The 56,283-nt window shown below is 58.3% G+C and carries 53 protein-coding genes (1 of these 53 only partly in view); 26 read left to right on the top strand and 27 right to left on the bottom strand.

Features of this window, described 5'->3' with window-relative positions:
- Window positions 1-53 precede the first annotated feature (53 nt).
- Window positions 54-1,106, top strand: a complete 1,053-nt coding sequence (phoE, locus tag OQV00_RS21255; RefSeq protein ID WP_004858338.1) for a phosphoporin PhoE — start codon at window positions 54-56, stop codon at window positions 1,104-1,106.
- Window positions 1,107-1,693: 587 nt separating this feature from the next.
- On the opposite strand, the gene OQV00_RS21250 is transcribed toward phoE, so the two are convergent.
- Complete coding sequence (locus OQV00_RS21250) at window positions 1,694-2,260, bottom strand: C40 family peptidase (protein WP_004858341.1); 567 nt, start codon at window positions 2,258-2,260, stop codon at window positions 1,694-1,696.
- Window positions 2,261-2,601: 341 nt separating this feature from the next.
- Between OQV00_RS21250 and OQV00_RS21245 the strand changes: the two genes are divergently transcribed.
- Window positions 2,602-3,546, top strand: a complete 945-nt coding sequence (locus tag OQV00_RS21245) for a LysR family transcriptional regulator (protein ID WP_032716725.1) — start codon at window positions 2,602-2,604, stop codon at window positions 3,544-3,546.
- On the opposite strand, the gene OQV00_RS21240 is transcribed toward OQV00_RS21245, so the two are convergent.
- The gene (locus tag OQV00_RS21240) at window positions 3,543-4,610 is read right to left on the bottom strand and encodes an ABC transporter substrate-binding protein (RefSeq protein ID WP_015585073.1); all 1,068 of its coding nucleotides are present in this window, start codon (window positions 4,608-4,610) and stop codon (window positions 3,543-3,545) included. The genes OQV00_RS21245 and OQV00_RS21240 overlap by 4 nt on opposite strands.
- Window positions 4,611-4,830: 220 nt before the next feature.
- Here OQV00_RS21240 and OQV00_RS21235 point away from each other — a divergent pair, with 220 nt between their 5' ends.
- Genes OQV00_RS21235 through OQV00_RS21225 form a run of 3 tightly spaced genes read left to right on the top strand, consistent with a single transcriptional unit; the run spans window position 4,831 to window position 8,951 of the window.
- Entirely contained in the window at window positions 4,831-6,399 is a 1,569-nt protein-coding gene (locus tag OQV00_RS21235) for an ABC transporter permease (protein WP_165552240.1), read from the top strand.
- Complete coding sequence (locus OQV00_RS21230; protein ID WP_015585071.1) at window positions 6,396-7,139, top strand: ABC transporter ATP-binding protein; 744 nt, start codon at window positions 6,396-6,398, stop codon at window positions 7,137-7,139. Before OQV00_RS21235 ends, OQV00_RS21230 begins: the two co-directional genes overlap by 4 nt.
- A gap of 24 nt (window positions 7,140-7,163) precedes the next feature.
- On the top strand, window positions 7,164-8,951 hold the full coding sequence (locus OQV00_RS21225; protein WP_004858358.1) for an aryl-sulfate sulfotransferase: 1,788 nt from the start codon (window positions 7,164-7,166) through the stop codon (window positions 8,949-8,951).
- Window positions 8,952-8,975: 24 nt separating this feature from the next.
- Here OQV00_RS21225 and OQV00_RS21220 read toward each other — a convergent pair whose 3' ends face one another.
- Window positions 8,976-9,758: an AraC family transcriptional regulator gene (locus OQV00_RS21220; RefSeq protein WP_004858362.1), complete on the bottom strand. Its 783-nt coding sequence runs from the start codon at window positions 9,756-9,758 to the stop codon at window positions 8,976-8,978.
- A gap of 102 nt (window positions 9,759-9,860) precedes the next feature.
- On the opposite strand from OQV00_RS21220, the gene OQV00_RS21215 reads away from it, so the two are divergent.
- Window positions 9,861-10,670, top strand: a complete 810-nt coding sequence (locus tag OQV00_RS21215) for a sulfite exporter TauE/SafE family protein (protein WP_064359947.1) — start codon at window positions 9,861-9,863, stop codon at window positions 10,668-10,670.
- Between the two features lie 178 nt (window positions 10,671-10,848).
- Window positions 10,849-11,511 (top strand): HAD family hydrolase, encoded by a 663-nt coding sequence (locus OQV00_RS21210; RefSeq protein WP_266279383.1) that lies wholly within the window; start codon window positions 10,849-10,851, stop codon window positions 11,509-11,511.
- Between the two features lie 69 nt (window positions 11,512-11,580).
- Here OQV00_RS21210 and phnE (OQV00_RS21205) read toward each other — a convergent pair whose 3' ends face one another.
- The 8 genes from phnE (OQV00_RS21205) to OQV00_RS21170 form a co-directional block, all read right to left on the bottom strand.
- Window positions 11,581-12,462: a phosphonate ABC transporter, permease protein PhnE gene (phnE, locus tag OQV00_RS21205; RefSeq protein ID WP_004858372.1), complete on the bottom strand. Its 882-nt coding sequence runs from the start codon at window positions 12,460-12,462 to the stop codon at window positions 11,581-11,583.
- The gene (gene phnE, locus OQV00_RS21200) at window positions 12,459-13,331 is read right to left on the bottom strand and encodes a phosphonate ABC transporter, permease protein PhnE (protein WP_044347141.1); all 873 of its coding nucleotides are present in this window, start codon (window positions 13,329-13,331) and stop codon (window positions 12,459-12,461) included. Before phnE (OQV00_RS21200) ends, phnE (OQV00_RS21205) begins: the two co-directional genes overlap by 4 nt.
- 67 nt (window positions 13,332-13,398) lie before the next feature.
- Complete coding sequence (gene phnD, locus OQV00_RS21195; RefSeq protein ID WP_266279381.1) at window positions 13,399-14,340, bottom strand: phosphonate ABC transporter substrate-binding protein; 942 nt, start codon at window positions 14,338-14,340, stop codon at window positions 13,399-13,401.
- A 23-nt stretch (window positions 14,341-14,363) separates the two neighbouring features.
- The gene (gene phnC, locus OQV00_RS21190) at window positions 14,364-15,206 is read right to left on the bottom strand and encodes a phosphonate ABC transporter ATP-binding protein (RefSeq protein WP_004858380.1); all 843 of its coding nucleotides are present in this window, start codon (window positions 15,204-15,206) and stop codon (window positions 14,364-14,366) included.
- A gap of 172 nt (window positions 15,207-15,378) precedes the next feature.
- Window positions 15,379-16,083: an amino acid ABC transporter permease gene (locus tag OQV00_RS21185; protein ID WP_004858383.1), complete on the bottom strand. Its 705-nt coding sequence runs from the start codon at window positions 16,081-16,083 to the stop codon at window positions 15,379-15,381.
- Window positions 16,073-16,825: an amino acid ABC transporter permease gene (locus OQV00_RS21180; protein ID WP_004858385.1), complete on the bottom strand. Its 753-nt coding sequence runs from the start codon at window positions 16,823-16,825 to the stop codon at window positions 16,073-16,075. Before OQV00_RS21180 ends, OQV00_RS21185 begins: the two co-directional genes overlap by 11 nt.
- Window positions 16,822-17,640, bottom strand: a complete 819-nt coding sequence (locus tag OQV00_RS21175; RefSeq protein WP_064357462.1) for an amino acid ABC transporter ATP-binding protein — start codon at window positions 17,638-17,640, stop codon at window positions 16,822-16,824. Before OQV00_RS21175 ends, OQV00_RS21180 begins: the two co-directional genes overlap by 4 nt.
- A 1-nt stretch (window position 17,641) precedes the next feature.
- Window positions 17,642-18,451: an ABC transporter substrate-binding protein gene (locus OQV00_RS21170; RefSeq protein WP_004858392.1), complete on the bottom strand. Its 810-nt coding sequence runs from the start codon at window positions 18,449-18,451 to the stop codon at window positions 17,642-17,644.
- Window positions 18,452-18,701: 250 nt separating this feature from the next.
- Here OQV00_RS21170 and OQV00_RS21165 point away from each other — a divergent pair, with 250 nt between their 5' ends.
- Complete coding sequence (locus OQV00_RS21165; protein WP_015585065.1) at window positions 18,702-18,878, top strand: hypothetical protein; 177 nt, start codon at window positions 18,702-18,704, stop codon at window positions 18,876-18,878.
- Window positions 18,879-18,984: 106 nt separating this feature from the next.
- Here OQV00_RS21165 and eutC read toward each other — a convergent pair whose 3' ends face one another.
- Genes eutC through eat form a run of 3 tightly spaced genes read right to left on the bottom strand, consistent with a single transcriptional unit; the run spans window position 18,985 to window position 22,538 of the window.
- Window positions 18,985-19,764, bottom strand: a complete 780-nt coding sequence (eutC, locus tag OQV00_RS21160) for an ethanolamine ammonia-lyase subunit EutC (RefSeq protein ID WP_266279379.1) — start codon at window positions 19,762-19,764, stop codon at window positions 18,985-18,987.
- Complete coding sequence (locus tag OQV00_RS21155) at window positions 19,761-21,149, bottom strand: ethanolamine ammonia-lyase subunit EutB (protein ID WP_015585064.1); 1,389 nt, start codon at window positions 21,147-21,149, stop codon at window positions 19,761-19,763. The genes eutC and OQV00_RS21155 overlap by 4 nt, the downstream gene beginning before the upstream one ends.
- Window positions 21,150-21,158: 9 nt before the next feature.
- On the bottom strand, window positions 21,159-22,538 hold the full coding sequence (gene eat, locus OQV00_RS21150) for an ethanolamine permease (RefSeq protein WP_004858404.1): 1,380 nt from the start codon (window positions 22,536-22,538) through the stop codon (window positions 21,159-21,161).
- Window positions 22,539-22,761: 223 nt separating this feature from the next.
- On the opposite strand from eat, the gene mmuP reads away from it, so the two are divergent.
- Complete coding sequence (gene mmuP / locus OQV00_RS21145) at window positions 22,762-24,168, top strand: S-methylmethionine permease (RefSeq protein ID WP_004858407.1); 1,407 nt, start codon at window positions 22,762-22,764, stop codon at window positions 24,166-24,168.
- Window positions 24,155-25,087: a homocysteine S-methyltransferase gene (mmuM, locus tag OQV00_RS21140; RefSeq protein ID WP_004858411.1), complete on the top strand. Its 933-nt coding sequence runs from the start codon at window positions 24,155-24,157 to the stop codon at window positions 25,085-25,087. The genes mmuP and mmuM overlap by 14 nt, the downstream gene beginning before the upstream one ends.
- A gap of 959 nt (window positions 25,088-26,046) precedes the next feature.
- On the opposite strand, the gene fbpC is transcribed toward mmuM, so the two are convergent.
- From fbpC to OQV00_RS21110, 6 genes are all read right to left on the bottom strand, one after another.
- Entirely contained in the window at window positions 26,047-27,093 is a 1,047-nt protein-coding gene (fbpC, locus tag OQV00_RS21135) for a ferric ABC transporter ATP-binding protein (RefSeq protein WP_266279377.1), read from the bottom strand.
- An 11-nt stretch (window positions 27,094-27,104) separates the two neighbouring features.
- Window positions 27,105-29,183, bottom strand: a complete 2,079-nt coding sequence (locus OQV00_RS21130; protein WP_004858419.1) for an ABC transporter permease — start codon at window positions 29,181-29,183, stop codon at window positions 27,105-27,107.
- A 75-nt stretch (window positions 29,184-29,258) separates the two neighbouring features.
- A complete protein-coding gene (locus tag OQV00_RS21125; protein ID WP_266279375.1) occupies window positions 29,259-30,290 on the bottom strand; it encodes an ABC transporter substrate-binding protein in 1,032 nt (343 codons plus the stop codon).
- Window positions 30,290-31,591, bottom strand: coding sequence for an MFS transporter family glucose-6-phosphate receptor UhpC (gene uhpC, locus OQV00_RS21120; protein WP_071359168.1), 1,302 nt, complete (start codon window positions 31,589-31,591; stop codon window positions 30,290-30,292). The genes OQV00_RS21125 and uhpC overlap by 1 nt, the downstream gene beginning before the upstream one ends.
- A gap of 84 nt (window positions 31,592-31,675) precedes the next feature.
- Window positions 31,676-33,217 carry an MASE1 domain-containing sensor histidine kinase gene (locus OQV00_RS21115; RefSeq protein WP_015585061.1) on the bottom strand — a complete coding sequence of 514 codons (1,542 nt, stop codon included), beginning with the start codon at window positions 33,215-33,217 and terminating at the stop codon, window positions 31,676-31,678.
- The gene (locus tag OQV00_RS21110) at window positions 33,217-33,846 is read right to left on the bottom strand and encodes a response regulator transcription factor (protein ID WP_015585060.1); all 630 of its coding nucleotides are present in this window, start codon (window positions 33,844-33,846) and stop codon (window positions 33,217-33,219) included. Before OQV00_RS21110 ends, OQV00_RS21115 begins: the two co-directional genes overlap by 1 nt.
- Before the next feature lie 475 nt (window positions 33,847-34,321).
- Between OQV00_RS21110 and tauA the strand changes: the two genes are divergently transcribed.
- Genes tauA through tauD form a run of 4 tightly spaced genes read left to right on the top strand, consistent with a single transcriptional unit; the run spans window position 34,322 to window position 37,735 of the window.
- Window positions 34,322-35,284: a taurine ABC transporter substrate-binding protein gene (gene tauA / locus OQV00_RS21105; protein WP_004858433.1), complete on the top strand. Its 963-nt coding sequence runs from the start codon at window positions 34,322-34,324 to the stop codon at window positions 35,282-35,284.
- 11 nt (window positions 35,285-35,295) lie between these two features.
- Entirely contained in the window at window positions 35,296-36,063 is a 768-nt protein-coding gene (gene tauB, locus OQV00_RS21100) for a taurine ABC transporter ATP-binding subunit (RefSeq protein WP_004858436.1), read from the top strand.
- Window positions 36,060-36,887, top strand: a complete 828-nt coding sequence (tauC, locus tag OQV00_RS21095) for a taurine ABC transporter permease TauC (protein ID WP_004858438.1) — start codon at window positions 36,060-36,062, stop codon at window positions 36,885-36,887. Before tauB ends, tauC begins: the two co-directional genes overlap by 4 nt.
- The gene (gene tauD / locus OQV00_RS21090) at window positions 36,884-37,735 is read left to right on the top strand and encodes a taurine dioxygenase (RefSeq protein ID WP_004858441.1); all 852 of its coding nucleotides are present in this window, start codon (window positions 36,884-36,886) and stop codon (window positions 37,733-37,735) included. Before tauC ends, tauD begins: the two co-directional genes overlap by 4 nt.
- 103 nt (window positions 37,736-37,838) lie before the next feature.
- On the opposite strand, the gene olsF is transcribed toward tauD, so the two are convergent.
- From olsF to ampH, 3 genes are all read right to left on the bottom strand, one after another.
- Entirely contained in the window at window positions 37,839-39,557 is a 1,719-nt protein-coding gene (gene olsF / locus OQV00_RS21085) for a bifunctional ornithine lipid synthase OlsF (RefSeq protein WP_015585058.1), read from the bottom strand.
- A 183-nt stretch (window positions 39,558-39,740) separates the two neighbouring features.
- The gene (hemB, locus tag OQV00_RS21080; protein ID WP_004858446.1) at window positions 39,741-40,715 is read right to left on the bottom strand and encodes a porphobilinogen synthase; all 975 of its coding nucleotides are present in this window, start codon (window positions 40,713-40,715) and stop codon (window positions 39,741-39,743) included.
- Between the two features lie 115 nt (window positions 40,716-40,830).
- Entirely contained in the window at window positions 40,831-41,988 is a 1,158-nt protein-coding gene (gene ampH / locus OQV00_RS21075; RefSeq protein ID WP_004858455.1) for a D-alanyl-D-alanine-carboxypeptidase/endopeptidase AmpH, read from the bottom strand.
- A gap of 200 nt (window positions 41,989-42,188) precedes the next feature.
- On the opposite strand from ampH, the gene OQV00_RS21070 reads away from it, so the two are divergent.
- From OQV00_RS21070 to OQV00_RS21060, 3 genes are all read left to right on the top strand, one after another.
- On the top strand, window positions 42,189-42,722 hold the full coding sequence (locus tag OQV00_RS21070) for an isochorismatase family protein (RefSeq protein WP_004858460.1): 534 nt from the start codon (window positions 42,189-42,191) through the stop codon (window positions 42,720-42,722).
- A 119-nt stretch (window positions 42,723-42,841) separates the two neighbouring features.
- Complete coding sequence (gene sbmA, locus OQV00_RS21065) at window positions 42,842-44,062, top strand: peptide antibiotic transporter SbmA (RefSeq protein ID WP_004858462.1); 1,221 nt, start codon at window positions 42,842-42,844, stop codon at window positions 44,060-44,062.
- A gap of 40 nt (window positions 44,063-44,102) precedes the next feature.
- Window positions 44,103-45,230 carry a DUF1615 domain-containing protein gene (locus OQV00_RS21060; RefSeq protein ID WP_032724334.1) on the top strand — a complete coding sequence of 376 codons (1,128 nt, stop codon included), beginning with the start codon at window positions 44,103-44,105 and terminating at the stop codon, window positions 45,228-45,230.
- Here OQV00_RS21060 and OQV00_RS21055 read toward each other — a convergent pair.
- Window positions 45,227-45,529 (bottom strand): DUF2755 family protein, encoded by a 303-nt coding sequence (locus tag OQV00_RS21055; protein ID WP_004858469.1) that lies wholly within the window; start codon window positions 45,527-45,529, stop codon window positions 45,227-45,229. The two genes, OQV00_RS21060 and OQV00_RS21055, sit on opposite strands and share 4 nt — an antisense overlap.
- Window positions 45,530-45,783: 254 nt before the next feature.
- Here OQV00_RS21055 and OQV00_RS21050 point away from each other — a divergent pair, with 254 nt between their 5' ends.
- On the top strand, window positions 45,784-45,993 hold the full coding sequence (locus OQV00_RS21050) for a DUF2754 family protein (protein WP_004858472.1): 210 nt from the start codon (window positions 45,784-45,786) through the stop codon (window positions 45,991-45,993).
- A gap of 101 nt (window positions 45,994-46,094) precedes the next feature.
- Here OQV00_RS21050 and ddlA read toward each other — a convergent pair whose 3' ends face one another.
- On the bottom strand, window positions 46,095-47,192 hold the full coding sequence (gene ddlA / locus OQV00_RS21045; protein ID WP_004858474.1) for a D-alanine--D-alanine ligase: 1,098 nt from the start codon (window positions 47,190-47,192) through the stop codon (window positions 46,095-46,097).
- Window positions 47,193-47,495: 303 nt separating this feature from the next.
- Between ddlA and OQV00_RS21040 the strand changes: the two genes are divergently transcribed.
- The 7 genes from OQV00_RS21040 (at window position 47,496) to psiF (ending at window position 54,512) form a co-directional block, all read left to right on the top strand.
- Complete coding sequence (locus OQV00_RS21040; protein WP_004858477.1) at window positions 47,496-48,695, top strand: multidrug efflux MFS transporter; 1,200 nt, start codon at window positions 47,496-47,498, stop codon at window positions 48,693-48,695.
- A gap of 179 nt (window positions 48,696-48,874) precedes the next feature.
- Complete coding sequence (gene idnO / locus OQV00_RS21035) at window positions 48,875-49,639, top strand: gluconate 5-dehydrogenase (protein WP_266279371.1); 765 nt, start codon at window positions 48,875-48,877, stop codon at window positions 49,637-49,639.
- A 105-nt stretch (window positions 49,640-49,744) separates the two neighbouring features.
- Window positions 49,745-51,034 carry an MFS transporter gene (locus OQV00_RS21030; protein ID WP_015585052.1) on the top strand — a complete coding sequence of 430 codons (1,290 nt, stop codon included), beginning with the start codon at window positions 49,745-49,747 and terminating at the stop codon, window positions 51,032-51,034.
- A 65-nt stretch (window positions 51,035-51,099) separates the two neighbouring features.
- Entirely contained in the window at window positions 51,100-52,092 is a 993-nt protein-coding gene (idnR, locus tag OQV00_RS21025; RefSeq protein ID WP_004858486.1) for a DNA-binding transcriptional regulator IdnR, read from the top strand.
- Window positions 52,093-52,321: 229 nt separating this feature from the next.
- Entirely contained in the window at window positions 52,322-52,582 is a 261-nt protein-coding gene (gene iraP / locus OQV00_RS21020; protein ID WP_004858488.1) for an anti-adapter protein IraP, read from the top strand.
- Between the two features lie 87 nt (window positions 52,583-52,669).
- Window positions 52,670-54,100 carry an alkaline phosphatase gene (phoA, locus tag OQV00_RS21015; protein WP_162893478.1) on the top strand — a complete coding sequence of 477 codons (1,431 nt, stop codon included), beginning with the start codon at window positions 52,670-52,672 and terminating at the stop codon, window positions 54,098-54,100.
- A 91-nt stretch (window positions 54,101-54,191) separates the two neighbouring features.
- A complete protein-coding gene (gene psiF, locus OQV00_RS21010; RefSeq protein ID WP_004858496.1) occupies window positions 54,192-54,512 on the top strand; it encodes a phosphate starvation-inducible protein PsiF in 321 nt (106 codons plus the stop codon).
- 75 nt (window positions 54,513-54,587) lie between these two features.
- Here the strand turns inward: psiF and proC are convergent, their stop codons facing one another.
- Window positions 54,588-55,397 (bottom strand): pyrroline-5-carboxylate reductase, encoded by an 810-nt coding sequence (proC, locus tag OQV00_RS21005; protein WP_004858499.1) that lies wholly within the window; start codon window positions 55,395-55,397, stop codon window positions 54,588-54,590.
- A 116-nt stretch (window positions 55,398-55,513) separates the two neighbouring features.
- On the opposite strand from proC, the gene OQV00_RS21000 reads away from it, so the two are divergent.
- A complete protein-coding gene (locus tag OQV00_RS21000) occupies window positions 55,514-55,972 on the top strand; it encodes a YaiI/YqxD family protein (RefSeq protein WP_004858502.1) in 459 nt (152 codons plus the stop codon).
- Here the strand turns inward: OQV00_RS21000 and OQV00_RS20995 are convergent.
- Window positions 55,969-56,283, bottom strand: the 3' end of a protein-coding gene (locus tag OQV00_RS20995; protein ID WP_004858508.1) for a DUF2076 domain-containing protein. It continues 387 nt past the right edge of the window; only the last 315 of its 702 coding nucleotides appear in the window; the start codon falls outside the window, past its right edge — the gene reads right to left on this strand; the stop codon is at window positions 55,969-55,971. The two genes, OQV00_RS21000 and OQV00_RS20995, sit on opposite strands and share 4 nt — an antisense overlap.

Raw genomic sequence — 56,283 nt, 5'->3', positions numbered from 1 at the left:
GGCCTTCGCCCGGAATTGATTAGCGCGTATAAATAAATCACCAGGACTGAATAATGAAAAAGAGCTCACTGGCATTAATGATGATGGGTCTTGTCGCTTCTTCAGCTACACAGGCAGCAGAAGTTTATAATAAAGACGGCAACAAACTGGACGTCTACGGCAAAGTCAAAGCGATGCACTACATCAGCGACTATGACAGTAAAGATGGCGACCAGACCTATGTCCGTTTCGGTATCAAAGGCGAGACGCAGATTAATGACCAGCTGACCGGCTACGGTCGTTGGGAATCTGAATTCTCCGGCAACAAAACGGAAAGCGACTCCACCCAGAAAACCCGTCTGGCGTTTGCCGGCCTGAAATTGAAAAACTACGGTTCTTTCGATTACGGTCGTAACCTCGGCGCCCTGTATGACGTTGAAGCCTGGACCGATATGTTCCCGGAATTCGGCGGTGACTCTTCCGCCCAGACCGACAACTTCATGACCAAACGTGCCAGCGGTCTGGCAACCTACCGCAATACCGATTTCTTCGGCGTGGTGGATGGCCTGGATATGACTCTGCAATATCAGGGTAAAAACGAAGGCCGCGAAGCGAAAAAACAGAACGGCGACGGCTTCGGGACCTCGTTAAGCTATGACTTCGGCGGCAGCGATTTTGCCATCAGCGCGGCCTATACCAGCTCTGACCGTACCAATGACCAGAACCTGCTGGCGCGCGGCGCGGGTAAAAAAGCGGAAGCCTGGGCGACCGGTCTGAAATATGACGCCAACAATATTTACCTGGCCACTATGTATTCTGAAACCCGCAAAATGACGCCAATCAGCGGTGGTTTTGCCAATAAAACGCAGAACTTTGAAGCCGTTGCTCAGTACCAGTTCGACTTCGGTCTGCGTCCGTCTCTGGGTTATGTGCTGTCAAAAGGCAAAGATATTGAAGGCGTTGGTAACGAGGACCTGGTGAACTATATCGACGTGGGTCTGACTTATTACTTCAACAAAAACATGAACGCCTTCGTTGATTATAAAATCAACCAGCTGAACAGCGATAATAAACTCGCTATCAACAATGACGACATCGTCGCACTGGGTATGACTTACCAGTTCTAATCCGCGACCGCCGAAGGAGACTCCCGAGGCGGTTGGCTGGCGGAACAAAAAACCGCAGCGTTATTGCTGTAATGCTGGTCACTTAAAGGTGACCAGCATTTTTTTTGCTTTATCGCAGGCCAGGGCGAGCCGGTAAACGGTGGTTTGTGCGAACGTTTGTTGTTGCCAGAACGGTGGCATGTTCCGTTCACGGTGAATCCGCCCCTTTTCTCATACCCGCTGTGGGGAACGGCATTGCGCTGAAAATGGGCGCTGCGCGCTGTCCTCCCGTGGCCGTCACGTTGCGATATCCTTGCAGAAGGTTTTTCAGCGGCGGAATGGTCAGCATGGAATAACAGGACATGCCGCAGGGGGCCGTTCACCTGCAGCGCAGGAAAAAGCAGCGTGCGGAAACTCACGTGAACGGAATATTCCACAGAACACACGAGCCAGAAACTCCTGCAGATATGTTGAAAACCTGACAGCGCCGCATAAGAATCGGTCATCTCGGTGAGATGACCGATTCTTACACCTCTGCCAAATCGGTCTGCCGACCCTTAAACGATCGGCATTACAGCGTTATTGCTGCGGTTTTTTATTGAAATGGGTTAATGATTTTTAGCCAGGTGCTGATGGTCGCTATTCATGGTGATCTGCGCGTTATACTCTTTCGGCAGGCGACGCGCCTGGTAGAAGACCGAGTTCCAGTAAGGGTTGTCCAGCGAGGAGCGCATAACGCCCTGGCTGCTGGAGGCGTGCAGGAAGTTGTGCTCGGTGTCATAGAAACCGACGTGCATCCCGCCACGAATGCGGAAGAACACCAGATCCCCCGGACGGAGCTGCTGCTTGCTGACGCGGACGCCCATATGCAGGAGATCGCCCGTTGTTACGCGATCCATGGGCAAATTGAAGCGGTCCTTGAGCGTTCGCCAGACGAAGCCGGAACAGTCGACGCCGCTTTGCTCGGTACCGCCCCATTCATAGGGGGTGCCGTGCCAGGTGTGCATTTGATCGTGAAGGGCGGCAACCACCGGAATCAGATCGTCAGATCCGCTATCGATCGGGGCATATTGGTGTTTGGCGGCGGTTTTTGGCGGATGTTTAGATGAAGATGAGCATCCTGCCAGAATCAAAAAAGGCACCAATAATAAAGCGTGAGCAAGTTTAGGCGTCATATCGTTATTTTTCGTGAGGGGAATGGGCCGTGGGTATTTATAGCGTATCCGCTATATTGTCAGAATGGTTCGCTGAAAAATTTACGAAACCTTACGTAGAGTAAACTTGTTACTTCACATTTTTCATTGCTCCAGTTAAATATAAGAGAAAAAGCTGTGGTGTCGCTTGTTAATAAATTATTTCACCATGAAACACTATTTCGCGATCGCCTATAAGACGCATCTGATGTTAATGACTCTTTTCTCTTTGCCGAAGGTGAAAGATCCTCATCATCCGGCCATTGCACGCTGGGGGCGGTGTCCAGTACTTTGTCCGCTCCAGGTCCCTGTGAGGCAAGCTTATGCATCTCGATTTCCGCCAGCTGCGCAATTTTGTCGCGTTGGTTGAATACGGTAGTTTTCACCGCGCCGCCGAGGCGGTATGCCTGTCGCAATCGGCCTTCAGCCGCAGTATTCAGTCGCTGGAGCAGAGCGTCGGCCATCCTTTATTCGACCGGCAGAATAAGCTGCCGACGCTGACGCGACACGGGCAAAAGCTGCTGCCCTACGCCCGCCGTTTCCAGGAGTTAAACATTGAATTGAGCAGCCTGCTGGGGGAAACGGACGATAGTGAAAATGGCGAAGTGGCGTTCGGTTGTGGCCCGGCGCCCGCGGCGCGCCTGATCCCGGCGGCCATCGGAGAGTTTCATCGCCGTCTCCCGCAGGCGAGGGTGCGCTTTCAGGTCGATAACTGGTTTGCCCTGCATCACGCGCTGACGACCCAGCAGTTTCCCTTTGTGGTGGCCGACAGCTGGCATGCGGAGCTGGATCCGCAGCTGCGGGTACAGCCGCTCAACCCGCAGCGCTGTTTTTTCATCTGTCATGCCGACCATCCCCTGGCTCAGATCGGCCCGGTAGCCATTGAGGAGATGCTGCGCTATCCCTTCGCCGCGCCGTATCTGCCTCCTGGGGTGCGAAAAGTGCTGGCGACTCTCAGCCAGCGGCAGGATTTCACCCCGGCGATTCAATGCGATCACGTCTACGCCTTGCTGTCGACGCTAGCGCACACTCAGGCGATAAGTTTTGCCAGCGAAGACGGCTTCGCCCTGTGTCAGCACAGCCATCGCCTGGTGAAGCTGGAGCTCAGCAACCTTCCGGAAGAGTGGCGGCTGATGCAGACCCGCTTCGCGGTGATCTCCCCGGTTCATGCCGCGCTTTCGCCGCTGGTCGCCAGGTTTATCGATATTATCCTGCATACCGACCGCCAGCATCAGATCCAGCTGCTGGCGCAGGAAGAGGAGGCTTAGCCGGCGTTCGCCGCCTGGCCCTGGCTATCATACTGCGGCCAGTGGTTTTCCAGCTGCAGGGTCTTTAGCGCCTGTTCGACAAACTGCCCGTCTGCCCACTGCGTTACCGCAAAGGCGTTGCGAATGAGGCGACCCGTTTTGGCCTGCTCGACGCTGCTGCTGAAGCTGTCGGCCAGGAAGGGGTCGATGCGCGGCGAAGTGCTGAAGTTGAGATCCTGTGGCTGCAGATCCTCAAGGAACAGCGCCTGTGGAATTTGGCTCTGCTGCGCCATCTCTGCCGACCAGGTCTCGCGATTCGCCGGGTTGCTGATTTCCGCCGCGTTTTTCACCAGCACGTCAATAATTTGCTGGGTGGCCTGCGGCCAGGCCTGAATAAAGTCCTGAGTTCCGAGAAAAGCCGCCTGGGTCGTATTTTGCCGGCCTGAATCACCGCTTTTTACCACCACGTCAATCTTATCGCCGCGCAGCGCCAGCAGCGAGACGCCGCCCCACACCGCATCCACGCGACCGGCGGCCAACGCGGCTTTCCCGGCGCTCCAGTCGAGATTAATGACCTGCATATTGCGTTCGCTAAGCCCGACGGTTTGCAAGGCGCGATCGAAGGCCAGCTGGTCTGCGGTACCGCGATAGACCGCCACGCGTTTCCCTTTCAGGTCTGCCAGCTGTTTAATTCCCGATGCTCTGGTGGCCGCGAGGTAGGATTCCGACCCGCGGCTGCCCAGCAGCAGGCGGGTTGGCAGACCGTTGGCTTTGCCGATAATCGCCGCCAGATCGCCGAGATAGACAAAATCGAGCTGCCGGTTGGCCAGCGCTTCATTCACCGCCGGGCCGGCGCCCTTGAAGAATTGCCACTGCACCTCCACACCCTGCGGTTTAAACACCGTCTCCAGCTGATGACGGATAAAGGCCATCCCGACCGGCCCTTCAATAAACGGTTTGCTGCCGGCGCTTTGATCCGGCACGCCAATGCGAATGGTGCGCAGGCTCTCGGCCTGCGCGCTGGCAATCAGCGTAACTACGGCGACCAGCGCCAGCGCCGTACGGGTAAAAATAGCTTTCATCATTGGTGGTGACTCCCTGAGTTTTTTCTCACCCTAAAGAGGCTCACCGCGTCCTGTTAAATGCTTTTATTCGCAGAGCAAAGGCAAAAATAAGCTAAATCAGAGCCCGCCTGTCCGCCAGGCTGAGATGCATTTGTTGCATCGGGATTATTCACCAAACGCAATGACGCCAGACGGCGAGGACGGTTTTATAGGGTGATGATTTCACTCAAAACGGACCGCTATGTCGCAGATGATCTTGAAAAGACGCAGGCTCTCCTGGCCTGCTATCAGGCTAAACGGCTGGCCCTTGCTGCTGCCGGCGCTGATCGTGCTGCTGTGGCACATCGCCGCCGTAGAGCGCTGGATGCCGGAGCAGATCCTGCCCGCCCCGGCGGTCGTCGCCGATACCGCGCTGTCGCTCCTCAGCGGCGATTTGCTGGCGCAATGGGGGTTTAGCCTCCAGCACCTGGCCGTCGGGCTGCTGCTGGGGGTGGCGGCGGGTACCCTCCTGGGGGCGTTGTTTGGTCTCGTACCGGCCGCGGCTCAGCGGGTAGAACCGCTATTTTATGCCCTGGCGCAGATCCCCACCCTCGGCTGGATCCCGCTGTTTATGGTGCTGTTTGGCATCGATAACGGCCTGAAGCTGGCGGTTATCGTCAAAACCACTCTTGTCCCGATGACTATCCACACGCAACTGGCGGTGACCAGCGTCTCGCCAGCGCTGGGGGAAGCGGCGCAGGTGATGAATTTTTCCCGCTGGCAGAGGCTGCGTTGGCTGGTGATTCCCGCGAGCCTGCCGGGCTGGTTTACCGGCCTGCGGCTGGCGCTATCCCAGGCCTGGGTGTCGTTGATTGTTGTCGAGCTGCTGGCCTCGTCGGAAGGGATCGGCTACCTGATGGTCTGGGGCCGCCAGCTGTTTCAGCTGGATATTGTCTTCGTCACCATCGCGGTGGTGGGGCTGAGCGGGTTGTTGATGGAGTGGGCGGCCAACCGGGTCTATGCCCGGCTGGTCTTCTGGCCGCAGGCCGCTACCGGACGGCTGGCCTGGAAGCCGCAGGCCAGCTGGCATGCATTCCAGCTGCCGCTGATCCTGCTGGTGCTGTGGCAGCTGGCCAGCCATCGCGGCTGGATCGACAGCACATTATTCTCTTCGCCGCTGGCGGTGGCGCAGCGCTTTATGGCCGGAGCGGTCAGCGGGGAACTGCCCGTTGCGATGCTGGCCAGTCTGGGACGGGCCTTTGCCGGCGGCGCGCTGGGGATCGCGATTGGGCTGCTGTGCGGATTGCTGCTTGCCCTGCGCCCGCGCGCCGGGCAGATATTGACCCCGACGCTGAATGTCCTGCGCCATATCGCGCTCTTTGCCTGGCTGCCGCTGCTGACCGCGTGGGTCGGCAACGATAACGGCGGAAAAATCGTGTTTATCGCCCTGGCTTCTTTCTTCCCGATGTTTTTCAGCACCTTGCAGGCCGTCAGCCAGCGCGATCTGCAGCTTGATGAAGTGGCAAAGGTGCTGCGCTTTGCCCCGCTGACCCGTCTGCGGGCGCTGATTTTACCGGGGGCGGCGCCGGGCATATTTGCCGGTCTGCGCCTGGCGTTGATTTATGCGTGGCTGGGCAACATCGGCGCGGAATATTTCATGTCCTCCGGGACCGGTATCGGCAGTCTGATGATCAACGCCCAGCAGCTACTGGATATGCCGACCATTCTCTGCGGCATGGTGCTGATTGGTATCACCGGCGCGGCGCTGGATAAAGCCGGACGTTTACTGGAATCTCGCGCCACCCGCTGGCGCCAACAGGAGCAACTATGACCGCCTCGACCCTGGTCTCTTTTCGCCACGTGCGTAAATCCTGGCAACAGGTGACGGCACTCCAGAACTTCAGCCTCGACATCGCCGCCGGCGAACTGGTGGTGCTGGTTGGCAGCAGCGGCTGCGGCAAATCTACGCTGCTACGGATGTTGATTGGCCTTGAGCCGGTGACGCAGGGGGAGATCCGCATCAACGGCGAGCCGGTACGCGGCGTGGGCAAAGAGCGCGGTATCGTCTTTCAGGAGCCGCGGCTGTTTCCGTGGCTGACGGTGATCGACAACGTGATGCTGGGCCTCGCGGATGAAAAGCTGAGTCGTGGGGTGAAGCGCCAGCGCGCGCTGGCGATGCTGGAGCGCGTACAGCTGCAGGAGTTCGCCCATGCGCTGCCATCCCGGCTTTCCGGCGGGATGGCCCAGCGGGTGGCGATTGCCCGCGGGCTGATCGCCAGTCCGCAAATTCTGATGCTTGATGAGCCCTTCGGCGCGCTGGATGCCCTGACGCGCCATACCCTGCAGCAGGAGCTGCTGCATATTCATCGCAGCGCGGGGACCACCACGCTACTGGTGACCCACGATGTGGAAGAGGCGGTGGCGCTGGCCGACCGGGTCGTGGTGCTCTCTCCCCGTCCGGGTCGGATTCGTGAGGTGGTGACGCTGGCGCTACCGCATCCGCGACAGCGCGATGATGAGTCGTTCTCCGCCGCCTGCCGCCAGATTCGTAACTTGATTACTTGTGCCTGATTTGACTATTTAAGGAGTGACAATATGGGACATCCTTCCGTCTACCCGACCGGCGCCACGCTTTACGATCCGCAGCGCGCATGGAGCGGCTATACCGTTTTTCAGGCCACCGAACGCGGGGCGATTCTGGTCGATATGAATGGCAACGTGGTCCGTGAATGGCCCGAGCTGCACGGCTTTCCGAATAAGATCCTGCCCGGCGGGACGATTCTGGGCCACAGCGGCGAACGCGATCCCCGCTACGGTATGCAGGATATGCTCGACCTGATTCAGGTGGACTGGGAAGGCAATATCACCTGGAAATTTGACCGCTATGAGCAGGTGAGCGACCCGGGTCAGACACCGCGCTGGATGGCGCGCGCGCACCATGATTATCAGCGCGCCGGGAATCCGGTGGGCTATTACGCTCCGGGGCTGGAGCCGCAGGTTGACGGCGGCAACACCTTGATTCTGGCCCACACCAACCTGGTGAATGAAGAGATTTCCGACAAGCTGCTGCTCGATGACACCATCATTGAGGTCGACTGGCAGGGCAATGTGGTGTGGGAATGGCGCTGCAGCGATCATTTCCACGAGCTGGGTTTTGACGACGCGGCGCGTGCGGCGCTGCGTAATAACCCCAATATGCGCGCCAGCGGCGGCGGGATGGGGGACTGGATGCACATCAACTCCATGTCGGCGCTGGGACCGAACAAATGGTATGACGCCGGCGACGCGCGTTTCCATCCTGACAACATTATCTGGGACGCGCGCGAATCCAACATTATCGCCATTATCGATAAACAGAGCGGCAAGATCGTCTGGCAGCTCGGCCCGGACTACAGCAAACCGGAGCTGAAGCACATCGGCTGGATTATCGGCCAGCACCATGCGCATATGATCCCCCAGGGACTGCCGGGGGCGGGCAATATTCTGATCTTCGATAACGGCGGCTGGGCCGGGTACGGCGCCCCCAATCCGGCGTCGGCGGACGGGGTGAAAAATGCCTGGCGCGACTATTCGCGGATCCTTGAGATCAACCCGGTGACGCTCGATATCGAATGGCGCTACTCGCCGTATGAGGCGGATCTCCCGCAGCCAACCGATTCGTATCGGTTCTATAGCCCGTATATCAGCAATATGCAGCGCCTGGAAAACGGCAATACCCTCATCAACGAAGGTTCCAACGGCCGCATTTTTGAAGTGACCCGCGACCATGAAATTGTCTGGGAATATATTTCGCCATTCTGGGGCAAGACGTTGAATAACAATATGGTTTACCGCGCCTACCGTATTCCGTATGCCTGGATCCCGCAGCTGGCGCAACCGTCCGAAGTCCCGATTGCGGCGGTTGACGTGCGGACTTTACGCCAGCCCGGTGCAGCGGCGGCAGGTCCGGCGCAGAGCGTGGTGCGCGTCGCCGGCGTGCAGCCCTACAGTAAAAGCGCCGATGCGCTGTGTGTGGCGACCGATAACGATACCCTGCGTCGCAGCCCGAAACTGTTCCGCGTCGCGGAGAGCCGGTTCACACCGCTGAGCGCGGAAAGCGAGCTGCATAGTGCGTCTGCGCTGCTGTTGTTCGTCGGCGCCGAACGCTGCGTCCACTGCCGTAAGCTGTGGCAGCTGCTGGGTCATGCGAACCTCGCAAGCCACCTGGCGGCGCTGGAGACACGCTATCTGGATGCCGATCGCCATCAGGAACTGGCGACAGCGCTGGGGGTTCGTGGTTTACCTGCGCTGCTGATGGTGAAATCGGGTCAACCGACGGCGCGGGCCCCGGCGGATCTCTCCGTGGCGAGCCTGCTGGACTGGCTGCAGAGCGCGGTGCGGTAACGCCGACTGGAAAGGGCGGCGGCGTCAGACCGGGCCGCCGTTCATCTGGCGGACAAACGCGGTGGGCGCCTGGCCAATCGTTTTACGAAACATGCTGGTAAAGGCCGCCGGGTGTTCATATCCCAGGCTGAGCGCCACGTCGGTGATCGTTCTGCCTTCTCGCAGCGCCGTCAGGGCGTACATCAGGCAGGCCTGCTGGCGCCAGTCGCGAAATGCCATGCCGGTCTGCTGGCGAAACAGGCGATGAAAAGTCCGGGCGCTTTTATTCAGCCTGGCGGCCCACTGTTCCGGGGTGCTGTGAATATCCGGCTGGCGCAGAAAGTCGCTGCACAGCGCAACCAGCGGCGCGCTCTGCGGCAGGGGGGTAAACATCGGCAGCGGAGTGGCGGCCTTCAACTCATGCAAAACCAGTTCGATTAACGCGCCATCGTGTCCGTCTTCGTGGTAAAGCAGCGGTAGCTGGCAGGCGCTCAGCAGCAGCTGATGCAACAGGGGAGAGACCTGCAGCACCTCGCAGCGTTCTCCGGCACGCGGCGCCGCATCCGGTTCGATGTACAGGCTGTGGGTGCTGACTCCCGGCATCAGCACCCGGTGCGGGCGGGTAGCCGGGATCCACACGCCGCTGTAGGGCGGAACCAGCCACTGCCCGTCATCCGTTTCCACCTTCATCATCCCGTTCATGGCATAGAGAAACTGCGCCCGGCGATGGCTGTGGCGCGCCAGCTGCGTATTGGCCGGGTAATCGCTGCCCAGCGCCAGCACCCGGCGCGGGAGGTCATCGACATCGTTCACCGCAATATTGCGCATGACGCATCCTTCTGGCTGAAAATCGTAAGATGATGGCTTTTAATCGTAAGTCAGCCATGTCGTTATTCTATATCGTGATGACTCTGAATGGAGGAGAATCGAATGATGTGCTGGCTTTTTATCTGCGGTGTAGCGTGTGGCGTCACGACCTGGCTGTTTGGTTTTGGCGGCGGTTTTGTCACCGTGCCGCTGATCTCTCTTCTGGTGACCGCGGCGTGGGGCGCGCAGAGCGATGTCGGCGGGCAGGCGATGCATATTGCGGTGGCCACCTCTGCGCTGGTGATGCTCTGCGCGGCGCTGCTGGCAACCTGGCGTCATCTTCGCAGTGGAACGCTGTGCTGGCGTCCTCTGCGGATGATGTTCGTGGGCATTGCCCTTGGGGGGATCGCCGGGGCGTTGCTGGCGCTCTCGGCGAACGGGCGGTGGATTCGCTGGCTGTTCGTCAGCTATCTGCTGGTGACCATTCTCGACTGCTATTTTCGTCCGGGTTTTATGGCCCCTGGCGTCCGACGTTCTGCGCCGGTTGCCGTGCGCGAGCTGACGACGGGAGGCGTAATTGGCCTGATCGCGTCGTTTCTTGGCGTCGGTGGCAGCGTCATGACCGTTCCGTTGATGCGTCGTCGCGGCGCGACGATGCCGGAAGCGGCGGCAACGGCCAATGTGCTGACGCTGCCGCTGTCGGCGAGCGCTACCGCCACGTGGGTGGCGATGACCGGCGTATCGCCCACAGGGCTGCCGGCAGGATTTTTGGGGCATATCTGGCTGTCGGCCGCGGCATTGCTGGTCGCCGGCAGCTGGCTGGGACTGCGGTTAGCCGCCCGTTGGCTGACACGTCTGCCGGATCGCTGGCACGCGCGGATTTACCCGCTGTTGCTGATAGCGGTACTGCTGGTGATGAGCCTTCAGGGATAGTCGTAGGGCGACATTAATGTCGTCATGGTTCGCGGCATATCGCCACCGATCCGCTAATCTGACCCGTTTTTCCTCTCTTTTTGCTACCCTTTGTCCGGTGCGCAGGCGAGTCATTCTCCTGTCATCTTCGTTAAGCATGCTCTGGCGAGCCAATTTTGCTGATTAGGGAAAATGAACAATGTCCAAAAATCTGACGATTTTCGATCTGGATAATACCTTGATTAAGGGCGACAGCAGCACGGTATGGAGCCGGTTCCTGGTGCGGGAAGGGTGGGTGAGCGATCCGGCGTATCTGGTGCGGGAGGCGATGCTGATGGACGATTACGATCGCGGTGAAATGAATATCGCCGACTACGTCGCCTTAATCCAGGCGCCGCTCATTGGCGTGCCGAAGGCGGAGGTCGATGCGCTGGTGGCTCGCTGCGTGCAGCAGGATATTATGCCGCGCGTCTATCCGCAGGCGTGGGATCTGCTGCAAACCCTGCGTGCGCAGGGCGAACAGATGCTGGTGATTTCGGCCTCGGTTAGCCTGTTGGTGCAGGCGGTGGCCTCGGCGTTGGGGATTGAGCAGGCGTTAGGTATCGACGTGGAGATGGCCGACGGCGGCTATAGCGGAGTGATTGCCGGTACGCCAAGCTACCAGCAGGGAAAAGTGGTGCGGCTGGCGGCATGGCAGAAAACCTGGCCGCACGAGAGCGGCGAGGTGACCTTCTATACCGATTCGATCAATGACCTGCCGCTGTGTCTGCATGCAGACCATGTCCGACTGGTTAACCCGTGTCCGCAGCTGACGGCGGTGAATGCCAGCTACAACTGGCCGGTGCTGGCGTGGAGCCTTTGAGCCCGATTTTTACCGGGCCCCCGGCATCATCCCTGCCGGCTCTGCTGCCCCGGTAGCCGGGGAGGCAGGTTACTCCGCTTTGAACAAGGGCACCACGTTGCCGCCAATATAGCGGCGGCGTAGCCACGCCGAGAGCGTGTCCATCGCCATGACCACGACGACCAGCAGCAGGGTGATAAACATCACCACGTCCCAGTTCCACAGCCGCATGTTTTCCGCATAAATCAGGCCGATACCGCCGGCGCCGACGAAGCCTAACACCGCGGCGGAGCGGGTATTCGACTCAATCTGATACAGGCTCAGCGCCAGAAATGTCGGGAAAGACTGGGTAAAAATGCCAAAGCGATGCTTCTGCAAGCCGTTTGCGCCCACGGCGGTTAGTCCGCGCCCCGGTGAGCGGTCAACCGCCTCATGTCCTTCCGCATACAGCCGCCCGAGCAGTCCGGTATCCTGCATAATAATTGCCAGCACCCCGGCCAGCGGCCCAAGGCCCACGGCGCGGACAAAAATCAGCCCCCAGATAGCCATATCAATACCGCGCAGCACGTCAAACAGGCGGCGCATCAGCAGGGCGATAAATCCGGGAATCAACCCGCGCATAATGTTACGTGCCGCGAGGAAAGAGAGCAGCAGCGCAATCACCGTTGCGGTCAGGGTCCCGACGAAGACAATCGCCAGAGTGATGCCGATTTGCGTGAAGTAGTAGGCAAACGGCCAGTTGAAAAAGTCGTGCCAGACAAACATCCGCAGCAGATAGCGGCTAATTTGCTGCAGACCGGTGGTGAGCTGCTCGCCGCTGATGCCAAACTGGGTAAAAAACCAGACGTAGTAAAGTAAGCTTGCCAGCGTCAGCAGAGCGACGAAACGCAAATAGCGCCCCTGGGCTTGATACAGTTGACGATGCTGCCGACGGCTGGCGGCGACATCCGGTTGGCTTTGCCATTGACTCATTTTTTGCCCTCAAGAACCCACTGCCGCAGGCGGCCGGACAGCATATCCAGCAGCGACACCACGATGATGATCAGCAGCAGCGTGATGCTGACCTGATCGTAACGATCCAGCTTGATGTTGGTCATCAGCTCCTGACCGATCCCGCCGGCGCCCACCAGCCCAAGAATGGTTGACGAGCGAAAGTTAATCTCCAGACGCATAAAGCCGTAGGAGAGAAAAATCGGTTTGACCTGCGGCCACAGCGCGAAGCGAATGCGCTGGATCGGTGAAGCCCCGCAGGCCATCAGGCCGCGTACCGGTTTGTCCTGTGCGCTTTCCACCGCTTCGTAAAACAGCTTGGTCAGGCTGCCGATGGTGTGCAGCATCAGGGCCAGAAATCCGGGAATGGCGCCGATGCCGAAGGCCATCACGAAAATCACCGCCCACGCCAGCTCCGGCATGGTGCGTAAAAATGCCACCACAACGCGGATGGCAAAACGCAGCGGCGTCGGTGACCAGGCGTTATTGGCGGCGAGGAACGCCAGCAGAGTGGCAATGACCACCGCAATCAGAGTGGAAGCCAGCGCCAGCTGTAATGTTTCCCAGATCAGCGGTAGCTGAATCGGCAGACGATAGCCCCAGTAGGCCAGCGAGCCTTTGGTGTGGACATCGGCGAACAGAGCGCTGACGTGCAGCGTCGGCAGCGTCTCAAACATGTAATCGAGAAAATTCGGCAGCGAGCGCCAGATGGTGAAGAGATTAAATTCAGCGGCGCTGCCGGCGGCGAAATAAAGCACCAGCAGGAGCAGCGACCAGCTAAAGGTATCGCGCTTTTGTCGCGCGCGTACCTGCTGGTAATAACGTTCAAATTCGGTATTCGGTATATTCATACGTCGATGGGTCTTCAGTATGCCGCCGCCTCACGCGGGCCTACGCGGAGGCGGCGTTGGGGCGGGATTAACGGGCGCTTACCAGCTCGCGTTTCATATCGATAATCTGCTGGAAGTCAGCCACGCTACCCGGGCCGATATGCTGAGTACCGCCCATGGCTTTCACAAAGCAGGCGTGGTCCTCGGTATCCAGCTTTTTGATCGCGCTGATGACTTTGGCTTTAAAGTCAGCCGGCAGCGCGTTGCTGACCAGGAGCGGTCCGTTGGGGATCAGCGGCGATTGCCAGATGATACGGATCTGCTTCATCAGATCCGGGTGATCCATACGAATCAGGCGGTTGAAGGCACCGACGCTATAGCCGCTGTTGTAGTCGCCGACCATCGACGTCCAGGTGACCGCACCCGCGAACTGGCCGTTCAGCACGCCCAGGATGTCCTGCTCGTGGCCGCCGGAGAAGGTTACGCTGGAGAAGAAGTTGTTGTATTTGTTATCCGAAGTACCGCCGAATTTCTGTTTGAAGGCGTGGTTCGGGATCAAATAGCCGGAAGTGGAGTCCGGATCGGCGAAGCCGAAGGCTTTGCCCTTCAGATCGTCTAACGATTTATACGGGCTGTCGGCTTTGACAACGACCACCGAGTGGTAGCCGCGGGACTGATCTTTATCATCCACGGCGATACCGACAATATCCACCGCTTTCGGGTTATTGATATAAACCGAGGCGTAAGAGGAAGGCGACATACTGAGCACCACGTCGACTTTACCGCCCAGCAGACCCTGAATAACGCCGGAATAGTCAGAGGAGTTGCGTAATTTGGTATCGACGTTCAGCTCTTTGTCGAGAAACTGTTTTACACACTGGTTATCACCAATTTGCTGGGTGGCGTTCTGGCCCCCCAGGATCCCCAGGTTTAACTCTTTCGGCTGCTCCGCAGCGCCTGCCTGCCATGCCATCATCATTCCCGCGACCGCGGCGGATATACGAACTGCACCAGTGATGTATTGTTTCATTATCTTGTCCGTGTGAGTGGAAATTAATGCAATTGGCTAATTTCATCCCCGTACAGCTGATGCAGAATATCCTGAGTCAGCAGTAAGGGATGGTCGTCAAAAATAATGTTGCCCTTCGCTACGCCAATAACCCGCGTGCAATACTCTTTCACCAGTTCCACCGAGTGCAGGTTCACCATCACGCTGATGCCCTGTTCGCTGATTTCGCGCAGTACGTTCATGATGCGCTGTGTGTTTTTCGGATCGAGAGAGGCAACCGGCTCATCGGCCAGCAAAATACCGGGGTTCTGCATTAGCGCGCGACAAATCGCCACGCGCTGCATCTGCCCGCCGGAGAGGTTTTCCGCCCGCTGCAGCGCATGCGGCAGCATGTTCATCCATTCGAGCAGGGAGATGGCCCGCGCCCGGTCGGCATCAGGGAAGATTTTAAACAGGGATTTCAGCGTTGAAGTCTGGCTCAGCCGACCCAGCAGCACGTTGGTTAACACGTCAAGACGCGGCACCAGGCAGAAGTCCTGGAAAATCATGCCGCACTCGCTGCGCCAGGCGTTCAGCGCGCGGCCTTTTAGCTTCGCCACATCGTGCGGCATGCCCACTTCCGGGTAGCTGAGGATTTCACCGCCGGTGGCGCTGTGGGTGCCGTTCAGCACATGCAGCAGGGTCGACTTACCGGCACCAGAGCGGCCGATCACGCCCACCAGTTCGCCGGCATGCAGATCAAAACTGATGTTATCGAGTACGGGTTGCTGCGCGCTGTAAGACTTATTCAGGTTGCGCACGCTTAAGACTTTCCGCTGCCGGGCGGTATTCGGCTGACCAAAATGCGGATAATCGGTGTCGGTTACCGCGGCAAGAGAACTATTCATAAGAGCGTCCAGATTCATCATTAAACTGGGCACTATTAATGGCGTTTTATGTGATCGTTATATGACGGTAAGACGAAAAAACAGTGAACGGTGCGGTTATTGCGCGAGCGATGTTGCGCTATCTGCCCGGGAGAGAAGCCAGACCGGCGGCGCACGAATGCGCCGCCGTGTCTTATCCGCGGGCGTAACGCCTGTCGCCGTTGCGCCGGATATAACGACGGTTAGCCAGCAGGCTCAGGCCGCAGCAAAGCAGGTAATAGACCGCGCCGGTGAAGACAAAAATCGCCAGCGGGTAGATCTGCACCCGGTTATTGACCTGGCCGGCAACGGTGGTGAGTTCCGGCACGTTAACAATAAACGCCAGCGACGTATCTTTCAGCAGGTTGATAAAAATCCCCACCAGTGAAGGCTGAACATTGCGCAGCGCCTGCGGCAGCAGGATTAAACGCAGCGCTTGTCCGGCAGAAAATCCCTGGGTTCGTGCCGCTTCAAACTGTCCGGCGGACAATGACTGCAGCCCCGCCAGCACCGAGTGCATCACCGAGGCGGCGGTAAACCACGCCAGCGCCAGGGTGACCGTTACCGCCCCCGGCAGGTCGCTCCCGGTCAGCATCGGCAGCAGATACCAGAGCCAAAAAATGACGAAAATAAGCGGAATGCCGCGAATCAGCTCGGCCCACAGGAACAGCAGTCGGCGCACCAGCCCGCCATAGCGCCAGGCGGCGCCTGCCAGCAGAATGCCGAGAGGAAGCGCCAGCGCCGCGGCGCCGATCGCCATCATCAGCGTCAGCGCCACGCCGCCGGGAATGCCGTCCGCCAGCCGTCCCCACAGCAGGTAATCGAGGTTATCGGCGATGACCGCCAGATTAGCGTTCATGCTGTGCGCTCCTGTGCTGCGTGGCGCCCGGACCCAGACGCGCCAGCGCCATCCCCATCACCACCCCAAGCACCAGATACAGCGCCGTGCCGACGGCGAAGGCCTCCAGCGCATGGGCGTTATAGCTTTCGATTTGCCGCACCTGATAGGTCAGTTCGGCAAAGCCGATGCCGCTGGCCAGCGACGAGAGCTTCATCAGGTTCAGATACTGGCCGATAATCGGTTGCCAGGCGTTCGCCAGCCCCTGCGGCAGCAGAATATGACGCAGTTCGCCCCACGGTGTAAAACCTTGCGCAAGAGCGGCTTCCCGCTGACCGTGACTGACGGCACGCAGCCCGGAGGCGATCTCTTCCACCAGAAATGCCGAGGTGAATACTCCCAGCCCCCACATCGAGCAGAGAAACTCCGGGGTCAGCCACCAGACGTTACCCGGCAGAATGGACCAGGCGTGGTCGGCATTGATGAAATCCCGCGCCGTCAGCGGCAGCAGGTTCCAGGCAGCGAAATACCAGAACAGCAGCTGTACCAGCAGCGGCGTATTGCGAAACAGCGAGACCCAGCAGGCTACCAGGCCGCGTCCGGCGCGGCCGCCGCCTAAGCGCAGCGCCAGCAGCAGTACCGCCAGGACGGTAGCCAGGATCATCCCGGCGAGGCTGACCCACACGGTGGTCAGAAAGCCGGAGATGATCCACTGCAGCGGCTGCCCGCTCAGCACGCCGTGCCAGTCGAGAACCGGGTTCATTCGAGACTCTCCTGGTGCAGCGGATTGAGCACCTTTTGCAGAAAACGCCGCGTGCGGGCGTGCTGTGGCCGGGCGAAAAAGTCCGCCGGCGGCGCCACTTCGAGAATATCGCCGCCGTCGATAAACACCACCCGGTCGGCAATTTCGCGAGCAAACTGCATCTCATGCGTCACGACCACCATGGTAATGCCGCTGTGCGCCAGCTTCTTCATGACCAGCAACACTTCGCCGATCATTTCCGGATCGAGCGCCGAGGTGGGCTCATCGAAAAGAATAATTTGCGGCGACGAGGCGAGGGCGCGGGCAATGGCCACGCGCTGCTGCTGGCCGCCGGAGAGCTGGGCCGGCATCTGGCGGGCTTTATCCTCCAGCCCGACCTGTTGCAGCAGCGCCAGCGCGCGTTCGCGCGCGGCGGCTTTTTCCCAGCCGTGCACGCGCTCCAGCGCCAGGGTGATATTTTCCTGCGCCGTCAGATGGGCATAGAGGTTGAACTGCTGGAAAACAAAGCCCACGCGGCTGCGTAGCTGACGCAGCGCGCTGTCCGTGAGGTGGCGAGTGGGTTTGCCGTCGATCAGAATCTCGCCTCCGCTGAGGGATTCGAGCTGATTGATCAGACGGATCAACGTTGATTTTCCCGATCCTGATGGCCCGAGGATCGCGACTACTTCCCCGGGTTCTACCTGCAGATTGATGCCGTTGAGTACCTGATGGTCGCCGTAGCGTTTTGCCGCCTGGCGAAATTCAATACTGGCGCGCTGCAAATGCGAAAAATCCGCGGACGAAGCCGCGGAGCGTGAAAACAGACCCGATAACATATTATTTAGCTTCTATGGTAAACGCACGCGGCTGTGGAGTTTTGGTGGCAGGGCCAAACCAGACATCATAGATTTTGGCGGCCTGGCCCGATTTTTCCAGATTGACCAGCTCGTCGTTGACCGCTTTCAGCAGCGCCGGTTCGCCTTTCTTGACGCCAACGCCGATCTCCTCTTTGCTCAGCAAATCGGGGATGATTTTAAAGTTAGCTTTGTCCGGCGCCTCTGCCAGCAGGCCAGCGAGAATGGTGCTGTCCTGGGTGATGGCCTGGACGTTGCCGTTACGCAGGGCGGTCAGCGCCAGCGGAATATCGTCATAGGAGAGCACGCGAGACTGCGGGAAACGCTGATGCAGCGCCTGTTCGCCGGTGGTGCCTTTAACCGCGCCGATCCGTGCTTTGCTATAGCTGTCGAGCCGATCGGCAGATTTGACCGGCACGAGGAACTGCTGGCCGGTAACAAAATACGGGGTCGAAAAATCAATGACCTGCGCACGTTCCGGCGTGATGGTAATGTCGGCGACGATCAGGTCGGCCTTCCCGGATTGCAGCAGCGGGATCCGGTTGGCCGGGTTGGTGGCGACCAGCTCCAGTTTTACCCCAAGCGATTTTGCCAACGCCTGGGCGAAATCGACGTCATAGCCCACCAGCTGGTGAGTTTTGGGGTCGACCGAGCCAAACGGCGGGTTGGCGTCGAAGGTGGCGACTTTCACCACGCCGGCGGCTTTAATATCCGCCAGCTGGTCTGCCTGAACCTGTGCGGTCAGCGCCAGAACACCCAGCGCCAGCGCGATTTTCGTTTTTGCAATGCGCATGATTATTTCCCCTGAATCCCTGTTTTTGTTTTGTGCTTATCACGCTCCCACAAACCGACCGTCTCCGGCAAAGAAGAAAAAGTTCTTATCTATAGCAAAAAAGAACTTAGAGAGCGCATGGGTATTTGCCGATGTGACCGGCGGGACGATATGCATCTTCCGGGATTGAAAACCCGGAATTGATATTTCCAGGCTCGGGTCATCTGTGGTTGAAATACGGTCAGGCAAATCGCTTCCCGACGGAGGAAAAATGAAAGTAGCTCTATGGCAACGATTAACGCGCTGGCTGGCTTTTTTATCTAACGGTGAAGCCGGGCAGCAGGATACCCAACGAATGATGGAGGCAATATTGCCGGTCGCCAGCCTTTACGGCGTGGATATCGGCAATGTTGAAACACGGTGGTTCCGTCATGATAAGACATACTGAGCGACGCTGGACGCGTGAAGCCTACTGGAACGAGGTGTGCTTTGTGTAGCGCGAGGCTGCTGGAGGTTGCGGCGAGCGGGATGCCATGCCGCAGCCTCCAGCGGCTTTAAATCTGTGCCATCCCCAGCGGCCTTACCTTGCCATGCAGCGCCGGGTTATCGCTCTCATCCTTAAGACGCACGCCGGTCAAACGACGTAAAAAAGCCTGCTCCAGCAGCCACGCCAGCTTAAAGGCGGCGGCATCATAGCTCAGCCCCTCCGGGCGAATATTCGAAATACAGTTACGCTCCGACTCCAGCCGTTGACGATGCGGTTGCCAGGTGAGATAGACGCCAAGGCTATCCGGCGAAGAGAGCCCCGGCCGCTCGCCGATTAATATCGCCACCGCCCTGGCCTTCAGCGTTTCGCCAATATCATCCCCCAGCGCCACCCGGGACTGATGGGCAAGCACGACCGGCGCAAGGCTTATGCCCAGCGTGTGTAGATAGGGCAGCAGCGCGCGGATCAGCGGCAGAGCCTGACGATGCACGGCATACGAGGAGAGCCCGTCGCCAATTACCAGCAGCAGATCCGCCGGGCGCACGCCGCTGGCGGCGAGATCGGCGCGGCTGGCCTCATCCAGTCGGCGCCCGAGATCCGGACGGTTAAGGTAAATATGCCGATCGCCGGCGGCGCTGCGTACCGTGAGCGAGGAGAGCTCCATTTCCGCCAGCCCCGGTGCCAGCTGTTCGCTGTCAAACGGCCGGTGAATAGCGTCCCGGGCTCTGGCATGAGCCAGACCAAAATTGAGCACTTCGCGCGTGGGCAGGCTGGCGCCGCTGCGCCCCAGCGCAATGCGCGCATCGGTAAATTCACGCAGCGGGTTCCAGGCGTCGGGGGGATTCATACCGGTTCTCCTTGCGGCAGGACGGACAGCAGCGGATGGCGGGCATCGGTCAGACGCAGGGTGCCATCCGGGTCGATAATGCGCATTTTCGTCAGCCAGGCGGCAAACTCCGGGGCGTGTTTCAGGCCGAGTAAGCGACGAGCGTACAGCGCATCGTGAAAGGAGGTGCTCTGATAGTTGAGCATAATATCGTCCGCGCCCGGCACACCGATTAAGAACGTCAGCCCGGCGGTACACAGCAGGGTCAGCAGAGTATCCATATCATCCTGATCCGCTTCGGCGTGGTTGGTATAGCAGACGTCGCAGCCGATCGGCAGCCCCATCAGCTTGCCGCAGAAGTGATCCTCCAGACCGGCGCGGATGATCTGCTTACCGTCGTAGAGATATTCCGGGCCGATAAAACCGACCACCGTATTGACCAGCAGCGGATCAAAATGGCGGGCAACGGCATAGGCGCGCGCTTCGCAGGTCTGCTGATCGACGCCGTGATGCGCATTGGCGGAGAGGGCGCTTCCCTGGCCGGTTTCGAAATACATCACGTTGTTGCCGAGGGTGCCGCGATTCAGGCTTAGCGCCGCCTCACGCGCCTCCTGCAGTAAGGCCAGATTAATACCAAAACCGCTGTTGGCCGCCTCGGTTCCCGCCACCGACTGGAACACCAGATCGACCGGCGCGCCGCGCTCAATCAGCTGCAGGGTGTTGGTGACGTGGGTCAGAATGCAGGACTGAGTGGGGATGGCGAAGCGCTGAATAATATCGTCGAGCATCTGGTTGAGCTGCGCCAGCACCGGCAGGCTGTCGCTTGCCGGGTTAATGCCGATCACCGCATCGCCCGCGCCGTACAGCAGGCCGTCAAGCATGCTGGCGGCGATGCCCTTCATGTCATCCGTCGGGTGATTGGGCTGCAGGCGGACGCTAAGATGACCCGGCAGCCCGATCGTATTGCGAAAACGGGTAATGACCTGGCACTTGCTGGCGGCGAGGATCAGATCCTGATTGCGCATCAGTTTGCTGACTGCCGCCGCCATTTCCGGCGTTATCGCCCGCGCGACCCGTTGCAGGGTGGCGGTATCGGTCGCGTCATCCAGCAACCAGTCGCGAAAATCCCCGACCGTCAGGTGGCGAATAGCGGCGAATCCACCGCTATCGTGGGTGTCGATAATCAGCCGGGTGACCTCATCCTGTTCATATGGGATCGGGGGATTGGCCAGAATCTCGGTCAGCGGGACCTCCGCCAGCGCGATTTTTGCCGCCATTCGCTCTTCGGCGCTTTCGGCGATCACGCCCGCCAGCGCATCGCCGGAGCGCGCCGGAGAGGCCTTCGCCATTAACGTCTTCAGACTATCAAAGCGCCAGACCTGGCCCGATAGCGTTGTTTTATACATGCCGCCTCCTCAGGAGACAATGCGCAGCTGTGGATCCGCCGGCGCACGCTCGCGGGAGGACGCGGTTTTGCGAAACCACAGATAGCCTCCCAGCATCATCGCCGCGAAAATCAGCGCCAGCAGCGGGTTATACCAGACCATCGCCACCAGACAGAGTACCGCCATCGCCAGGGCGAACGCCGGTGCCCACGGGTAGAGCGGCGCGCGGAACGGACGAATCAAATTTGGCTCGCTGCGGCGCAGCTTAAACAGCGCCGCCATCGAGGTGATATACATAACAATAGCGCCAAATACCGACATGGTGACGATACAGGCGGTCAGAGGCATCCCGCTGATGGTAATCAGCGAGTCGGAGAAAATCGCGGCCACGCCAACCACGCCGCCGGCGAGGATTGCCAGATGCGGCGTGCGGGTTCGACGGTTGAGAGTGGCAAGACCGGCAGGGAGATAGCCCGCCCGCGCCAGCGAGTAGATCTGCCGGGAATAGCCCATGATGATGCCGTGAAACGAAGCCACCAGACCGAACAGACCCAGCCACACCAGCATATGCAGCCAGCCGCTGCTGGTGCCGACCACCATTTTCATCGCCTGCGGCAGCGGGTCGTTGATGTTGGCCAGGGTGCGCCAGTCGCCAACGCCGCCGGCAAACACCATCACGCCAAGGGCCAGCACGGTGAGGGTCAGGATCCCGCCCCCCAGCGCGCGTGGGATGGTACGCTGCGGATCTTTTGCCTCTTCGGCCGCCATCGATGCGCCTTCAATGGCCAGAAAGAACCAGATAGCAAAGGGAATCGCGGCAAACATTCCCGGCAGCGCCAGGCCGCTGAAACTCTCTGCGCCTGCCCAGCCGTTGGCGGTAAAGTGGCTCCATGAGAAGCCCGGCGCCACCACGCCCATAAACACCAGCAGTTCGAAAATCGCCAGCAGGGTGACGATCAGCTCAAAGGTGGCGGCAATACCGACGCCGAGAATATTGAGGGTCATAAAGACCACGTAGGCGCCGCAGGCGACCCATTTAGGGTCCAGCGCCGGGAACTGGACGTTAAGATAGGCGCCGATCGCCATGGCAATCGCCGGCGGGGCAAAGACAAACTCAATCAGGGTGGCGAAACCGGCAATAAAACCGCCGGTCGGGCCGAATGCGCGGTAGGCGTAAGCGAAGGGGCCGCCCGCGTGCGGAATGGCGGTGGTCAGCTCGGTAAAGCTAAAGATAAAGGCGCAGTACATGGCGGCAATCGCCAGCGCCACAATCATAAAACCCAAGGTCCCGGCCTGCGACCAGCCGTAGCTCCAGCCAAAATATTCGCCTGAGATGACCAGCCCGACGGCGATCCCCCATAAACGGAAACTGCCGAGCGTTCTTTTTAATGTCGTGGTGTGCCCTGTCATATTCGCTGCCTCGCCAGATGAAGATGAGCAGGACGCTGCAAAGAGGATGCCAGAACAGGGCTGGCGTCTGCGCTTCACCCGGCGGCACAAGATGAACAAAAATGGGGCAAAAGACGGGGCAATCGCGCGACGGGATGGTGCAGCACGCTTTGCATTTTAGCCATCGGCAGGGTATAACAGACCCTCTTTGGATGTTTAGATGTCCATACGTTTAGAAGGTAATATGCAAACAACACAACAAGAAGGTGGGCAGTTAAAGCGCACCATGAAGACGCGTCATCTGATTATGCTGTCGCTGGGTGGCGTCATTGGCACAGGGTTATTCTTTAATACCGGGTATATCATCTCCACGACCGGCGCTGCGGGTACGCTGCTGGCCTATCTGATCGGCGCGCTGGTGGTCTGGCTGGTGATGCAGTGTCTGGGCGAGCTGTCGGTGGCGATGCCGGAAACCGGTGCTTTTCACGTCTATGCCGCACGCTATCTCGGTCCGGCGACCGGTTATACCGTGGCATGGCTCTACTGGCTGACCTGGACGGTGGCGCTGGGTTCAAGTTTCACCGCCGCCGGGTTTTGCATGCAGTACTGGTTTCCGCAGGTGCCGGTGTGGATCTGGTGCGTCCTGTTTTGCGCGCTGATCTTTGGCCTTAACGTCATCTCCACACGCTTCTTCGCCGAAGGTGAATTCTGGTTTTCGCTGGTGAAAGTCGTCACCATCATTGCCTTTATTATTCTTGGCGGCGCCGCCATTTTTGGCTTTATTCCTATGCAGGATGGTTCACCGGCGCCGGGTCTGCACAACATCACCGCCGAAGGCTGGTTCCCCCACGGTGGATTGCCGATTCTGATGACCATGGTGGCAGTGAATTTCGCCTTCTCCGGTACTGAGCTTATCGGGATTGCCGCCGGCGAGACGCAAAACCCGCATCAGGTCATCCCGGTCGCTATCCGCACGACCATCGCGCGGCTGATTATCTTTTTTATCGGCACCGTTTTTGTGCTGGCGGCGCTGATCCCGATGCAGCAGGCGGGGGTGGAAAAAAGCCCGTTTGTGCTGGTGTTCGAGAAGGTGGGTATCCCCTATGCGGCGGACATTTTTAACTTTGTGATCCTCACGGCCATTCTCTCGGCGGCCAACTCCGGGCTGTATGCTTCCGGGCGGATGCTGTGGTCGCTGGCGAATGAAAAGACGCTGCCGGCCTGTTTTGCCAAAGTCAACAAGAACGGCGTGCCGCTGATCGCCCTGTCGGTCAGTATGCTGGGCGGCGTACTGGCGCTGTTTTCCAGCGTGGTGGCGCCGGATACGGTCTTTGTTGCGCTGTCGGCTATCTCCGGCTTTGCGGTGGTGGCGGTCTGGCTAAGCATCTGCGCATCGCACTTTATGTTCCGCCGCCGCCACCTCCAGCAGGGGAAAGCGCTGAGCGAACTACACTATCGCGCCCCGTGGTACCCGCTGGTGCCGGTGCTGGGCTTTATTTTGTGTCTGGTGGCCTGCATTGGTCTCGCCTTTGACCCCAGCCAGAGAATTGCGCTGTGGTGCGGGATTCCGTTCGTCGCCCTGTGTTATGGTGCGTACTACCTGACTCGTTCACGGGCATTGACCCAGGAGCCTCAACATGTCGCAGAATAATCCGTTAACCGCCATCCTGGACGCACAGCCCTTTATTTTGCTGGACGGCGCGATGGCGACGGAGCTGGAAGCGCGCGGCTGCAATCTTGCCGACAGCCTGTGGTCGGCGAAAGTGCTGGTCGACAACCCGGAACTTATCCGCGAAGTCCATCTGGATTACTTTCGCGCCGGTGCGCAGGTGGCGATTACCGCCAGCTATCAGGCTACTCCGGCGGGGTTTGCCGCCCGCGGGCTGGATGAAGCGCAGTCGAAGGCGCTGATCGGTAAAAGCGTTGAACTGGCGCGCAAGGCACGGGAAGCGTATCTGGCGGAGAACCCGCAGGCGGGCACGCTGCTGGTTGCCGGTTCAGTCGGGCCGTACGGCGCGTTCCTGGCGGACGGTTCGGAGTATCGTGGCGATTATGTCCGTAGCCACGAAGAGTTTCAGGCGTTCCACCGTCCGCGGGTGGAAGCGCTGCTCGACGCCGGGGCCGATCTGCTGGCCTGTGAAACCATGCCCGGCTTTGCCGAGATTAAGGCGCTGGCTGAGCTGTTGAGTACCTATCCTCGTGCGCGGGCGTGGTTCTCGTTTACCCTGCGCGATGCGCAGCATCTCAGCGACGGGACGCCGCTGCGGGAAGTGATTTCCATACTGGCAAACTACCCGCAGATTGTGGCGCTGGGCATTAACTGTATTGCGCTGGAAGAGACCACCGCGGCGCTGGAGCATCTGCATAGCCTGACGGCGCTGCCGCTGGTGGTCTACCCCAACTCCGGCGAGCATTATGACCCGGTGAGCAAAACCTGGCATCACCACGGCGAAGCGTGTGAAACGCTGGCGGGATATTTACCTCGATGGCTGGCCGCAGGGGCGAAGCTGATTGGCGGCTGTTGCCGGACGACGCCGAAGGATATTGCTGAGCTGAACGCGCAGCGCTGAGTGGGCGCCGGGTGGCGCTGCGCTTACCCGGCCTACAAGGTATCCGAACTCCCATGCGCAGATGGCGCTGCGCTTACCCGGTCTACAAGGTATCCGAACTCCCATGCGCAGGTGGCGCTTTGCTTACCCGACCGGCAAGGTATCCGAACCGTAGGCCGGGTAAGGCGTAAGCCGCCACCCGGCATCCGTCACGCCGCATCGGCCAGCACAAACATCCGGTCCGGGTGGATTTCGAGGTCATCCGGTTGCAGGACCCCATGCGCAGGCGGCGCTTTGCTTACCCGACCGGCAAGGTATCCAAACCGTAGGCCGGGTAAGGCGTAAGCCGCCACCCGGCATCCGTCACGCCGCATCGGCCAGCACAAACATCCGGTCCGGGTGGATTTCGAGGTCATCCGGTTGTAGGACCCCATGCGCAGATGGCGCTGTGCTTACCCGACCGGCAAGGTATCCGAACCGTAGGCCGGGTAAGGCGTAAGCCGCCACCCGGCATCCGTCACGCCGCATCGGCCAGCACAAACATCCGGTCCGGGTGGATTTCGAGGTCATCCGGTTGCAGGACCCCATGCGCAGGCGGCGCTTTGCTTACCCGACCGGCAAGGTATCCAAACCGTAGGCCGGGTAAGGCGTAAGCCGCCACCCGGCATCCGTTACGCCGCATCGGCCAGCACAAACATCCGGTCCGGGTGGATTTCGAGGTCATCCGGTTGCAGAACCCCATGCGCAGGCGGCGCTGCGCTTACCCGACCGGCAAGGTATCCGAACCGTAAGCCGGGTAAGGCGTAAGTCGCCACCCGGCATCCGTTACGCCGCATCGGCCAGCACAAACATCCGGTCCGGGTGGATTCCGGGGTCATCCGGTATCCGAACTCCCATGCGCAGGCGGCGCTGCGCTTACCCGACCGGCAAGGTATCCGAACCGTAGGCCGGGTAAGGCGTAAGCCGCCACCCGGCATCCGTTACGCCGCATCGGCCAGCACAAACATCCCGTACGAGTGGATTTCGAGGTAATACTGCTCCCCGACATCCGGCTGCAGCCGCGTCGCGTTCACCTGCAGCAAAATTTCCTGCCCGTGCCACTCCACCGTCACCTCATACTGCGGTCCCATATAGGCCACGTGGCGGATGGTGCAGCGCTGGCTCTCCTCGCCGCGATCGCTCAGGGTAATCGCCTCCGGACGTACGCCGACGCTGCCTTCGCCCTGGGCGGCAAAATGCAGCGGTCTCGGCAGCCGATAGCCATAAATATCGACAAAATCCTCGCTGAAGGCGGCCGGGAACAGGTTGGCGTCGCCCATAAAGCTCGCCATAAAGCGCGACGCGGGCTGGCGGTAAAGATCCTGCGGCGAGCCGATCTGCATGATATGACCTTTATTCATCACCAGCACGGTATCGGAAACCGCAAAGGCTTCGCTCTGATCGTGGGTCACGTACAGCGAGGTGATATCAAACTGTTTTTGCAGTTCGCGGATCTTATCGCGCATGCTGCGCCTGAGGTTGGCGTCGAGGTTACTCAACGGCTCATCAAATAGCAGCACCTTCGGCTTGAGGATCAGGGCGCGCGCCAGCGCCACGCGCTGCTGCTGACCGCCGGAGATCTGATCGACATAGCGGTCTTCGAATCCTTCCAGATCCACCATCGCCAGCGCCTCTTTCACCCGCGCTTTCACGTCGCTGCGCGACACGCCAAGCATCTTCAGACCGTAGCCGACGTTATCCCCCAGCGACATGTGCGGGAACAGGGCATAAGACTGAAACACCATGCAGATGTCGCGTTGCTGAATCGAGCGATGGGTAACGTCCTCACCATCAATGAAAATCTGTCCTTCGCTCGGTTTTTCCAGCCCGGCCACCAGGCGCAGAATAGTCGTCTTACCGCAGCCGGAAGGGCCGAGCAGCGTCACCATTTGCCCCTGCGGAATGGTGAGATTGATAGTGTCGATAACCATGTTGCTGCCGAATCGCTTGGTGACGTTGCGCAGCTCAACAAAATTTTTCTGACTCATAGTGCGCTCCATTACGCCTGGTTTTTGGCTTTTGAACGGGAGATACGCGCTTCCCCGATCAGCCAGTCAAAGATGAAAATAATCGCCAGCATCACCACGATCAGAATCGAACCGTAGGCGATCGCCACGCCGTATTCGCCGTCTTCCACGCGGTTCAGAATGTAGGCCGTCGCCACGCGGGTATCCGGCGTCACGAGGAACACAATGGCGCTGACGGTAGTAATGGCGCGCACAAAGCTGTAGATCAGCGCCGACAAAATAGCCGGGCGCAGCAGCGGCAGCAGAATGTGCGTAATGGTGCGCAGGCTTCCGGCGCGCAGGCTGAGCGAGGCTTCATCCAGCGATTTATCGATCTGGCCTAAGCCGGCAATGCCCGCCCGAATGCCCACCGGCACGTTACGCATCACCATTGAGATAATCACAATCGCCGCCGTTCCGGTGAGGTACACCGGCGCGCTGTTAAAGGCGAGAATATAGGAGACGCCCGCCACGGTGCCCGGTACCGCGAAGCACAGCATGGTGGTGAACTCGATGGTCTTTTTGCCCTTAAATTGCTGGCGCACCACGACCCAGGCGATCAACAGGCCGAAGGCGGCGGTGATCGGCGCGGCGATCCCGGCGTAGAGCAGGGTGTCGAGTAGCGAAGGCCACGCCCCGTCGCTCATGCCCTGACCGAACAACTTGATAAAATTATCCAGCGTCAGGGTGTAGTCCACGCCCCAGTTGACGGTGAAGCTGCCGTAGAAAATGCTGCCGTAGAGCAGGGCGTTGAAGGCTACCCACACCGCCAGAATGGCGATCACGCTCCACACCAGGGTCACCGGCAGCGGCTGCACGTCGCCGCGATAGGACTTACCGGAGACCGTGACGTAGGAGCGCTTGCCGATCCACATATACTGAATACAGAACACCAGCAGGGAGAACAGCAGCAGGAACGCGCCCAGCGTGCTCGCCGCCTGATAATCGAGCTGTGAACCGGTGATGTAGAAGTAGATCTGCGTTGCCAGCACGTCGAAGTTGCCGCCGAGCACCAGCGGGTTGCTGAAGTCGGCCAGCGACTGGACGATGACGATCAAAAACGCATTCGCCAGCGCCGGTTTCAGCAGCGGGACGAAGACGCCGTTAAAGGTCTGCCAGCGGCTGGCGCGCAGGGTGTACGACGCCTCCTCCAGCGACGGATGGATAGTCTTAATCGCGCCGTCGAGGATCATAAACGCCATTGGGGTGAAGGCCAGCACCTGCGCTAACCAGATACCGGTAAACCCGTACAGCCAGTTGGTGTTGGTTAAGCCGAACCACTCCACCATAAACTCGGTGACATAGCCGGAACGGCCCATCATCAGGGTTACGCCGAGGCCGACGACGAACGGCGGGGTGACGATGGGCAGAATCGAGAAGATGCGGCCAATAACGGCGCTGCGTCTGGCGATGCGGGTGGTGTAAATCGCCAGTACCAGCCCGAAGAAGGTGCAGCCGATGCCTACCGCAATCGACAGGGCGATGGAGTTGAGGATCACCTGGACAATATGCGCCTGCGACAGCACGGCCATAAACGCCAGCGGCGCGAACTCGCCGGCGTCGTTGGTGAACATCGGGATAAAAATGGCGATGCTCGGCCAGACGATAAAGACGCCAATTAACGCGACGATGGTGACCAGCGAACCAATCACAAAGCGGTCGCCGCCCAGCCATTCAAGGCGGGTGAGCGCCAGTGTCATGATAGCGCCCAGCGCGACAAACAGCACGATGGTGGCGTAGCCTAACCCACGACCTTCAACGGTGGCGCTGATGACGATAAACGCCATACATAACAGCGCCCAGCCCGCGTCGAGGTAGTGGCGGCCGCGCTGCTCCCGCGCCGCTTCCTGCCATGGACGAATCAGCAGCAGGCTCGGCAACAGATACCACAGCCAGCTGATATTGAACTGTGACCAGCCGTAGGCCGCGACGATTTCATCGCGCGTGGACTCCAGCAGACCGTAATCCAGGCTCCAGCTTGGCAGCAGGGCGAACGCCAGCCAGCCAAACAAAACCCAAAGGAATATCGCATCCCGTTTTTTCACGGGATGGAGTGCAAGTGTGTGTGACATAGCGGTTCCGGTGTTGAGGAAGGTATTGGCCGGGCAGGGCGAAGCCGCCGCCCGGCATTAACCGCAAGAGTGGGCTTATTTACCCATCTTCACTTCGCTGACCCATTTATTGATCAGCGCTTTACGCACGTCGGTTGAGCCGTATTTATCCATGTCGTAGTTGATAAGCTTCAGGTCGTCGAGCTTCAGCGAGTTCGGCGAGGTTTCGGCGGTGGTGTTGGTCAGGATCTGATAAGACTTGCCTTTTTTCCACGCCAGCTCCTGGGCATCTTTCGACAACACCCAGTCGACAAACAGCCTGGCGTTGTCGAGGTTGCGCGCGCCCTTCAGAATACTGACGCCGCCAATTTCATAGCCGGTGCCTTCGCAGGGAGAGATCAGCTCCAGCGGTGCGCCCTGTTCTTTTTCCAGCGAGTAGTCGTGCAGGAAGCCGATGCCGATGGCCGTTTCACCACGGGCGGCGTTACGCGCCGGGGCGATACCGGATTTGGTGTACTGAGAGACGTTGGCGTTGAGCTGTTTCAGGTAATCAAAGGCCTGATCTTCTCCCCACAGCTGGGCGAAGGTCGCCAGCGCGGTATAGGCGGTGCCGGAGCTTTGCGGGTCGGCGATCTGGATTTCGCCTTTGTATTCCGCTTTGGTCAGATCCTTCCAGTATTTTGGCACCGGCAGATTTTTCTCTTTCAGGCGCTGGGTATTCACGCCGAAGCCGAGGATGCCGACGTACACCGCCGAAGAGTAGTTGCCTTTCAGCTTCGCCGGATCGCGGAACTGCTCCATCACCTGCGTAAGATTCGGCGACTGATAGGGTTGCAGCAGGCCCATTTCACCGGCCTGGGACTGCGGATCGAGGGTGCCGCCGTACCAGACATCGGCCTGCGGGTTTTTCTTCTCGGCATCGACCTTCGCCAGCGTGCTACCGGAACCGTTGCGGATAAACGAGGTTTTCACATCATATTTGTCGCCGAAGGCTTTAGTCTCGGCTTCACACATTTCGTTGGTGGCGCTGCAGTAGACCACCAGTCGACCTTTGGCGTGCGCCGCGCCGCTTAGCGTCGCCAGCGCAATGCCGGAAGCAATCAGGGTAGTGACCAGCGTTTTTTTCATTATTTTATCCTTTGAGCAGCAGAGGTAGTAATGCTCGCCATCAGCAGCGGCATCAGCAATAAACCCATCAGTACCGCGGCGACCGAGAGCAAACTGAACATGCCCGGCCAGCCGTAGCGTTCAATGACCAGCGACAGAGGCCAGCCCGCCAGCGCTGCCCCCAGATAGGCGAACAGGCCGAGAAAACCCGTAATCGAACCCGCCGCCGCTTTGTGTCCGCACTCCACCGCCGCGAGGCCAATCAACATTTGCGGGCCAAAGACGAAAAAGCCCACCGTAAAGAAACAGACCGCCAGCAGCGCGTAGTGATGCACCGGGGCCAGCCAGAGGGCGGCGACGGAGACCATCAGCCCCAGCGTGAAAAGCAAAATCATCGGCGCCCGCTGGCCGCTGAACAGCAGATCCGAGCCCCAACCGGCGAACAGTGCGCCAAGCAGCCCGCCCGCTTCAAACAACATGACCGTGGCATTGGCGCTGAGCAAATTGACGCCGTGGCTCTCCGTCAGCCAGATGTTGCCCCAGTCGTTGAGCGCAATGCGGATCAGGTAGACCAGCACGTAAGAGACGCCCAGCAGCCAGATCATGGAGTTCTTCAGCATCGTGGTCCGCAACATCTGCCATAGCCCCATCGGCGGGCTTTGCTGCTCCTGCCGCAGTTCCAGCGGATCCTGGCGCCAGGCGCCCACTGACGGCAGTCCCTCTTCCTGAGGCGTCCCTTTCAGCTGCAGCGTTAACCCGATCCCCAATGCCATGCTGATAATCCCCGGTGTCAGCATCGCCGCCTGCCAGCCCCACCAGTGGGCGGCAAAGGCGCTAATCAGGGGGATAATCGCCCCACCGATATTGATCGACATATTCCAGCACCCCCACCAGAAACCGCGTTCGTTGCGCGAATACCAGTGGGTCAGCAGGCGGGCGCAGGGGGGCCATCCCCAGCCCTGGAAAAATCCGTTCAGCGACCAGACCGCCAGCAGCAGCATCAGCGACTCGCCAAAGGCGAACACCACGTTCAGCAGGCCGGTAGCGAACAGGCCAACGCCCATAAACCAGCGCTGCCCGTGGCTGTCGTGCCACAGCCCGGCGGTAAACTTCGACACGCCGTAGGCCAGATAAAACAGCGACCCCAGCAGGCCGATATCGCCTTTATCCAGCCCCAGATCCGTTTGCAGCGCCGGCAGTACGTAGTTGACGCTTTTACGCGTCAGGTAAAACGCGGCATAGCCGATCACCATGTACATCAGCAGCTGTGGACGCAGCGTCCGGTAATGTTGATTGATGTCGGTTGCTGAGCGTGCGTGCATAGCCGTCTCCGTTTTGCTGACTATAAGAAAGTGAATTCGAAAGGGGATGAGAGAAAGTCCGCAGTGGCTAAGACTTTTTCCTGGTTAGCAGGCTGTTTGTTGCAAATTTGTGGGCAGGTTAACAATTACCCGCGTCCCGCGCTGCGATTCCAGCGTCAGCTCGCCGCCCAGGGCGCTGACCCGCTCGCGCATGCCCTGGATACCGAATCCGGCAATTTTGTCTGGGCTGATACCGACGCCGTTATCCTTCACTTCGAGGCGCAGCCGCGTCCCCTGCTGAAACAGGGCAATGGCGACCTCGCTGGCGTCGGCGTGTTTACAGACGTTATTGAGCAACTCCTGCAGCAACCGATAGAGGGTGAAACGCACCGTTTCGCTCTCCGGGGTGGCGGTAAGCTGGTAGTCAAAATGGCAGCGGATACCGCGCTCGGCAAAGGCAAACTCATTGAGCAGATGGTGCAGCGCCTCTTTAAACGACAGTTCGTCGAGCGCCGGGGGACGCAGCTGGCGCAGCAGCTGGCGGGTGGAGTGGTGAATACGCCGGGCGAGCTCGTTAATCTGGCTGGCGGCGGCCTGGCTCTGCGCCGGATCGCGCGCCCGTTTTACCAGCTGCGACTGGATCTGAATGGCGGTGATGTTCTGGCCTATTTCGTCATGCAGTTCGCGCGCCAGGCTTTTGCGGGTGTCCTCTTCGGTGTGGATCAGCTTTTCGGTCAGCGCCCGTCGCGCCGCCAGCTCCGTTTCCAGCCGCTGGCGGTAGTGGTGCAGGTTTTGCGCCAGATGCTGCTGACGGCTGATGGCAATGCCCAGCCCGATGCCGAGCAGCGCCTGAGTCGCCAGAAAAATTTCCAGCTCCACCAGATTACTGAATCCGACGCCAACCTGGCGGGCGATAGTGATCATCATGCTGCCCAGCAGGCCAGAGAGGACGCCGCCCTGCCAGCCGAACTTCCACGCCATCACCACGTTTGGCAAAAACACCACAATTAACAGCAGGCGCTCGATTTCCGGCGACAGCACCATCTGGGTGCCGATGCCGATGATAAAGAACAGACTGCACCAGATGATTAACGAAGTGCGCAACGGCGGGTTGTTGGTATCCAGCCCCAGCAGGTGGTAGCGGTGTTGCTGGCGCAGGAATTCAAAAATCAGATAGACAAACGGCGTCAGCAGCACGCCGCCGGTAAACGAGGCCAGACCGAGCATCATCGCCGGGCTTTTGACAAACGACGAGAGCAGGGCGGTGTTGAGTAATGCGCTGGCGGTCACCGTGGCCAGCAGCAGCGTCAGCCGCTGCCAGTAGAGAGGAAAACGATGCCAGAACTGTTGAGCGAGAGCGGCAGGGAGCAGGCTAATCAACGGCGCGGCCAGCAGAATATAACCGTTCAGCAGCTGTTCGCTGCGCAGCCAGAGCAGCATCAGCAGAGGGGGGATCACTAGCGCGGGCCAGTAGCGGCGCGAAAGCAGGATCAGCAGCGCCAGATAGACGCCGTGCGGCAGGAACAGCGCCGCCTGCTGGCCGTTATGGGTCAGATAAAACCCGAGCGTCCACAGCATCAGCCAGCCGGTTCCCCAGGCCAGCACAATGAACAGCGAAATGACCCCGTGGCGAAGGCTGCGCGACATTAATGCCCTGCCAGCAGCTGGTGGTCGAGCGCGAAGTGCACCAGTTCGATGGTGCTTTGGCAGTGCAATTTGCCCAGCACGTTGGCGCGATGGACATGCACCGTTTTGTGGCTGAGATCGAGCTTGAAGGCAATTTCTTTTACGCTATCGCCTTTGACCAGTAAATCAAACACTTCACGTTCACGCGGGGTGAGTCCCTCCAGCACCCTCGCCGGTTGTTCACCGCCGCGCAGCGCCCGCAGCGCATCGGCGCACAGGTAGTGTCCGCCCATGCCGACAGAACGGACCGCCTGCACTAACTCTTCCGGGCCGCAACGCTTGGTCAGATAGCCGCTGGCGCCCGCATCGAGTGCGCTCTGTACAAAAGTCGGGGTGTCATAAATGCTGAGAATAATGGCGCGAAACTGCGGTTTTTGCGCGCGCAGGCGCTTGAGCAGACTCAGACCGTTTTCATCCGGCATGGCGATATCCATGACCGCCACGTTGACGTCGTCGCGTAATAACGCCGGCCAGGCTTCCGCCGCGCTGCTGAACTGGCCAACGATGTCGAGATCCTCTTCGAGACTGAGTAGCTGCGCAAAACCGGAGCGCACCACCACATGGTCATCGACCAGCACAACACGAATCATATTCATACTCTCATAGCGAATCATGGTTGTATGATGCCTGCCGCCGCTGCGCTGGCAATCTCCGGGGTGCGGATATGTAACGAATGTAACGAAATCTTAATACACGTCATCCTTCAAGCTGCCGCTTTGTGGGCTGTAGATTACTCGGCCCGCCCCTTACGAGGCCGCTGCGAGCAGCGTTCAAATCCGCTCCCGCAGATTTGTCAGAAACCCCGGTCACATCGTTATCTATGCTCCAGGGATTGTATGAGAGGCATCCCAGCTTCTCTTCGGGGGCAGCCTGCGGCTGTACAAATTCGTTCCCGACGGATTTGTCGTTCCCTTGCCGCCTCGACGCATCTTGAATGGTTTTGTGTATAAGCATTGCCGCTTTTTTTCTAAAAACACTTTGTTCTTAGCAAGAATTTTTAATTACTTCATCAAATGCATCGCGGCGGAAATACTGCACCCATAACAACTATGGGAAGCAGACACTATGGCACTATCATCGCGTATTACACTCATTGCCGCACTGGCACTGGCCGCATTCCAGGCGCAGGCGGTCAACGTCACCGTCGCGTATCAGACTTCCGCTGAGCCGGCGAAAGTCGCCCAGGCGGATAACACCTTTGCCAAAGCGAGCGGCGCAACCGTTGACTGGCGCAAATTCGATAGTGGCTCGAGCATCGTGCGGGCGCTGGCATCCGGCGATGTGCAAATCGGCAACCTCGGTTCCAGCCCGCTGGCGGTCGCCGCCACGCAACAGGTGCCGATTGAAGTGTTCCTGCTGGCGTCAAAGCTCGGAAACTCTGAAGCGCTGGTGGTGAAAAAGAGCATCAGCAAACCGCAAGACCTGATCGGTAAACGCATTGCGGTACCGTTTATCTCCACAACCCATTACAGCCTGCTGTCGGCGCTCAAACACTGGGGCATTAAGCCGGGCCAGGTGCAGATTATCAACCTGCAGCCGCCGGCGATTATTGCCGCCTGGCAGCGCGGAGACATTGACGGCGCCTATGTCTGGGCCCCGGCGGTGAACGAACTGGAAAAAGAGGGCAAAGTGCTGACCGATTCATCCCAGGTGGGAGAGTGGGGCGCGCCGACGCTGGATGTCTGGGTGGTACGCAAAGATTTTGCCGAGAAACACCCTGAGATTGTGAAAGCTTTTGCGAAAAGCGCGATCGATGCCCAGCAACCGTACATTGCCAATCCGGATGCGTGGCTGAAGCAGCCGGATAATATCAGCAAGCTGTCGCGCCTGAGCGGCGTGCCGGATGCCGATGTGCCGGGGCTGGTAAAAGGCAATACCTATCTCACCGCCGCGCAGCAGGCCCAGGAGCTGAATGGTCCGGTGAATCAAGCGATCGTCGACACCGCGAAGTTCCTCAAAGAGCAGGGCAAAGTCCCGACGGCCGGCACCGACTACAGCCAGTACGTCACCGACCGTTTTGTGAAGTAAAGGAGGCCACGATGCTGCAAATCTCGCATCTTTCCGCCGACTACGGCGGTAAACCGGCGCTGGCGGATATCAACCTGACGCTGGACAGCGGCGAATTGCTGGTGGTCCTCGGACCCTCCGGCTGCGGTAAAACCACGCTGCTGAACCTGATTGCCGGATTCGTGCCTTATCAGCACGGCAGCATCACCCTCGAAGGCCAGCGGGTAGAAGGGCCGGGCGCCGAGCGCGGCGTGGTGTTTCAGCATGAAGGGTTGCTGCCCTGGCGCAACGTACAGGATAACGTCGCGCTGGGACTCCAGCTGGCGGGCGTGGACAAAGCTGCTCGCCGGGAAACCGCGGTGCGGATGCTGAAGAAAGTGGGCCTCGAAGGAGCGGAAAAGCGCTTTATCTGGCAGCTCTCCGGCGGCCAGCGCCAGCGGGTCGGCATTGCCAGAGCGCTGGCGGCAAACCCGCAGCTGCTGTTGCTGGATGAGCCGTTTGGCGCGCTGGATGCCTTCACCCGCGAGCAGATGCAAACCCTGCTGCTTAGCCTGTGGCACGAGACCGGCAAACAGGTACTGCTGATTACGCATGACATTGAAGAGGCTGTATTTATGGCCACCGAACTGGTGCTGCTGTCGCCGGGGCCGGGCCGGGTGCTGGAGCGGCTGCCGCTGAATTTTGGTCGCCGCTTTATCGCCGGCGAATCCTGCCGCAGCATTAAATCTGACCCGCAGTTTATCGCACAGCGTGAATATGTCCTGAGCCGGGTATTTGAACAACGGGAGGCCTTCTCATGAGCGTGGTGATTAATGACAAACCCCAGCCGCGGACGCTGAAGTGGCGCTGGCCGCTCTCCCGCCAGCTGACGCTGAGTTTCGCCACGCTGGCGGTGCTGCTGGCGATCTGGTGGGGCGTGACCGCCCTGCAGCTGATTAGCCCGCTGTTTCTTCCGCCGCCGCAGCAGGTATTACAGAAACTGATCGTCATTGCCGGCCCGCAGGGCTTTATGGATGCCACGCTCTGGCAACATCTGGCGGCGAGCCTGACACGGATCGCGGTCGCCCTGGTTGCGGCGACGATCCTTGGCGTGCCGGTCGGGATCGCAATGGGCCTGAGCCCGACGATCCGCGGGATTCTCGATCCGCTGATCGAACTGTATCGACCGGTGCCGCCGCTGGCCTGGCTGCCGCTGGTGATCATTTGGTTCGGCATTGGCGAAACGCCAAAAATATTACTGATTTATCTCGCGATTTTTGCGCCAGTGGTGATGTCGACGTTGGCGGGGGTGAAAAGCGCCCAGCAGGTACGGATTCGCGCCGCGCAATCTTTAGGCGCCAGCCGGGCGCAGGTGCTGTGGCTGGTGATTTTGCCCGGCGCATTACCGGAAATTCTCACCGGCCTGCGTATCGGGCTCGGGGTGGGCTGGTCAACGCTGGTGGCCGCCGAACTGATTGCCGCCACCCGCGGATTAGGTTTTATGGTGCAGTCCGCCGGTGAGTTTCTCGCCACCGATGTGGTGCTGGCCGGGATCGCGGTGATTGCGATCATCGCCTTTTTACTGGAACTGGGGCTGCGCGCGTTGCAGCGTCGCCTGACGCCCTGGCATGGAGAAGTACAATGAGCGAACGTTTAAGCATTACCCCGCTGGGGCCATATATTGGCGCGCAGGTTTCCGGCGTCGACATTACCCGCCCGCTGAGCGACAACCAGTTTGAGCAGCTGTATCACGCGGTATTGCGCCATCAGGTCGTGTTCCTTCGCGAGCAGAACATTACGCCCGAGCAGCAGCGGGATCTCGCCCTGCGCTTTGGCGACCTGCATATTCATCCGGTTTATCCCCATGCGCCGGGCGTCGATGAGATTATCGTTCTCGATACCCACGACGATAATCCGCCGGATAACGATAACTGGCACACCGATGTCACCTTTATTGCGACGCCGCCCGCCGGGGCGATCCTGGCGGCAAAAGAGCTGCCTTCAACCGGCGGCGATACTCTGTGGACCAGCGGCGTTGCGGCGTATGAGGCGCTCTCTGAGCCTGTGCGCCAGCTGCTAAGCGGCCTGCGGGCGGAGCATGATTTTCGTAAATCGTTCCAGGAGTATAAATACCGCAAAACCGAAGAGGAGCATCGGCGCTGGCTGGAGGCGGTTGCGAAAAACCCGCCGCTGCTGCACCCGGTGGTGCGCACCCACCCGGTGACCGGCAAACAGGCGCTGTTTGTCAATGAGGGGTTCACCACCCGCATTGTCGACGTGACGGAAAAAGAGAGCGAGGCGCTGCTCGGCTTCCTGTTCGCCCACGTCACAAAGCCGGAGTTTCAGGTACGCTGGCGCTGGCAGCCGAACGACGTGGCGATTTGGGATAACCGCGTCACCCAGCACTACGCCAACGCCGATTACCTGCCGCAGCGGCGCATTATGCACCGGGCGACGATTCTCGGGGATAAGCCCTATTACCGGGCGGGGTAATTTCTGTCACCCGGCTAAGGCGCAACGCGCCGCAGGCCGGGAGATAACGCGCGATAAATGCGCGCCGATTTAGTGCTGATAGCGCGCCTCCGGGAAGAGGTCTTTATGCCGATTTTTGCCCGTCTAAATGCACCCCAATATAGCGCTGATAGCGGTTGGCCTTCAGATAGGTCAAATCTACCAGCACCAGACCATCCACGCAGTTGTTGAAATCCGGGTCGCTGCCGAAATCGATAAACTGCACGCCGCCAGGCTCGCAGACTTCCGAATACTGCTTATACAGCGGCGGGATCGCGCAGCCGAGGTTGCCGAGCAGGGATTTCAACCGCGCCAGGTCGTCGTTGTAATCTTCCCCGCCAAACTGCGCCAGCACATCCGGTAGGGAGGCAGGATAAGGGCGACGGGATTCCGCCAGCGGATGCGTCGCCGGGAACCACAGACGGTAGAATGCCACCAGCAGATCGCGAGCCGCGGGCGGCAGGCCGCCGGAAATGGAGACCGGGCCGAACAGATAGCGATAGTGCGGGTAGCGCGCCAGCCAGGCCCCGATGCCGCACCACAGATAATCCAGCCCCCGACGCCCCCAGTAGCGCGGCTGAATAAAGCTCCGACCCAGTTCAATCCCGTGGGTGAGGATATCCTCCATCCGCGCGTCGTAGTGAAACAGGCTGTAGCTATAGATCCCTTCCAGGCCGCGTTTTTCCAGCTGCATGGCGGTAGGCATAAAGCGATAGGCGCCGACGATTTCCAGGTCCTCTTCGTCCCACAGAATCAGGTGCAGGTAATCGTCATCATAGCTGTCAACGTCGCGGCGTTTGCCGCTGCCTTCGCCCACCGCGCGAAAGGCAATCTCGCGCAGGCGGCCCAGCTCGCGCAGCAGCGGCGCATCTTCCTTACCGTCGCGCTGCCACAGATAGATGATTTTGCCATCTGCCGTGCGCCCGAGGCACTCCGCCTGGCTGAGCTCGCGCTTAAGCAGGGCGCGATCCTCGGGACGGGCAATGGCGCTTTCTGTTTTAAATACCCCCGGCATCCCTTTGCCCAGCCGCTCAACGTGGCGATAGAAGCGATCCGCCAGTTCGCGCGGAGGCGTTTGCGCGCTGTACCACGAGGACCAGGCAATCTGTTGACCGATAGCGATCGGCAGGCTGCTGTTACGCCGGCGGAACATTTGCTGCATCAGTAGCAGCAGCGGCAGATTGTCGGAGAGCAGAGTGCTGGCGTAAAACAGCGCGCTGTTGTGCGCCCGGATCCATACCGGCAGCAGCGGGGCGCGGTACCTGGTCGCCAGTTTGATAAAGCCAGAGTGCCATTTTTTATCGCGGATCCCCCGGCGCGTCGGGCGTGAGACTTCTCCCGCAGGGAAAAAGATCAGCACGCCGCCGTTCTGCAGCTGGTTATCCATCTGTTGCAGCGCAGTTTTGGCGGTACGGCCGTTGATATTGTCAACGGGAATAAACAGCGAGCTCAGCGGTTCAAGATGGGTTAACAGGCGGTTAGTCACGACTTTGACATCGCGGCGCACGCGGGAAACGGCATAGAGTAACGCCAGGCCGTCAAGCGTGCCGGTGGGGTGGTTAGCGACGATCACCAGCGGACCGTGTTCAGGGATTTGTTCCAGATCGTGTGCCGGGATGGCGCAGCGGATATTGAGATGTTCGAGCACCTGTTCGACCGTATCAAGCCCTTTCAGGTGGCGATGGCGAGCGGCAAATTGTTGAAACTCTTCCTCATGGAGTAATTTTCTGAGTAGTTTTTTTTGCCAGGGGGCAGGCCTCGCCTGAGGCCACAGGTCGTCGAGTACATTGTCGAGACTAAACATAGCGCTTCCTCCTCCGTCCTGCCCAGACAGTAGAAGGTGCAGATGTCGCTCAGATTACAGTTGAGTGAAGATTTGGGACTGGCGCGAGTTCATTCCCCCGGGTTGTGGCTGGCGCCTGAACGGGGCTACCGGAGCAGGCCGTAGCCCCGGTATGCGTAGGGCTACCGGGGGAATGACGGGAAATTAACGCAGGATTTTCTTTTCAGCCAGATCGAGGGCGAAGTAGCTGAAGATCAGATCGGCACCGGCGCGCTTAATGGCACCGAGGCTTTCCAGCACCACTTTTTCTTCGTCGATAGCGCCGGCCTGAGCGGCAAATTTGATCATCGCGTATTCGCCGCTCACCTGATAGGCGCCGAGGGGCAGATCGCTGCGTTCGCGGATATCGCGCAGAATATCAAGATAGGCGCCGGCTGGTTTGACCATCAGGCAATCTGCGCCCTGGGCTTCATCCAGCAGGGATTCGCGAATAGCTTCACGGCGGTTCATCGGGCTCATCTGGTAGGTTTTACGATCGCCTTTCAGCGCGGTACCGGCCGCTTCGCGGAACGGGCCATAGAATGAAGAGGCAAACTTGGTGGAGTAGGACATGATGGCCGTACGGGTAAAACCGGCGGCGTCCAGCGCCTGGCGAATCGCCTGCACCTGACCATCCATTGCCGCGGAGGGCGCGATAAAATCGGCGCCTGCCGCAGCGGCAACCACCGCCTGTTTGCCAAGGTTCACCAGGGTAGCGTCGTTGTCGACGCCGTGGTCGCACAATACGCCGCAGTGGCCGTGTGAAGTGTATTCACAGAAGCAGGTATCGGACATAACAATCATCTCCGGTACTGCGTCCTTACTGATGCGTGACATACGCGCCACCAGGCCGTTCTCATTCCAGGCATCGCTGCCGGTCGCGTCGGTATGGTGCGAAATACCGAAGGTCATCACCGAGCGGATACCGGCGTTGGCGATACGCTCGATTTCCCGCGCCAGGTATTTTTCCGGAATACGCATCACGCCAGGCATGGCTTCGATGGCTTTGTAATCGTCGATTTCTTCTTCAACAAAGATCGGCAACACCAGGTCATTCAAACTCAGTGTTGTCTCTTCAAACATGGCGCGCAGCGCAGCGGATTGACGCAAACGGCGGGGGCGAGTGATTAAATCTGTCATGGTTTGCCTGATTTTGTGAAATGAAAACAACAAGTCTAACCGAAATTCCGGTGAGATGTTTCGCCAAAGGAAGCATTAAGCCCACGTTACCCTGGAACCCATGCCGTGATGACGATCAGGACTCCGGGATCGGCGCCGGCTGTCCGCCGCTGAGTTCGCTGACCAGATCGTTAATACCGTTGCTCATATTGCTAAAGCGGGTCAGCGATGAGCGGGTGACCACCACAAAGGCACCGATATTTGCCTGCGGGTTCATGGCCATATAGGTAATGAATCCACCGCCGCCGCCGGTTTTTTGAATAATCCCCGGATGGCCATCTTTCGGTTTCATATAGACCCAGCCAAGACCCAGAGCGTCCGCTTTGCCCGGCACATCCATACCGATAACCCGTGTTAGCTGGCTACGTTGATAAATCAACGTCTGCATACGGTCAGCCTGCTGCCCGCGGGTATAGAAATCGGAGGAAAGGAACTGCTGCATCCAGCGCATCATATCGCCCGGCGTCGAGTAGACGCCGCCGCTGCCGATTGCCGCCAGCGTATTGTTGCACGGGCTGGCGCCTTTCTCGGCGACCATCAGGCGGCGGCACTGATCCGGTGAAGGGGTAAAGGTGGTGTCTTTCATACCCAGCGGCCGGGTGATTTGCTCTTCAAATAGCTGCGGATAGGGTTTTCCCGCTGCCGTAGAAAGGGCGTCTGCCAGCAGATCGAACGCGAGGTTAGAGTAAGCGGCCTGCGATCCCGGGGCCGCTTTCAGCGATGCTGTCGACAGCCACGACCAGCGATCCTGGCGCGTTGGCCAGACGAAGACCGGACGATGCGCCGCACCACCGGGCTGTTCGCGCGGCAGCGCGCTGGTGTGGGTCGCCAGGTTGACCAACGTAATCGGCGTGCCCTGATACGTCGGTACCCGGGCACCCGGCGGCGCGTATTTACTGAGCGGGTCGTTGAGCTTGACGACGCCCTGATCGAGCATTTTTACCAGCATCTCGCTGGTCATCAGTTTACTCAGCGAAGCAATGCGGATAACCGAATCCAGCTGCGGATGCTCATTGTTGCCCGGACGCGTTTCGCCAAAGCTACGAAACACGCGCTGGTTGCCATCAATAACAACCAGCGCCATGCCGGTGGCACCGCTACCGTAATAGATATGGTTGGCGTAACGATCGACCACATTGGCGGCAAATTCCGGGTCAACGATCGGTTGAGCTGCCTGGACCGATGTCCATGACGCCGCACACAGCGCAGCAAAAATAAGCAGACTACGTTTCAACTGGGGTATCCATAATGATAAGAAGAGATATAGGGCATATTTATACTACGAAGCGCGGCTGAACGAAGTGGAATAACGACAATATTTAGCAGAAAAACGTAACCGTGCGTAAAAAGGACTTTTTTATGCTTTCGGATATCCGCTTTCTCCGGTGGGCGCGTATGATGAGCGTTTGATGTATCGGGTGACGAGAGAGAAACATGGCGGCTCAACGAGTGGTGATGGTAGTAGATATGCAAAATGGCGTCTTTGCGACGCCGCGTATTGAGCGCGAACGCTGCGTCGCGCATATTAACCGTCTGATTCGCGCCGCGGATCGCGTGATTTTTATTCAGCATGCCGAGGACGGCGGTCTGGAAGAGGGGAGTGCAGGCTTTGCGCTGCTGGCGGATCTGGAACCCCCCGCAGACGCCCTCTATGTCACCAAAACCGCCTGCGATGCGTTCTATAAAACGCGTCTTGAGCAGGTACTGAGCGAGCATCAAATCCACCAGTTCGTGATTTGCGGCTGCGCGACCGATTACTGTGTCGATACCACCATCAAAAACGGCGCCAGCCGCGGCTATGCCATCACCGTGGCTGAGGATGCGCACACCACGGCGAACCGTCCGGCTGCGCAGGCCGTAACGCTGATTGACCACTACAACGACGTCTGGCGTACGCTAACCGTACCCGGCAATCCCGTACGCGTGAAATCCGTAGAAACAATTCTGGCCGAATGGCAGACGAACTAAGCTGCTGATATTTGGTCTCATCATCCGACCGCCCTCCCCAGGCTGCTACAGTGATGCGGCGGGCGTTTTCGTGGTACACAGCATAGCCAGAACGATAAAGAAGTTAGCAGGAGTAGATGATGTTTAAATCTTTTTTCCCCAAACCGGGGCCGTTTTTTCTTTCTGCCTTTGTCTGGTCGCTGCTTGCAGTGATCTTTTGGCAGGCGGGCGGTGGCGACTGGCTGCTGCGTTTGACCGGGGCATCACAAAATGTTGCCATCAGCGCTGCGCGATTCTGGTCGCTGAACTATCTGGTATTTTATGCCTACTACGTTTTCTGCGTGGGCATTTTTGCGCTGTTTTGGTTTACCTACAGCCCACACCGCTGGCAATACTGGTCGATTCTCGGCACCTCTTTGATCATCTTTGTAACCTGGTTTCTGGTGGAAGTTGGGGTCGCGATCAACGCCTGGTATGCGCCGTTCTACGATCTGATCCAGACCGCGCTGGCCACGCCGCATAAAGTCAGTATTAACCAGTTCTATCAGGAAATTGGCGTGTTCCTCGGCATTGCGGTGATCGCGGTGATAATTGGCGTGATGAACAACTTTTTCGTCAGCCACTACGTTTTCCGCTGGCGTACGGCGATGAACGAACACTATATGGCCCACTGGCATCACCTGCGCCACATCGAAGGTGCCGCTCAGCGTGTGCAGGAAGATACCATGCGCTTTGCCTCTACCCTTGAGGATATGGGCGTGAGCTTTATCAACGCCGTGATGACGCTGATTGCCTTCCTGCCGGTGCTGGTCACGCTGTCTGAACACGTGCCGGATCTGCCGATTGTAGGTCACCTGCCGTATGGCCTGGTGATTGCAGCGGTGGTGTGGTCACTGATGGGGACCGGCCTGCTGGCGGTCGTGGGGATCAAACTGCCGGGGCTGGAATTTAAAAACCAGCGCGTGGAAGCGGCGTATCGTAAAGAGCTGGTGTATGGCGAAGATGATGAATCCCGCGCCACGCCGCCGACAGTGCGCGAGCTGTTTAGCGCCGTTCGTCGCAACTATTTCCGCCTCTATTTCCACTACATGTATTTCAACATCGCCCGCATTCTTTATCTGCAGGTGGATAACGTTTTCGGTTTGTTCCTGCTGTTTCCGTCGATCGTTGCCGGTACGATTACGTTGGGCCTGATGACGCAGATTACCAACGTGTTCGGCCAGGTACGCGGCTCGTTCCAGTACCTGATTAGCTCGTGGACGACGCTGGTGGAACTGATGTCCATCTACAAACGTCTGCGTAGTTTTGAACGCGAACTGGATGGTAAAGAGCTGCAGCCTGTTACCCAGACGCTAAACTGATTACCGATCCCCACCCATAGCAGAGGCAGATTGAAGGATGATGCAAAGACAAGGAAAGTGCAGGGCAGCCGCGGTACCACGTCGAGTTTCCTGCGCCCTGACGCTGTTGGCTGGGGTTGTTCTGAGCGCCTGTACCAGCAACACGGCGCCGGTACTGAAAGAGGGCGAAAAGCCCGTTGACGTTGCCGCGGTGGTGCGGCAAAAAATGCCCGCCAGCGTGAAGGACAGGGATGAATGGGCGCAGGCGATTGCCAAAACCTTCGAAAGTCAGAAGCTGGCACCGACGGAAGAGAACGTCTGTTCGGTGCTGGCCGTCGCGCAGCAGGAGTCCAACTATCAATCCGATCCGGTGGTGCCGGGGCTGAGCAAAATCGCCTGGCAAGAGATAGACCGCCGGGCCGAGAAGATGCATATCCCGGTTTTCCTTGTGCACACGGCGCTGAAAATTCCGTCACCCAACGGCAAAAGCTACAGCGAGCGGCTGGATAACGTGAAAACGGAAAAGCAGCTTAGCGCCGTGTTTGACGATTTTATCGGCATGGTGCCTATGGGGCAGAAGTTATTCGGTTCACTTAACCCGGTGCATACCGGCGGACCAATGCAGGTGAGCATTGCGTTTGCCGAACAGCATACCGATGGCTACCCGTGGAAAATCAACGGCACCGTGCGCCAGGAAGTGTTCAGCCTGCGCGGCGGCCTGTGGTTTGGTACCCGGCACCTGCTCAACTATCCGGCGAACTACAGCGTGCCGCTGTACCGTTTTGCAGATTTTAACGCGGGCTGGTACGCCAGCCGCAATGCTGCGTTTCAGAATGCCGTCAGTAAAGCGAGCGGCGTGAAGCTGGCGCTGGACGGTGATTTAATTCGTTATGATAGCGATGATGCAGGGACGACGGAGCTGGCGGTACGCCGTTTAGCCGGGCAGCTGGCGATGAGCGATGATGACATCCACCGGCAGTTGAAAAAAGGCGACAGCCTGGCGTTTGAAAAAACCGAACTGTACCAACAGGTTTTCCGTCTGGCGGATAAGAAAGCAGGCAAAGCGCTGCCGCGGGAGATACTGCCGGGGATTCAGCTTGAGAGCCCTAAAATTACGCGCAATCTGACCACGGCCTGGTTTGCGAAACGCGTTGATGAGAGGCGGGCCAGCTGTATGGCGCGTCGCTAGCGATTATCGCTCCAGCGCAGGATAAGCCCCAGTACGCCGATCAACAGGCCGCCGAACAGGAAGGGGATCAGACCAAACAGGGTCCCCACCGCCAGCCCAATCTTAATTCGGGGCGAGCTGTTGTCCTGGATTTGCATCAGGTGCTCGAAAACGCCGGGGGCATGTACCAGCATACTTAACATCTGCGCGCCGGCCCAGAAACAGAACAGCACAAACAGGGCATAGGCAATATTGCTGCGGGTGATGGCACTTCTTTTTTTAGCGGCAATAAGTGATTTTGAAAAGGCGAACTCAGCCATCTTACCCTCCGAACTTGACTGACCTGCTGGTGTGCATCGCGGCATAGCGATTATTCTGGCAGCGGGAAGGGGTTCTCAGTATCAGATTGCTGGTAATTTACGACCAGGAATATTCCTGTTTTCTACCCGGGAGCGGGTGGGCGGATCATTTTGCGGAACTTAGAGCGATCTCCCAATGTGTGATAATTCTCCACGGGGCTACAGACCGCGGATTCCGGCTGTGCGAAGATGCTTTTTTTGTTGTCGGAGGGGCCATGAAACTCACTGAAAAAATTCGCCGTGACTGGCATTACTACGCGTTTGCGCTGGGATTAATTTTTATTCTGAACGGCGTGGTGGGGCTGCTGGGCTTTGAAACGCAAGGCTGGCAATCCTATGCCGTCGGGCTGGTGACCTGGGTGATTAGCTTCTGGATTGCAGGAAAGATTATCCGCCGCCGCCAGACCGGGGTGGAAGAAGCCTAGGCCGGACGCGTTCTCCGTAGCGGGAAGGTGGCCGGGATTGCGGCGCTGCGTCTCAGATAGCCCGGGTAAGGCGCCACGCGCCGTCACCCGGGAAAAGACAATCAGTTCATGGATGTCTTCAGCGCGCGGTCTGCCGCATGGCGCTCCAGCGCCAGTTCAATCAGGCGGCTGATCAGGCTGGTGTAGTCCAGGCCGCTGGCCTGCCACAGCTTCGGATACATACTGATGTTGGTAAAACCTGGCAGCGTATTGATTTCGTTGATGATAACTTCGTTCTCTTCCGTCAGGAAAACATCAACGCGGGCCATGCCGCTGCAGCCCAGCGTCTGGTAGGCCTGAATGGCAATATCGCGAATTTTATCGTTGATATCGCTGGCAATGGCCGCAGGAACCACCACTTTCGCCCCCTGATCGTCGATGTACTTGGTATCGTAGGCGTAGAACTCGCTGTTGAGGACGATTTCGCCGCAGGTACTGGCCTGAGGATGATCGTTCCCCAGCACCGCACACTCAATTTCCCGTCCTTTAATTCCTTGTTCCACCACCACTTTATGGTCGAATTCAAAGGCCAACGCGACCGCCTGCTGGTACTGCTCTTCGCTGTTGACTTTGCTGACGCCTACCGAAGAACCCTGGTTGGCCGGTTTGACGAACAGCGGCAGGCCGAGTTTGTCTTGCACCTGCGTAAAGCTGAACTGCTGGCGATTGGCGCGGGTCAGGGTGATGAACGGGGCAATCGCCAGTCCGGCATCACGCAGCAGGCGCTTGGTGACGTCTTTGTCCATACAGGCGGCGGACCCGAGGACGTCGGAACCGACGAAGGGCAGGTTAGCCATGCGCAGCATGCCCTGCAGCGATCCGTCTTCCCCGAGGGTACCGTGAACAATCGGGAAAATCACATCGATGGCGGCCAGCGGTTGGCCGCTGTCGGCGTTGATCAGCTGCTGCGCGTCACGGCCAGGAATTTGCGCCAGGGTGACGTCGGAAGGACGCAGGGCGATACGGGCAGGATCCTGCGGGTTTAACAGATAGTTACCGGCATCGTTGATATGCCAGAGTCCCTGTTTATCAATGCCGAGCAGAACGACATCAAAGCGTGTTTTATCAATTGCTTCAACGATATTTTTCGCCGATTGCAGCGACACTTCATGTTCTGCCGACTTACCGCCAAAAACGATCCCAACCCTCATCTTAGCCATTTCAACTTCCATCCTGATGACAACAAAGCACATAACATAGCATGTGCAATGCGCGCATGGCTGCCAGAATGTTGCTCCTGGAAAGCGGCAGGCTAAAAGCTGTTCGATTGCCGTCCAGCGCACCCTGCAGGTCAGCAGAACGCGCTGAAGGGGCGGCGGTTGGTCCTGATAATGTTCGACAAAAAATTTAATCGAGCGATAAAACACTAAACTCAGGCTCAGCGCATCTCTGGTAATACGTCGATGAGTGGAAATTGCTAAGCTAGGTAATAATTCACAAAAAATTAATGAATACGTGTAGTTATGGAATCCTGGAAGGTCAATCTCATCTCCGTCTGGTTTGGTTGCTTTTTCACCGGCCTGGCGATCAGTCAAATTCTGCCTTTTTTGCCGCTTTATGTTTCTCAGCTCGGCGTGACGTCTCACGAGGCGTTATCGATGTGGTCGGGGCTGACGTTCAGCGTCACCTTCCTTGTATCGGCTATTGTCTCACCCATGTGGGGCAGTCTGGCCGATCGTAAAGGGCGTAAGCTGATGCTGCTGCGCGCCTCGCTGGGTATGGCGATTGCCATTCTGCTTCAGGCCTTCGCCACCAACGTCTGGCAACTGTTTATCCTGCGTGCGGTAATGGGGTTGACCTCAGGCTATATTCCGAACGCGATGGCGCTGGTGGCCTCTCAGGTACCGCGGGAACGCAGCGGCTGGGCGCTCAGTACGCTATCGACGGCGCAAATCAGCGGCGTTATCGGCGGGCCGCTACTGGGCGGCTTCCTGGCCGACCATGTTGGGCTGCGGGCGGTCTTTTTTATCACCGCGATTCTGCTGACGGTCAGTTTTCTTGTCACGCTATTTCTGATTAAAGAGGGCGTCCGGCCGCAGACCAGCAAGGCCGATCGCTTAAGCGGCAGGGAAGTGCTGGCGTCGCTACCTTATCCTGGGCTGGTGATTAGCTTGTTTTTCACAACCCTGGTCATTCAACTGTGCAATGGCTCTATCGGCCCCATACTGGCGTTGTTTATCAAGTCAATGGCGCCGGACAGCAACAATATCGCCTTTCTCGCCGGGATGATTGCCGCGGTACCCGGAGTTTCCGCGCTGATCTCCGCGCCGCGTTTAGGCAAACTTGGCGATCGCATCGGAACCTCGCGCATCCTGCTGGCCACTTTGTGCTGCGCGGTGGTGATGTTTTTCGCCATGTCGTTCGTCACCACCCCGCTGCAGCTGGGCGTCTTGCGTTTTCTGCTGGGCTTTGCCGATGGCGCAATGTTGCCGGCGGTGCAGACTCTGCTGCTCAAATACAGCAGTGATAAGGTGACCGGGCGTATTTTCGGTTATAACCAGTCGTTTATGTACCTGGGAAATGTGGTCGGGCCGCTGATTGGCGCTTCGGTATCGGCAATGGCCGGTTTTCGCTGGGTCTTTATCGCAACCGCAGTTATCGTGCTGATTAACCTTTGGCAGCTGGCCGTGATGCTGCAACGCAGTCGCCGTACCGCCGCCTAGCGCCTTTCTCGCGGCATTTACGCCCGGGCGTAAATGCCGCGTTCAGATGTCCATCTTCTGCCTGTCTCCTGTAAATGTCGCACTGATCACAAATTGATCATTTCTCTTCTTTTCCCTCTTTAAAATACAACTGTTACGCGTATACAGTTACGCATAACAGTACATGGAAAAGAGTTTTTATGAGAAATTTATTCGATTTATCCGGCAAGCGCGCGCTGATCACCGGCTCCGCCAGAGGTATTGGCTATCTGCTGGCGGAAGGTCTGGGGGAGTATGGGGCCGAGATTATTATCAATGACCGCACGCAGCAGAAAGCAGACGCCGCGGCGCAGGCGCTGCGTGAGCAGGGCTATCGTGCGACGGGCGTGGCTTTCGATGTTACCCGCAGCGTCGAGGTTGAACAGGCCATTGCGCGGATTGAGGCGCAGATCGGGGCGATTGATATTTTGATTAACAACGCCGGGATCCAGCGTCGTTATCCCTTCACCGAATTTCCTGAGGATGAATGGGACCAGGTGATTGAGGTTAACCAGAAAGGGGTTTTCCTTGTTTCTCAGCAGGTGGCTAAATATATGATGACGCGCCGCTCAGGGAAAATAATTAATATTTGTTCAATGCAGAGTGAATTAGGTCGTAAGACTATTACACCGTATGCCGCATCGAAAGGGGCGGTCAAAATGCTGACGCGTGGAATGTGTGTGGAACTGGCCGAATATAATATTCAGGTTAATGGTATTGCTCCGGGTTATTTTGCCACAGAAATGACCGCAGCATTAGTTAACGATCGGGATTTTTCTGCCTGGCTCTATCAAAGAACCCCGGCTGCGCGCTGGGGAAAACCGGAAGAATTAATTGGCGCCGCGGTCTATCTGGCCTCCCCGGCGGCTAATTTTGTGAATGGACATCTGTTGTTTGTTGATGGCGGGATGCTTGCCGCCGTTTGAGTCCTGCATCGCCTTTTAGCGGCCGCACGTCGGCCGCCAAAAAGCTGATGAATATATAAAATAATGACCCCCCGTTTGATTATGCACTTTATCTGAGGATGGCATATGCAAATGCTCGCGAAATTACCAGCGCGTCGCTGGTGGTATTTAATGCCGGTAATTTTTATTACCTATAGTCTGGCGTATCTCGATCGTGCGAATTATGGTTTTGCCGCCGCTGCCGGTATTGAAAGTGATTTAGGTATTACCAAAGGAACGGCATCACTGATTGGCGCTTTGTTCTTCCTGGGCTATTTCTTTTTCCAGGTTCCCGGTGCGATGTACGCCGTAAAACGCAGCGTACGAAAAATGATTTTCTTCAGCCTGGTATTATGGGGCTTTTGCGCGGCGGCCACCGGATTTGTCAGCAATATTCCGATGTTAATGGTTATTCGCTTTACGCTCGGGATCGTCGAGGCGGCGGTGATGCCGGCGATGCTGATTTATATCAGCAACTGGTTTACCAAAACCGAGCGTTCACGCGCCAATACCTTCCTGATTCTTGGCAACCCGGTGACGGTATTGTGGATGTCGATTGTCTCCGGCTACCTGATTCAGTCCTGGGGCTGGCGGGAAATGTTTATTATCGAAGGCATTCCGGCGGTGCTATGGGCTATCTGCTGGTGGATTCTGGTGCGGGATAAACCGTCGGAAGTCTCCTGGCTGAATGCGCAGGAGAAGCAGGTTCTGCAACAGGCGATGGATAGCGAACAGAGCCATATCAAACCGGTGCGCAACTATGGCGAGGCGCTGCGTTCACGAAACGTAATCATGCTGTGCGCCGTCCATGCGCTGTGGAGTATCGGGGTTTATGGCTTCATGATGTGGATGCCGTCAATTCTGAAAAATGCCGCGCAGATGGATATCGTTGCCGTCGGTTGGCTGGCGGCGGTTCCCTATCTGGCGGCGATTTGTCTGATGCTGACGGTCTCCTGGCTGTCGGATAAATTCCAGAATCGTAAACTGTTCATCTGGCCGCTGTTGCTGATTGCCGCCGTGGCGTTTTTCGGCTCCTGGATGATCGGCAATCAGTCTTTCTGGTTCTCCTACGGGCTGCTGGTTATCGCCGCCGCCTGTATGTATGCGCCGTATGGTCCCTTTTTCGCGCTGATCCCGGAGCTGCTGCCGCGCAACGTGTCGGGGGTGTCGATGGGATTAATTAATAGCTTCGGCGCGCTCGGTGCGTTCCTTGGCGCCTGGCTGGTGGGATATCTGAATGGCATCATGGGCGGGCCTGGCGCGTCGTACACCTTTATGGCCATTGCGCTGCTGGCATCGGTGGTGCTGATGTACAACGTGCGGGCCAACGACGATCGAACGGCTGCGCTGATGACGACAAAAAAGCTTGCGGGTTAACAGAATCGAAGCTGCTGTGGTAAGGTTCTCTGCGAGCATATGAGTCGTTTGTCGCAGAGAACCCGATGAAAAACAACCGGATGACATTACAGGATATCGCGAACCTGGCCGGGCTTAATAAAATGACGGTCAGCCGTTATTTACGAGACCCGGGCCAGGTATCGCAGCGTAGCCGTGAATTGATCGCTAAGGTCATGGAAGAGAACAACTATATTCCTAACCGGGCGCCGGAAATTCTGCTCAATGCCCGCAGTAAAACCATCGGCGTGCTGATTCCCTCCTTTCGTAACCAGATATTCGCCGATGTGCTCGCCGGTATTGAATCCGTCACTTCTGCCCACCAGTATCAGACCCTGATTGCCAATTACGGCTACGATCCGCAGCGTGAAGAGCGCGAAGTGCTCAATTTACTCTCCTACAATATCGATGGGCTGATTCTCACCGGCAAGCAGCACACTGACCGCATGATCCAGTATGTCCGCGCCAGCGGTATCCCGGTCGCGGAGCTGATGGACATCGGCGGGCAGCCGCTCGATATCCAGGTGGGATTTGATAACGAGAAAGCCGGCTGGGATATGGCTCATGCGTTTCTCGAAAGCGGCAAACGAAAAATCGCCTTTTTTGGTTCGATGGACGATCCCCGCGATGTGAGTCGTTTCCGCGGGACTGAACAGGCGGTGGCGGCCTGTGGCCTGCAGGCGTATCACATCACGCCGCGTACCATCTCCTCGGTGGCGCTGGGCCGGCAGATGTTCCTGCAAATGCAGCAGTCGCACCCGGATATCGACGCGATTTTTTGTACCAATGACGATCTGGCGGTCGGCGTGCTGCTGGAGTGTCAGGCGCAGGGGATTGCGGTGCCGCAGGAGATAGCGATTGCCGGCTTCCACGGGCTGGAAATTGGTCGCGCGCGGCTGCAAAAAATCGCCAGCGTCATTACTCCTCGTTATGACATCGGTAAAACGGCGAGTGAAATCCTGATTGCCCGTCTGGCGGGGAAAGACGCGCCAGATAGCGTGAATTTGGCCTATCAGATATATTATGGCGATACGTTATAATTATTACCGGAATAGCAATATTCTTTTTTATTATTATCTATTGAATTTAGTTATGAAAGGTATTGTTCTTGCCTTGAGTTTATTCCTGGTGGCGATCGTCGAATGAGCAAAACGTTTCGCTTATTATATTGAGAGATAAACAACCATTTTTAAAAAATAATACTGGTATCCGATGGCGAATGTATGACATAACTAGCAAATAATGGAACCCGCATAAGGATACAGTGCTGTGAAGAATCTGATTGCTGAACTACTGGTAAACCTGGCGCAAAAGGAGGAAGAAGCGAAGGAACTGACGGTGCAGGTTGAGGCGCTGGAAGTTGTCGTGACGGCGCTGCTTCGCCATATGGCGCAGGATGCGCAGCAGGCACTAATTAACGATATTGAGCACGCTATTGAGCAGGCGAGCCCCGGTCCGCTGGTGGACGATCGCGATGCTCAGCTGCTGCAGCAATATATAAAAAAGCTGTTACGGCATCCGCGTAGTTAGTTCTTTTGACAGGACATGGATGCTGTCATTTTACTGTCATCTCGCTTTTATAAAGTCTCCCTCGTTTTGTTTTTTAAGTATTTTTACATGGAGACGACAAAAGTGAAATTAAACGCCCTCTTTATTGCCCTGTTACCTCTGCTGGGCTCCCCGGTTATTCATGCAGAAACCACGGCTGCCCCGGTTCTGGAAAATCGTGCCGCTCAGGGCGATATCACCACGCCCGGCGGCGCGCGCCGCTTAAGCGGCGATCAAACTGCCGCGCTGCAGGCTTCGTTAATCAACAAACCCGCAAAAAATATTATTTTGCTGATTGGCGACGGGATGGGCGACTCTGAAATTACGGCGGCGCGCAATTATGCCGAAGGCGCCGGCGGTTTCTTTAAGGGCATTGATGCGCTGCCGCTGACCGGTCAGTACACACATTATTCTCTGGATAAGAAAACCGGCAAACCGGATTACGTCACCGATTCCGCCGCGTCCGCGACCGCCTGGACCACCGGCGTAAAAAGCTATAACGGCGCGCTGGGGGTTGATATCCATGAAAAAGATCATCAGACCATCCTCGAACTGGCGAAAGCCGCAGGGTTTGCCACCGGCAATGTCTCCACGGCAGAGCTGCAGGATGCCACGCCAGCGGCGCTGGTCGCACACGTGACTTCGCGTAAATGCTATGGCCCGAGCGTCACCAGCGAAAAATGTCCCGGCAACGCGCTGGAAAAGGGCGGTAAAGGCTCAATTACCGAGCAGCTGCTGAATGCCCGTGCGGACGTGACCTTAGGCGGCGGGGCCAAAACTTTCGCCGAAACCGCGACGGCCGGTGAATGGCAGGGCAAAACGCTGCATGAGCAGGCCATTGCCCGCGGCTACCAGATTGTCACCGATGCCAGCTCGCTGGCCGCGGTCAACGAAGCCAACCAGGGCAAACCGCTGCTGGGTCTTTTCGCCGACGGCAACATGCCGGTGCGCTGGGAAGGGCCGAAAGCCTCTTACCACGGAAATATTGATAAGCCGGCGATAACCTGCACCCCGAACGGCAAACGTGACGCTTCCGTTCCGACGCTGGCGCAGATGACCGAGAAAGCGATCGGTCTTCTGAGCAGCAACGAGAAAGGATTCTTCCTGCAGGTTGAGGGCGCCTCCATTGATAAACAGGATCATGCGGCGAACCCGTGCGGTCAGATTGGCGAAACCGTCGACCTTGATGAAGCGGTACAAAAAGCGCTGGAGTTTGCCAAAAAAGAGGGTAACACGCTGGTCGTTGTCACCGCTGACCATGCGCACGCCAGCCAGATTATTCCGGCCGATTCCAAAGCTCCGGGCCTGACTCAGGCGCTGACGACCAAAGACGGCTCGGTGATGGTCATTAGCTACGGCAACTCGGAAGAGGAGTCGATGGAACATACCGGCACGCAGCTGCGCATTGCCGCCTACGGTCCGCATGCCGCAAACGTGGTGGGCTTAACCGATCAGACCGATCTGTTCTACACCATGAAAGCCGCGCTGGGCCTGAAATAAGCCGCTGCCGATGGTGAATTGTGGCCATCGGCTGGTTTTTTTCCCATCAGCGACCAGACTTACAGAGATTGACTGACAAAAGGATGGTGTGATGAAAATAACATTGTTGGTAACTCTGCTTTTTGGTCTTATCTTTGTGACGGCGGTGAATGCCGCGGAAAAAACGCCCACGCCCCAGCAGCAAAAAATGACGACCTGCAACAAAGAGGCCTCGTCGAAATCGCTGAAAGGGGATGAGCGTAAAGCGTTTATGAGTCAGTGCCTCAAGAAAGATGCGCCGGCGCCGGAAAGTAAGGGGCTGACGCCTCAGCAGCAAAAAATGCGCGAGTGCAACGGTCAGGCGACCCAGCAGTCTCTGAAAGGGGACGATCGTAATAAGTTTATGAGTGCCTGCCTGAAGAAACAGGGATAAGCGGGCGCGGGTCGAAGCTGATGGGGTAAAAACGGGTGAGGAGACTCCTCACCCGATATCGACACGAGGCGGGGATCAGGAGCGGCTAAGCTTCTCTGATTTTTCCATGCATTTGACCATGGCCTCGATGACCGCAGAGCGGAATCCTTTCTCTTCCAGTACCCGCACAGCTTCGATGGTAGTCCCGCCTGGCGAGCAGACCATATCTTTCAGCGTCCCCGGATGTTCTCCGCTTTCGAGCACCATTTTGGCCGAGCCCATGACCGCCTGAGCGGCAAATTTGTAGGCCTGAGCGCGCGGCATACCGCCGAGAACGGCAGCATCTGCCATCGCTTCAATAAACATGAAGACATAGGCCGGCGCGGAACCGCTCACGCCCACCACCGGGTGGATCATCGGCTCAGCGATAATTTCAGCCTGACCGAAGCAGCGGAAAATCGTCAGCGCTTCGGCGACCTCTTCGCTGGTCACCAGCGCGTTAGGTGTCACTGAGGTCATCCCGGCGTTAACCAGCGATGGGGTGTTCGGCATCGCGCGTATGATCTTGCGATCGTGGCCCAGCGCCCGTGCCAGCTGATCGAGCGTGACGCCAGCGGCAATTGAGATAACCAGCGAGTCTTTATTCAGGCTGGAGGCGACTTCACTGAGCACTTTAATCATGATCCCCGGCTTGACCGCGCCGAAGATGATATCGGCGACCTGAGCGACTTCCTGTGCGCTCTGCGCGGCATTGATGCCGTACTGGTCGTGCAGGGCCGCCACTTTGTCCGGCGACGGGGTGTAGACCCAAATTTGCCCAGGCTGCACCTGTCCGCTGGCGATCAGACCGCCCAGAATGGCCTTACCCATATTGCCGCAGCCGATAAAGCCAATTTTCTTCTCCATCACCGTTCCCCTTTGCTTATTTTGTCGTGAGTTCTCTAGCTTATCACTCCAGCGCTTCCCCGGGGGACAAAAGCAGGTGACAATGATGCCTCCCTTTTTCGTCGACAGGAGCCGGAATGGCTATTTGGGTTGATGCGGACGCGTGTCCGAACGTCATTAAAGAGATTTTATTCCGCGCCGCCGAGCGTACACAGACCTCGCTGACGCTGGTTGCCAACCAGCCGCTGCGGGTGCCGCCGTCGCGGGTGATCCGCACGCTGCGCGTGCCGCAGGGATTTGATGTGGCCGACAACGAAATCGTCCGCCTGTGTGAACCGGGCGACCTGGTGATTACCGCCGATATACCGCTGGCGGCGGAAGTGCTGGCCAAGGGCGGCGCAGCCTTAAATCCGCGCGGTGAGCGCTACAGCGATGCGACTATTCGCGAACGTCTGACGATGCGTGATTTTATGGAAACGATGCGGGCCAGCGGCGTACAAACCGGCGGCCCGGATAGTTTGTCGCAGCGCGATCGGCAACAATTCGCCGCCGCGCTGGAGAAGTGGCTGTCAGAGACAAAACGCCCGCAGGGTTAAACCCAGCTGTCGTCATCGCCGCCGAAATCGTCGTCGTTACCCATCCCGGCGTCGAAGTCAGAGTTCCAGGTGTTGTTATCCGCGAGGAACTGATTATCGTCCTGACGGAACGGATCCTCCGCGCCGGACAGTTCCTGCGTCTGGTTGAGGTCGGGCTGCGGTTTTTCTTCAATAATATTGACGATCTCCTGCGGATGCGAGCCGCTGAACATATTGGTCAACATATTGCCCAGCACCACGCCGCCTGCCACACCTGCCGCCGTTTGCAGCGCACCGGCCATAAAGCCGCCGCCGCTGCGCGCCGCCTGCGG

This window comes from Klebsiella sp. DY2415, from assembly GCF_026314315.1.
Classification (GTDB): domain Bacteria; phylum Pseudomonadota; class Gammaproteobacteria; order Enterobacterales; family Enterobacteriaceae; genus Klebsiella; species Klebsiella ornithinolytica.
This window is presented reverse-complemented; position numbering and strand designations above follow the sequence as displayed.

Excerpts from the sequence above, each read along its gene's own strand:
- phoE (WP_004858338.1), top strand. The coding sequence starts at position 54 with ATGAAAAAGAGCTCACTGGCATTAATGATGATGGGTCTTGTCGCTTCT.
- OQV00_RS21250 (WP_004858341.1), bottom strand. The coding sequence starts at position 2,260 with ATGACGCCTAAACTTGCTCACGCTTTATTATTGGTGCCTTTTTTGATT.
- OQV00_RS21245 (WP_032716725.1), top strand. The coding sequence starts at position 2,602 with ATGCATCTCGATTTCCGCCAGCTGCGCAATTTTGTCGCGTTGGTTGAA.
- OQV00_RS21240 (WP_015585073.1), bottom strand. The coding sequence starts at position 4,610 with ATGATGAAAGCTATTTTTACCCGTACGGCGCTGGCGCTGGTCGCCGTA.
- OQV00_RS21235 (WP_165552240.1), top strand. The coding sequence starts at position 4,831 with ATGTCGCAGATGATCTTGAAAAGACGCAGGCTCTCCTGGCCTGCTATC.
- OQV00_RS21230 (WP_015585071.1), top strand. The coding sequence starts at position 6,396 with ATGACCGCCTCGACCCTGGTCTCTTTTCGCCACGTGCGTAAATCCTGG.
- OQV00_RS21225 (WP_004858358.1), top strand. The coding sequence starts at position 7,164 with ATGGGACATCCTTCCGTCTACCCGACCGGCGCCACGCTTTACGATCCG.
- OQV00_RS21220 (WP_004858362.1), bottom strand. The coding sequence starts at position 9,758 with ATGCGCAATATTGCGGTGAACGATGTCGATGACCTCCCGCGCCGGGTG.
- OQV00_RS21215 (WP_064359947.1), top strand. The coding sequence starts at position 9,861 with ATGATGTGCTGGCTTTTTATCTGCGGTGTAGCGTGTGGCGTCACGACC.
- OQV00_RS21210 (WP_266279383.1), top strand. The coding sequence starts at position 10,849 with ATGTCCAAAAATCTGACGATTTTCGATCTGGATAATACCTTGATTAAG.
- phnE (WP_004858372.1), bottom strand. The coding sequence starts at position 12,462 with ATGAGTCAATGGCAAAGCCAACCGGATGTCGCCGCCAGCCGTCGGCAG.
- phnE (WP_044347141.1), bottom strand. The coding sequence starts at position 13,331 with ATGAATATACCGAATACCGAATTTGAACGTTATTACCAGCAGGTACGC.
- phnD (WP_266279381.1), bottom strand. The coding sequence starts at position 14,340 with ATGAAACAATACATCACTGGTGCAGTTCGTATATCCGCCGCGGTCGCG.
- phnC (WP_004858380.1), bottom strand. The coding sequence starts at position 15,206 with ATGAATAGTTCTCTTGCCGCGGTAACCGACACCGATTATCCGCATTTT.
- OQV00_RS21185 (WP_004858383.1), bottom strand. The coding sequence starts at position 16,083 with ATGAACGCTAATCTGGCGGTCATCGCCGATAACCTCGATTACCTGCTG.
- OQV00_RS21180 (WP_004858385.1), bottom strand. The coding sequence starts at position 16,825 with ATGAACCCGGTTCTCGACTGGCACGGCGTGCTGAGCGGGCAGCCGCTG.
- OQV00_RS21175 (WP_064357462.1), bottom strand. The coding sequence starts at position 17,640 with ATGTTATCGGGTCTGTTTTCACGCTCCGCGGCTTCGTCCGCGGATTTT.
- OQV00_RS21170 (WP_004858392.1), bottom strand. The coding sequence starts at position 18,451 with ATGCGCATTGCAAAAACGAAAATCGCGCTGGCGCTGGGTGTTCTGGCG.
- OQV00_RS21165 (WP_015585065.1), top strand. The coding sequence starts at position 18,702 with ATGAAAGTAGCTCTATGGCAACGATTAACGCGCTGGCTGGCTTTTTTA.
- eutC (WP_266279379.1), bottom strand. The coding sequence starts at position 19,764 with ATGAATCCCCCCGACGCCTGGAACCCGCTGCGTGAATTTACCGATGCG.
- OQV00_RS21155 (WP_015585064.1), bottom strand. The coding sequence starts at position 21,149 with ATGTATAAAACAACGCTATCGGGCCAGGTCTGGCGCTTTGATAGTCTG.
- eat (WP_004858404.1), bottom strand. The coding sequence starts at position 22,538 with ATGACAGGGCACACCACGACATTAAAAAGAACGCTCGGCAGTTTCCGT.
- mmuP (WP_004858407.1), top strand. The coding sequence starts at position 22,762 with ATGCAAACAACACAACAAGAAGGTGGGCAGTTAAAGCGCACCATGAAG.
- mmuM (WP_004858411.1), top strand. The coding sequence starts at position 24,155 with ATGTCGCAGAATAATCCGTTAACCGCCATCCTGGACGCACAGCCCTTT.
- fbpC (WP_266279377.1), bottom strand. The coding sequence starts at position 27,093 with ATGAGTCAGAAAAATTTTGTTGAGCTGCGCAACGTCACCAAGCGATTC.
- OQV00_RS21130 (WP_004858419.1), bottom strand. The coding sequence starts at position 29,183 with ATGTCACACACACTTGCACTCCATCCCGTGAAAAAACGGGATGCGATA.
- OQV00_RS21125 (WP_266279375.1), bottom strand. The coding sequence starts at position 30,290 with ATGAAAAAAACGCTGGTCACTACCCTGATTGCTTCCGGCATTGCGCTG.
- uhpC (WP_071359168.1), bottom strand. The coding sequence starts at position 31,591 with ATGCACGCACGCTCAGCAACCGACATCAATCAACATTACCGGACGCTG.
- OQV00_RS21115 (WP_015585061.1), bottom strand. The coding sequence starts at position 33,217 with ATGTCGCGCAGCCTTCGCCACGGGGTCATTTCGCTGTTCATTGTGCTG.
- OQV00_RS21110 (WP_015585060.1), bottom strand. The coding sequence starts at position 33,846 with ATGATTCGTGTTGTGCTGGTCGATGACCATGTGGTGGTGCGCTCCGGT.
- tauA (WP_004858433.1), top strand. The coding sequence starts at position 34,322 with ATGGCACTATCATCGCGTATTACACTCATTGCCGCACTGGCACTGGCC.
- tauB (WP_004858436.1), top strand. The coding sequence starts at position 35,296 with ATGCTGCAAATCTCGCATCTTTCCGCCGACTACGGCGGTAAACCGGCG.
- tauC (WP_004858438.1), top strand. The coding sequence starts at position 36,060 with ATGAGCGTGGTGATTAATGACAAACCCCAGCCGCGGACGCTGAAGTGG.
- tauD (WP_004858441.1), top strand. The coding sequence starts at position 36,884 with ATGAGCGAACGTTTAAGCATTACCCCGCTGGGGCCATATATTGGCGCG.
- olsF (WP_015585058.1), bottom strand. The coding sequence starts at position 39,557 with ATGTTTAGTCTCGACAATGTACTCGACGACCTGTGGCCTCAGGCGAGG.
- hemB (WP_004858446.1), bottom strand. The coding sequence starts at position 40,715 with ATGACAGATTTAATCACTCGCCCCCGCCGTTTGCGTCAATCCGCTGCG.
- OQV00_RS21070 (WP_004858460.1), top strand. The coding sequence starts at position 42,189 with ATGGCGGCTCAACGAGTGGTGATGGTAGTAGATATGCAAAATGGCGTC.
- sbmA (WP_004858462.1), top strand. The coding sequence starts at position 42,842 with ATGTTTAAATCTTTTTTCCCCAAACCGGGGCCGTTTTTTCTTTCTGCC.
- OQV00_RS21060 (WP_032724334.1), top strand. The coding sequence starts at position 44,103 with ATGCAAAGACAAGGAAAGTGCAGGGCAGCCGCGGTACCACGTCGAGTT.
- OQV00_RS21055 (WP_004858469.1), bottom strand. The coding sequence starts at position 45,529 with ATGGCTGAGTTCGCCTTTTCAAAATCACTTATTGCCGCTAAAAAAAGA.
- OQV00_RS21050 (WP_004858472.1), top strand. The coding sequence starts at position 45,784 with ATGAAACTCACTGAAAAAATTCGCCGTGACTGGCATTACTACGCGTTT.
- ddlA (WP_004858474.1), bottom strand. The coding sequence starts at position 47,192 with ATGGCTAAGATGAGGGTTGGGATCGTTTTTGGCGGTAAGTCGGCAGAA.
- OQV00_RS21040 (WP_004858477.1), top strand. The coding sequence starts at position 47,496 with ATGGAATCCTGGAAGGTCAATCTCATCTCCGTCTGGTTTGGTTGCTTT.
- idnO (WP_266279371.1), top strand. The coding sequence starts at position 48,875 with ATGAGAAATTTATTCGATTTATCCGGCAAGCGCGCGCTGATCACCGGC.
- OQV00_RS21030 (WP_015585052.1), top strand. The coding sequence starts at position 49,745 with ATGCAAATGCTCGCGAAATTACCAGCGCGTCGCTGGTGGTATTTAATG.
- idnR (WP_004858486.1), top strand. The coding sequence starts at position 51,100 with ATGAAAAACAACCGGATGACATTACAGGATATCGCGAACCTGGCCGGG.
- phoA (WP_162893478.1), top strand. The coding sequence starts at position 52,670 with ATGGAGACGACAAAAGTGAAATTAAACGCCCTCTTTATTGCCCTGTTA.
- psiF (WP_004858496.1), top strand. The coding sequence starts at position 54,192 with ATGAAAATAACATTGTTGGTAACTCTGCTTTTTGGTCTTATCTTTGTG.
- proC (WP_004858499.1), bottom strand. The coding sequence starts at position 55,397 with ATGGAGAAGAAAATTGGCTTTATCGGCTGCGGCAATATGGGTAAGGCC.
- OQV00_RS21000 (WP_004858502.1), top strand. The coding sequence starts at position 55,514 with ATGGCTATTTGGGTTGATGCGGACGCGTGTCCGAACGTCATTAAAGAG.